Raw genomic sequence first — 57,671 nt, 5'->3', positions numbered from 1 at the left:
GCTCCACACCGTCCTTCTGAGCCTGCGCGGCGTTTAGGAGAATTGATTCGCGAACAGCTAGCGGCACCTAGTGAAGCGTTATAAGGTGTTGCTTTAACATGTTCATTGATAGGAAGCTAAGATGCCTATAGTCACTATCCAGCAATTCCCCCGTGATCTTGCGCAAAAGCGAGAATTGGCAAAGCGTATTACTGATGCGTTCTGCGATGTGTATGGTACCGACCCAGTGAGCGTGCAGGTGTTTTTTCAAGAAGTAACCCAGGAAAATTGGTCCAAAGGCGGCCAAATGGGGGCTGATTGTGATACGGCTCAGTGAGGGGCTCGATAATTTAGGATCCTCTGATTAATGTTATGAGCGTAGGCCAGACAAGGCAAAAATCAACGAAAAAGCGGAGTTTACGAGTTGTAAATGAGCATTTTGAGGCGATTTTTAACGCAGTATGGACAAGCGCAATAGTTAATCAGAGGTTTCTTAGTTTTTCTAACGCAACCTGACTGAGCTAAGCTAACTACCATGACGCGAATGAGCCAGGAGTTCTGAATGCACGAGCTAGATCACTATATTTATCCTCACCGAGTGTTGCATTGGCTAGTGGCAGTCGCCGTGCTGCTGTCATTGGCAAGTGGTCTGACGCTTGGCTTCCTGGGGTATGAGCGCGCCGTTGATTTGCTTGGGAATGCGCTTACCAACGTGCTCTATACCAGCCATAAAACCTTAGGCGTGACGATACTGTTGCTAATGACGCTGAGGATTATTACGCGGCTAGCTTTTGTTGTGCCCGACCACGAACCGCCGCTCAATGCCTTCGAGCGAATTATCAGTACTAGCGTGCATCACTTGCTTTATGCGGGGCTAGTGGTTATGCCACTGATTGGTTGGACAGCCACTGCTACCGGCGGCTTTCCTGTTGAGTTTTTTCAATGGCATTTGCCGGGGGTATTGGGCAAAAACGAAGCGCTTTCGCAAACGCTGTTTGTTTGGCATGAGCGTTTAGGGTGGGCGTTAGTTGTGCTTATTACGCTGCATATTGCGGGTGCTCTATTTCACTGGCGAATCAAGCGCGATAACGTTATGAAACGTATGAGTTTATTTGACTGATATCGTGTTCTATCCGTCAGGATCACGCTGAACCATAGCCATAGTAACGGGTGGTTTGGCGTGACTTGGCGGCGTACATTTGGCTATCCGCTTCGCGAAGCAGGCTGGCTAACGTGTCGTTATCTGCATAGCTAATACAAATACCGATACTGACGCCGACGCTAACTAACGTGCCATCAGGTAGCTTGATAGGTGAGCGAACGGTCTGTTCGATACGGTTACGCATCTCCTCTAACGCAGTCTGATCAGTTATCCCCTCCAGTAAGAGAATAAACTCGTCGCCGCCAAAGCGCGCGCAATGATCACTCCCACGTGCGACGTGCACGAGACGCTTGGCGATTTGCTGAAGCACGAAATCGCCTACCTCATGGCCATACTGGTCGTTAATTGGTTTGAAGCAGTCAAGGTCACACATGACCAGTGCTAAAGGCGTATGCGTTTTTCTACAGTGTTCAAGAGCCGCTTCTGCGCAGCGTGTCAGCCCGTTGCGGTTAAGCAAGCCGGTGAGCATATCGTGATTGGCTAGCTTCTCTAGTGCCTGAGTACGAGCGGCTACTTTTGCTTCTAGAACAGCTTCCTGTTTTTTGAGCATTGCGACGGTTTCTGCTTGAGCACGCTCTTTTTGCCATTTTAATTTATTAAAACGTGCGGCTAGTGCGAAAGATAGCAGCAACATCTCAATGGCTGAGCCGATTTGTATTCCGTGAAGGGTTAGGAAATTGGCGGGTAGAATACTAAGGTTTCGAAGTGCAAACACGCTAGCCCCAAGTAGAAATATTGACCAGGCGAGCACAAAAATACGGGCGCTAGGCACGCGGCGCCAACTGCAATAAATACCGCACACGAGCATTAATAGTGAGGCAGCAAACCCTGTTATATCCATTAAGCGTAGGGCGGGTTGAAGTGGCAAAAATATCATCGCTACCAGCGCTATATAGCAGTAGCCGCGAAACAGCGTAATGATGTGATGCCAACGTGGGCAGTAGATGGCCGTGTTAAGAAAACTTTGCGTGAATAGGGCGCCCATCGCAGAAGCAAAGGTAAAGCCAATCGCTACCAGGCGCGCGGTGTTATCGCCTAGGAAACTCCAAAACATCAGCGTGCCAAGGCCATTGAACGTCAAACTTGCCAGTGTAAACCCGAAGGCAAATAGCGCGTAGTAGAGAAATACGTGCTCTTTAAGCACAAAAAATAGCAGCAGGTTGTAAATGCTTAATGCTAGCAGCATGCCGAAGTAAGTCGCCAGCCAGAAATTATGCCGGTCATTTTGAGTATAAAACGCCTCTGGCGTCATTAAGCTGTAGCTCAGAAACTTACTGCCCGTGGCTTTTACCTGGGTATAAAGCGTCACGGTTTCTCCGCCGACCAGCATCACCGGAAAAACGGCCTGTCGGTGGGCGATTGATCGCTCGTCAATTGGCACGGCGCTTCCGCTGTACTGAACATCGCTAGCGTGTTCCCTCAGCGTATACAGAGTGACATGGTCTAAAAATGGGTATTCGAATTTAACCATCCAGGTAGTCGGGAGGGACGATGCATTACGAATTTGTGTTTTTAGCCAGACATCGCTTTGTGTATAGCCGAAATGTAGGTTAGAGGCGTGATGGACCGGTTTAAATGAAGGAGATAATGCTAAAACATCGCGTAGGTTTAGCGATTCTAAGGTATTCCAGTAACCGCTTGCTTCATTTAAGTCGTAACGCGCCTGCTCGGGAGAGACGACGATGGTAGCTGCAGCACTTGCTTGTGAATGCCAGCTAATAATAAGCACTAACAAGCCAGCCGGAAGGCGCTTTAACCAACAGTAAGCATCCATAAATATCGCTATTTTGGTTATTTTTGCGTTGGGCTTTATCGCTTCTAGGTCTTAGTGCCTAGGTTCCCTTGCCTGCCTTGGGCGGGTTTTGCTCCTAGGCAAAGTGTAGACCTCTTTCAAAGCGAGTGGCCGACAATGGGTCTAAAGCATGAGACAGTTCAGACTTTTAGTTAGGCGCTGGACTAGTTGTCCACTGTGGCGCCAAAAATGCCAATAAAGTGGCACGGTAAGCGAGTGGCCGGGGGCGATGCTGACAAGATGGCCTTTTTGCAGTTGGTCTAGTGCCTGCAGTTGTGGAACCATTCCGTAGCCAATGCCTGCGGTGGCGAGACGCACAAACCCTTCTGATGAAGGGCACAGGTGGTAGGGGAAATGGCCGTGATAGCCACACTGAGCAAGAAACTGATGCTGAAGCTGGTCATGAGGGCCGAACACAATCACTGGGGCTTGCTGAAAAGCTTCTGGAGAAAGGCCTTCAGGAAAGTAGCGTTGCACGTAGGCAGGTGATGCTAGCGGGAGATAACGCATCTCGCCTACTTTAATACAGCGAGCGCCCGCGATGGGTGTTGGCGTAGAGCAAAGGCAGGCTGCGACATCGCCATCTCGCAGACGGTTAAGCCCAACGTCCTGATCCTCAATAACTAAATCGAGCAATACGCCCTCGGTTTGACAGATATCTGCCACAGCGTTTGCCCACCACGTCACCACGCTGTCAGCGTTGATGGCGATTCTTAGTCGGGTCGTTGCGTTATCTAGCGTAGGTAGCGTCTGCTGTAGGTCGCGTTCTAACAGCTGTACTTGCTGGTAATGGGTGAGTAGCCGCTGACCAGCAGGTGTAGGTGAAAGCTTAGGATGGCGCATTAGCACTGGCTGGCCTAGACGTACTTCCAGTGCTTTTATACGTTGGGAGATGGCTGATTGAGAAAGTCCTAATGTATCGCCTGCTCGTTCAAAACCGCCGCACTCCACCACAGTGGCCAGAGCATGGAGAAGTTTGTAATCCAACATGGCCGTCTTCCCAGGATAAGAAAGTAATGACGTTATGCAAAAGGCGCGTATTTAACAAATAAAAGCGCCATATCTTTATGCAAGTGAGATTGAATGTCATAAGTAAATGAATTACATTAATCTACAGGGAAACGACACTAAACTCTTAATGCCATCGCTTAAAGGACACTGTAATGCCTGTCATCATGCTCCGTCGCCCTCTTGCAGGTATCGTTGCGCTTAGCGCGCTGATGCCTTTGGCCGTTTCCGCTGACGATGCTGTTAGCGCCGGCGCTGTGGTTCATCACTATGCCGACTTGGCGCATGCTAATTACGCCGATGCGCTCAATGCCGCCGAGGTGTTGAACGAGCGTATCGACGAATTGCTGGCCAACCCTACTGTTGAGGCTCTTAACGCAACTAAGCAAGCTTGGTTGCAAGCACGGGTATCGTATCAGCAAAGCGAAGTATTTCGTTTTGGCAATGTGGTGGTGGATGACTGGGAAGGGCAGCTGAACGCCTGGCCTCTGGATGAAGGCATGATTGATTATGTCGAAAGCGATGGCTATCAGCATGAGCTGGGTAATGAAGGGGCCACTGCTAATATCATTGCCAACGAACGTATCACGATAGGGGGGGAAGTCCTGGATGTCAGTGATATTACGTCAGAGCTCTTAGCCGACCTTAACGAAGTGGGGGGCTCAGAAGCCAACGTCGCCAGCGGCTACCACGCCATCGAATTTCTGCTCTGGGGGCAGGACCTTAATGGCTTCGAAGCAGGCAGTGGTGAGCGTCCGGTGAGTGACTTCCAAGCCGGCGATGACTGCACCCATGGTAACTGCGATCGCCGCCGGACGTACCTGGATGCAGTGTCGGACCTGCTAGTCAGTGATCTTGAGTGGATGGTTGCCCAGTGGTCGCCTGAAGTTGAAGGCAACTATCGTCAGGAACTGCTGGCTGAAAGTGATCAGGAAGGCCTGCGCCGTATGCTATTTGGTATGGGGTCGCTATCGTTGGGTGAACTAGCGGGAGAGCGCTTGAAAGTCGCGCTTGAAGCCAACTCTTTTGAGGATGAGCACGACTGCTTCAGCGATAATACCCACAACTCTCACTACTACAACGGCCAGGGGATTCAGAATATCTACACCGGCAGCTATCAGCGCCTTGATGGCAGTGTGGTAGAGGGGCCTTCGCTGCAAGACTTACTGTCTCAGACAGATAGCGAGCTAGCCGATACCCTTGGTGAGCAGCTTGAAGCCACCATGGCGCGGCTTGATGCTATCAAGCAAGCGGCTGAAGCGGAAAGCTCGCCGATGGCATTCGATATGATGATTGCGCCGGGTAATGAGCAGGGCAGTGAATTGATCAACGAGGCGATTCTCACTCTGGTGGCGCAAACGGCATCCCTTGAAGAAGCCGCCGGTGAGTTGGGGGTTACCTCTTTGCAGCCGGATGATGCAGGCCATCGTTTCTAAATCATTCGTTTGATTTTATGAGCCGTCTGGCAGCTTGGCTGTCGGACGGCTTTTGTCGTTTGTCTCAAGGTATATTTATGTGCCACCTCTCTCGCTTTTTTGCCTTCAGGCGACTCGCTCAATGCTGCCTTTTCTTAGCACTGTTGGCGGCCTCTTTGTTTGTGGTCTCTTTACAGGCGGCTGAATCTCCCGCCATTCAATCGTCGCCGATGAGCGGTGGCGATGGGGCAGTGGAGCAATTTGATCACAACGCTTATTCATTACCGCTACGTAACATGTCGATGACCAAGCGGCTTGATTTCAGCGTCGGCAATAGCTTTTTCCGCAACCCCTGGGTGGTAGCACCTGCCAGTACTGAGGCCCGTGATGGCCTGGGCCCGTTGTTTAATACCAATAGTTGTCAAGGTTGCCATCTCAAGGATGGGCGAGGCCACCCACCGATGGGAGATGAAACCCCCATCGCGTTGTTTCTGCGTCTTTCGCTGCCTTCCAATCAGTCGGAGCCGGAAATTTTGGAGCAACGGGGCGCGCTCCCGGTACCCAACTACGGTTTGCAGCTACAAACCTCTGCGATTCCTGGCGTGCAGCCGGAGGGCAAACTGATCATTGAGTACCGTCCGCGGGAAGTGGGCTTTGCCGACGGCCATAGCGTTACCTTGCAGGAGCCGCTTTACTCAATTGCCGAACCTGCCTACGGTGAGTTACCGAACACGTTGCTGACGTCGCCGCGGTTGGCGCCACCAATGATTGGCCTGGGCCTGCTGGAGGCGATTCCTGAAGCAGACCTGATGGCGGCTGCCGACCCCAACGATGCCGATGGCGATGGCATTTCCGGGCGCTATAACCAAGTCTGGGATGTGCGCAGTGGCACCACGGTGATGGGGCGTTTTGGTTGGAAAGCGGGTGAGCCCAGCATTGAGCAGCAGAGCATGCACGCCTTCGCCGGCGATATGGGGCTAACGTCTCGCTTAGTGCCGCAAACGGATTGTATGGAGAGTCAGGGGTGCGATGCCTTTCCTGATGGTGGAACGCCTGAAGTCAGCGATGAAATTGCAGACTTCATCACCTTCTATGCCTCTAGCCTGGCGGTGCCGATGCGCCGCAACATGGATGATCCTGAGGTGATACAGGGGGCCGAGACATTTAACGCACTGGGCTGCGCAAGCTGCCATACCCCCCGCCATCGTACCGCCTCGGATGCTCCCCGAGCGGCGTTGGCGAATCAAGAAATATGGCCTTATAGCGATCTACTGCTCCACGATATGGGCGAAGCCTTGGCCGATCATCGTAGTGAGTTTCAAGCGGATGGGCGCGAATGGCGCACCCCTCCGTTGTGGGGTATTGGCCTGACACAAACGGTGAATCCTCGGGCTGGCTTTCTCCACGATGGCCGTGCCCGTACGCTCGAAGAGGCGATTCTCTGGCATGGTGGCGAAGCAGAGGCGGCCACCCAAGCCTATCGACATCTACCCGCTGACCAGCGCGCGGAACTTATTCGCTTTCTTGAATCTTTATGAGCTTTACAACGCTTCTGTTACGGCTGTCGGCTATTGGTAAGGAGTTAATGTGATTTCTTCTCTTCGTCGTTTGGGGGTAGCCGTTGCGTTTTTAGCGGCTCCCTTTTCTGCACTGGGTTCCGCTGATACGGACACCAATACACCACGTGATATCTGGCATGGCGCGATAGCGCAGCAGTATGCCGAACTCAGTCATGCCTCTGAGCGCCTGGAGGCTAGTGCAACGCGCTTTTGCCAAGCGCCCGATGAATCGCTCAAGCAGCGGCTTGAAAGCGACTGGCTGGGGGCTTATCAAGCTTGGCAGGCGGTGCGCTTTGTCCAGTTTGGGCCCATTGAGCAGAATAGCCGTGGCTGGCAACTTCAGTTCTGGCCAGACCGCAAAAACCTTGTAGGTAGCAAGGTAGAAGGATGGTTGAGAGCGGACACCACGCCAACGGCCGAAGATATTGCTAGCGATAGCGTCGCGATTCAGGGATTTCCGGCTATTGAGTACTTGCTATATGACGATGCTATGAGTGACCGGCCACTTGGTGAACCGGCTATGTGCGGCTTGTTGCAGGCTATCTCTACTCATCTCGTAGACACGAGTAGCGCACTGGAGCGCGACTGGCAGGCCTTTGGTATGCACTATCGTGATACCCCGCGTTACACCGAAACCACACTGGCTAACGCCATTCAAGCAATCGAAACCCTAGAGCAGAAACGTCTTGGTGAGCCAATGGGGCTACAAGGGACGCCTGCTAATCGCTATTTAGCGGAAGCTTGGCGTAGCGGTAACTCCATTCGTTTGGTGGAAAGTACGCTTGAAGGGCTGCGCACAGGGTTTCTTCCAGGGCTCTCGACGTTGCTGCGCGAAGCCGATGCAGTGCCACTCGCCGAGACATTTCGTGATCAATTGGACAAGACGTTAGCCAAGGCGAGTGATCTGCCTTCGGGGCTGACAACGTCACTGGACGATCAAGCCTTTCGTGACCTGCAGTCGCTTTATCTCAATATTGGTCAGTTGAACTATCTGCTGGGAACCGAAATTGCGGCCGAGCTTGGCCTCGTGCGTGGCTTTAATTCTAGCGATGGAGATTGAGCGATGCAGCGACGGCAGGTGCTGAAAGCTGGGCTAGGAAGCGTCTTAATGGCATTAACACCACTGAGCTGGGCGGTGCCGGGGCGCGAAAATGCTGACTGGCTGTTTAGCGCGGTTGATGATCTTGATGGAAAGCACTACATCGCTGGAGTGGCACTGGATGGTAAAAGCCGCTTTATGATTGAAGTGCCCGAGCGCTGTCACGGGGGCTGTCTACGTCCTAGCTCCCACCAGGCAGTACTTTTTGCCCGCCGCCCCGGCACTCGAATGCATGTGATCGATGGGGCTAATCGGCGCTTAGCTCACACCATTTCAGCGGGAGAAGGTTACCATTTCTATGGACATGGGGTTTTCGACCTGAACGGGCGCTATCTGTATGTCACCGCCAATCGTTTGGCGGACAGCGCCGGGCTGGTGCGCGTTTACGATGCTGCCAACGACTACGCTCATGTGCGCGATATGTCGCTGGATGGTATCGGGCCCCATGAGCTTCGGCTGATGCCGGATGGTGATACTCTGGTGATTGGTTTGGGGGGAATCCAGACTCACCCTGACTACGGTCGGGTTAAGCTCAATCTGGACACTATGGCCCCGGCGCTGATGCTTATGAATCGCCACAGCGGCGAAGTAGTAGCCCGCCATGCTCCTTCGCACCACCAGCTTAGCTGCCGTCATCTAGACGTGGCAGCGGACGGCACGGTGATCGCCGGATACCAATTTGAAGGCCCTGAGTGGGAGTCCTATCCGCTGATTTGTCGTCTGGATGCTGCCGGAGGCTTCTCTGAGCTGGCGCTGCCCGATGAGGTCACCACCAGCCTTCGGCACTACACCGCTAGCGTCGCGTTTAGCCGTGTTTCAGCAACTGTTCTGGTGACCGCTCCTCGCGGCAATCGGGTGCTGCTGCTAGATGCTGAACAGGGCCGCTTGAACGCTAACCTGGAGCTACCCGACGCTGCCGGTGCCCGCTGTGATGGGAGCGGCGGCTTTCTGGTCTCCTCCGGCCAGGGCGGACTCTACCGTGTAACGCCTGACACGGCAGTGCCCGAGTTGCTCGCCAGCCAGGAATTCCGCTGGGATAATCATTTGACCTGACAGATATCTAACGTTGGCCTAAATAGCGAAAAGCATTTATCCCTAGAGTCGAAAATGCGAAAAAGCCAGCGGCCAAGGTAACAATCGTCGGCCCCGTGGGGGTATCAAAATAGTAAGCGGCCCTGAGTCCCAACGTGACCGCCAATGTCGCAATACACATAGCTACTAGTGCCATAATTTCAGGCGTTCTGGAGAAAGGCCTTGCCGTTGCAGCAGGAATAATCAGTAAGGCTGCAATTAGCAATGCACCGACCACCTTGAGTGCTACAGCCACGACCAGGGCAAGAGAAAGAGTTAAGACCAATTGCTCGCGGCGGGGCTGAATGCCATTGGCGTAGGCAAGTTCATCGCTCAGTGTGGCAGTCAGAAGTGCCGACCAACGCCAGAAGAGTAACGCCAATATCAGTAATGCGCCGCCACCGATGATCCACAGGTCATCCTGGCCAACGGCCAGGATATCGCCGAATAAATATGCCGTCAGGTCAATCCGGACGCCTGAAATAAATGAAACAGCGACCAGGCCGATCGCCAAGGCCGAGTGAGCCATAACGCCGAGTAGCGTATCCATGGCATAGCCGCGCCCGCTGAGTAGCGTTACGCAAGCGGCCATGGTGAGGGCAACGGTTAATACGCCTGCAAAAATAGAGAGGTTAAACATTAAAGCCAGTGCAACACCAAGGATGGCGGCGTGAGATGTCGCATCGCCGAAGTAAGCCATGCGTCGCCAAACCACAAAGCAGCCAAGCGGTGCCGCGGCAAGGGCAACGAATATGCCGGCCAGAGTCGCGCGCCACATGAAGTCATCCAACATAGGCTGCCTCCTCATGGTGATGACGATAAAAAGCCAGCATTTGTGCTGTCTGTTCACCGAATAACGCTTGATAGTCTGGGGAAGACGCAACACGCTCTGGTTTGCCCTCGCAACAGATGTGGCCGTTTAAGCACAGCACATGGTCGGCGGTGCGCATGACGACATGAAGGTCATGGCTGACCATCAATACGGCACAGCGGTAGTGCTGACGAACCTCTTCAATTTTTTTATAAAAATCTGCGATGCCACGATAGTCCAACCCTTGTGTTGCCTCGTCGAGAATTAAGATGTCTGGTTTTGTGATAAGCGCGCGGGCCAGCAGTACCCGTTGAAGTTGGCCGCCTGACAAGTGGCTCATGGCGGCATTTTCTAATGCCTCGACCCCCGCGTTTGCTAATGTTTGCTGCACATCGCGGCGGGCATGGCGGTGAGGAAGGTTAAGAAAGCGTGAGACCGTCATCGGTAGCGTTGGGTCTAAATGGAGTCGCTGGGGCACATAACCGATAGACAAATTCTCATCGATGGTGACGTTGCCTGATGTTGGCTTAATGGCCCCAACTAATGTTTTAACTAACGTTGATTTTCCTGAGCCATTTGGGCCAATCAGCGTGACAATCTCTTCACGGTGCAATGTCAGATTAATATCTCTCAAAATATGCTGGCCACTGATCAGAACGTTGATTTGCTTGGCGCGCAGGAGAGGGACATTACGAGGAATGAATTGAGACATCAGCTTGCAGCCTCTCGGTTAATTGCTATTCTGATTCAATTTGTTATGTTATATCATATTGCAAAAATAAGGGCTAATGCTTCTGCGGCTATAAGCGCTTTCTAGATAGGTCGTATGAGAGTGGGGGCATTATGGTTTTGATAATTTGGAGAACATCATGAAGTACAGACTTTCACGTTACACCCTGCCGCTATTAGCGAGCTTTCCCTTGTCAGCCCTAGCAGATGTTCCCCGAGTGGCGGTAGACATTCCGCCGATACACTCGCTGGTAGCCAAAGTTATGGGGGGTCTCGGATCGCCCGACCTTTTCATTCAGCCGGGTGCATCACCCCACGGCTACTCACTGAGGCCTTCGGAAGCCAAAGTGTTAAATGATGCTGATGTGGTCGTATGGGTAAGTAATGATCTAACGCCTTGGTTATCGGCTCCGATCGCCAATTTGGCAAACGACGCCGAGCATCTGGAACTAATCGACCACGACCACGACCACGACCACGACCACGACCACGACCACGACCACGACCACGACCACGACCACGACCACGACCACGACCACGACCACGACCACGACCACGACCACGACCACGACCACGACCACGACCACGACCACGACCACGACCACGACCACGACCACGACCACGACCATCATCACGATGGGCAAGATCCACATGGTTGGCTGGACCCTGGTAATGCACGGCGCTGGCTCGATTCCATTGCCCAGCAACTTAGCGAAATCGATCCTGATAATGCCGCCCACTATCGTGCTAATGCGGCACAAGGCCAGCAAGAACTTGAAGCGCTTGAGCAAGATTTAAAGGAACGCTTAGCCAATAGCGAGGAGACTCGCTTTATCGTATTTCACGATGCCTATCAGTACTTTGAAAAAGCGTTGGGTGTCACTGCGGCTGGTGCTATTTCTATCGGCGACGCATCTTCGCCCAGCCCGAGACGCATTGAAACTATCCAGCAGTTAGTTGATGCTGAAGGCGTTACGTGTGTATTCAGCGAACCGCAATTTAATCCGCAAATTGTTGATACTGTGTTTGGCGATACCGATGTCTATATTGGTGTGATGGATCCCCTGGGCGTTGGCTTAACACTAGGTGCAGGACTTTACGACGCACTACTTAACCAAATGGCTGATGAAATACAACACTGTACCGACACGATGTGAGTCAGTCTGGAAAGCCGGTATCAAGAAGGAGTGATTAAATAGGCGCGCTAATGTGGACAGTGATCTCGTCTGGCATTAGCGCGTCGGTATGTCTTCACTCATTGGGCTACAGCAATATTGTGCTCCCCATTGGGGTGTTTCATCACCTGCATGGGTAGGCCATAAATCGCTTCTAAGGTGCTGCAACTCATCAAATCATCCGGGCTGCCATGGGCCAGCAAGCGACCGCTATGCAGTGCCATCAGTTCATCACAGTAGCGTGATGCCATATTGATATCGTGCAATACAATAATGACGCCAAGGTTCAGCTCATCGCATAGCTTGCGAACCAGCGCTAGCACTTCAATTTGGTGAGCAATATCCAGTGCTGCTAGTGGCTCATCGAGCAGCAAGAAACGACTTCCCTGGGCGAGTAGCATAGCCAACCATACTCGCTGACGCTCGCCGCCGGAGAGTGTATCGACTAAGCGGTCGGCAAAGGCCTCTGTGTGGGTAAGGGCGATGGCGCGATCAATGGCGTCTTTGTCTTTCTGGTTATGGCGACCGAGCAGGCCGTGCCAAGGGTAGCGACCAAAAGCCACCAGCTCGCGCCCAGTCAGGCTTTCAGCGCTGGGTAAATGCTGGGGCAGATAAGCTACCTGACGAGCAAACTCGCGATTTCCCCAGTCACGCAGTGGGCGCTGGTCAAAGTGAATCTCGCCTTGGCTGGTGGGTTGCTGCTGGGCCATCAGCTTAATCAGCGTCGACTTTCCCGAGCCATTGTGGCCAATCAAGCCGTAAACCTTGCCCTCATGAAAGCTGTGGTCAATGGGATTTAGAATCTGCTTACCATTGATTTCAAAGGTAGCGCCTTTGACCTCGAACATGAATGACTCCTGGCGATAGGGTTAATAATAATGGCTCTATTCTAGTGCTAATGGTTCTCATTTTTAACAAAAAAATTAAAAGATTTCTGTTGTTGGGCTTAGATAAGCCCTGCGAGGGCTTGAGTATTGGCGGCTAACGCAGTGCTACGGGGCAAGCGTTGGGTTGTGAGTTAACGAGGGTAGGCTTGCAAGATAACCTTTACATGGTAATGAGAATCATGTGTAATTGATATGTTATCTTGTATCTTTTAGGTTGAAGGAGTTGAGTATGAAAAAGGGCATACATCCCGCTTATGGCTACGTAGTGTTCCGCGATACCAGCTGCGGTGCCACGTTTCGGATCCGTTCTACCTGTACCTCAACGCAGACAATTGTCTGGGATGATGGCAATACCTACCCATTGATTGACCTGGATGTCTCTAGCGCTTCTCACCCTTTCTATACCGGCGAGCAGCGCAGAGTTTCTGCTGAAGGTCGGGTGGCGCGTTTTCAGCAGCGCTTCGGTTTGGTTTCGCGCCGCTCTTCTGGCGCTAAGTAGAGGATATATAGAGTGCAAGTACTTAGCTCGCTCAAGTCCGCCAAAAACCGCCATCCTGATTGCCAAGTGGTCAAACGTCGCGGACGGCTGTATGTCATTTGTAAAACGAATCCGCGCTTCAAAGCGCGCCAGGGAGGAAAGCACAAAAAATAAGCAGGGAATCTCCTGGGGCCAGCGGCTTATTTTTTATCAACGCACAATACAGCGTTTGAACTCAGGGGGGCGTAATATCAGTCAGTTAAGGCTGACTAGCATTATCCCCTAGTTCCATATAGCAAAGTGGCCACAGCACCGTCATTCCTGAGCCACCGCACCGTCATTCCCGAGTGGGGTTATCGGGAATCCACCTTGACCTTGGCCTGCAGCAGCCCGAAGCCTCAGGTCAACATGGATTCCCGCTAAGGGCCTGCGGGAATGACAAAGTGGCAGGGCCTGCGGGAATGGCGAGGGCGGTTCGGAGGGCTGGGGTGGAGTCGCCGCACCGTCATTCCTGAGTCACCGAACCGTCATTCCCGAGTGGGGTAATCGGGAATCCACCTTGACCTTGGCCTGCAGCAGCCCGAAACCCCTGGTCAACATGGATTCCCGCTAAGGGCCTGCGGGAATGACGAAGTGGTAGGGCCTGCGGGAATGACGAAGTGGTAGGGCCTGTAGGAGTGACGAGGGCGGCACGGAGGGCTGGGGTGGAGTCATCGTCAGGCACTTATTAAACAAAAAAACCAGCCCATCAGATAATGCCGGTCGGCTTAACTGACTTGCATTAGGGGTGGAGCGGATATTCTGTTAGCAAGAGCTTAAACATGCTAGCAGTTGGCTATGCTGCTCGGGGTGCGCAGCAATTAGGCTGTTCCATTGAACAGGATTTGCCTCACCAGAGATATCCGTGACGGTGTATCCAGCTTCCCGAGCTATCACAATACCGGCAGCGATATCCCAGAAGTCGAGCGCGGCGCCTTGCGACCAAAAAGCATCAAACCGACCTAGGCTGAGATAGGCGATCTCGAGCGCCGCTGAGCCAGGGCTGCGGATACCCGCCACCTGGGGCATTAATGTCGCGAGTTGATTTAGCGCTGTCGTGCAGTCGCCTTTGGCATGGTAAGGCAGGCAAGTGCTCACCAGCATCTCGGTCAGCGGGCGAGGGGCTGGTGTTGTTAATGGGCGATCATTGAGAAAGGCGCCTGTGCCTTGGCCTGCCCAGAGCATCTCATCAAGGAGTGGTTGATAGACAACACCGATGATCAGCGCATCACCTTTGGTGACCGCAATAGACACCGAAAAGTGAGGCACGCCATGCAGAAAATTGCTGGTGCCATCAAGGGGGTCAATAATCACGGTATAGTCGCTATCGGTGGGCGTCAGGCCACTTTCTTCGCCAAGGAAAGCGATATCGGGAAAAGCGCTGCTGATGCAGTCGATAATGATACTCTCGGCTGCCGTATCGTAGTAGCTAACGAAGTCAGATGTTCCCTTTTTCTCAAATGCAATCCGTCCCTTTTGCGAATACCCCTCGCGCAACAGCGCACCTGCTTCATAGGCTGCTTGCTTAACTGTTTCCAGCAAGCTGTTTTCGCTCTCAAGCATGTCGTTTCTCCTGGGAGGGCTGTTATCAAATCGTTTGATAAAGGTAACTAACCATTCATGACATGGCGATGACAGTAGACTTTTTTGGTTTGGTAGATCAGTTGTTTAGTACAAGCATATCGTTATGAAAAGAGGATTAGGCCTCGCTGATTGACTTTACTGCTTGTTAACGCAAATAATAATTATTGTTATTTATTTTGTGGTGTTAGTTAAGGCAGGAGGCCAATCAGTGGATACCCAGACCTGGAGCGCTGAGTTAGAAGATATCTTCGTTAATCAGCGGCCCCGGCTCTGCTGTGTCGCCGCAAGAGTCTTGGGCAATGCTGATCAGGCCGATGATGTTGTGCAGGATGCTTATCTAAAAATTTCAGAAGCAACCACGCTTTTTGAGGTGAGGCAGCCCATATCCTACGTGTCACGTGTGGTGCGCAACCTCGCTATTGACCGTTGCCGCCGTTCGGCATTTGAGTCAACGCTGTTTGCCAAAGAAGAGGAGGGGGAGGCTGCCTCTTACGCGTCACACTCTCCAGAGGTGATCGCGATTGATCGTCAGGCCTTGGCTCAGGTGGTGGATGCGTTGGACGAGCTGCCCGAGCGTACGCGGCGCGCTTTTGAGCTCTACCGGTCGGGGAGCCATACGCAGCGGGAAGTGGCCCACTTGTTAGGTATTTCCACCACGTTAGTTAACTTTATGATTCGCGATGCATTGACTCATTGCCGCCAGTCGCTACAAAGTCAGACGTTGCCAGATTAGTAAGCCTACGTTCCGTCCCCTCTTTGTGGTCGCTTTGTTACACTGTCAACGAACAACAGTAGCGAGGTTTGACAGTAACGATGGATAACGACAGCGGCGATGATGCCGTTTGGCAAGTGGCGCTAGATTGGCTGATGCGCGAGCATGAAGAGTCGTTGAGTGATGCTGATCGCGAGGCGCTCCATGCGTGGCTAGCGGCTTCTTCTCAGCATCGCAGGGTATTTCATGAAGCCGAACAGCTATGGCTGCTAACGGGAATGATCCCCCGCAGTGATGAGCGCAACTGACAAATCACCGCTTTTTGCCCATTCTTTTTTTGTTCCCCCTGGTTTTCTTCCTTGATGGTTTAACGGCTTTCATGTTTTTAAGCACTAGAGCCGTTTGCCCTCACGCTTATTTTTCCTACTTTCTTTCTCCCCCGCATTAAATTTCTATATACCTCACTCGTCATTATGTAATGAGAAGCAATTGCGTTTTGTTTCTCATTTCTTCGTCAACGATGAGGTTAGTTCCATGACAAGCTGTTTTGATCGTGAAGATGCTGTTTTCCGCGTGTTAGTTAACCACGAAGAGCAGTACTCCCTCTGGCCTGAGTGGAAAGCAATTCCTGCTGGCTGGACGGATACCGGTGTGCTTGGCGATAAGCCAACCTGCCTAGAGTACGTCGAAAAAACCTGGACCGATATGCGGCCACTCTCTCTGCGTCAGTGGATGGACGAGCAGCAGGCTGCTGAAGCGGAGCCTGCGAATGCAGGCTAAGCGGCTAAAGCTGCTCTGCCTGCCCTGCGCTGGGGCCAGTGCCACCATGTATCTGCGCTGGAAGCGCCAGTTGCCAGCGTGGATTGAGGTGTGCCCCGTTGAGTTGCCGGGGCGGGGTGAGCGCTTGGGTGAGCCGCTCGTCGACAACTTCGAAACTCAGGTCGTAAAGCTGTGCGAAGAGCAGGCAACGCGGATGCGCGGTGACTTTGCCCTGTTTGGTCACAGCATGGGGGCGCTGCTGGCTTATGGCATCGCTGCTCGCTTGCGCGATGTGGGGCGCCCTCAGCCACGGATGCTATTCGCTTCAGGTAGTGCAGCGCCCTCAATGCGTGATTCAGAGCGCTTGGCGGGCCTTGATAACGATAAGGCCCTGATTGCGGATCTTCGCCAACAGGGCGGCACGCCAGAGGAAGTATTCGAAAGCCCAGAGCTGATGCGTCTCACGCTTGATGTTTTGGCGGCGGACTATCGCCTCTGTCGTAGTTTCCGTTATCGCAGTAGTGCGCCATTCGACTATCCCGTCAAAGTGTTAGCGGGCCTTGCTGATGATATTGAGAAAGTGCGCTTGGAAGCATGGCAGCGCGTAGCGGGCGGGGCGTTTTCTTTGAACTGGTTCGAGGGAGGGCACTTCTTTATTCGCCAGCAGGAAAGGCAAGTAGTGGCAGCCATCGAACAGGCACTGACCCTGCGCCTAGAGGAGGTGCTTTATGCAGCGCCTGCGGTTAGCTGAAACGCTACCCGTGGGGCTCACGGTCTGGCAGTTGCCTCTTGATCTGGAGGCCCCTATTGCAGATGAGGACTATCGGTTGCTGAGTCAAACAGAGCGGCAGCGTGCGTGTCGGTTTCGTCATCACGCCGATGTAGTGCGTGCCGTGACGACTCGTGCTGCTCTGCGGCGGCTGCTATCAGCGCAAACCGGTATCGCGCCAGAGAAACTGGTGTTCAGCGAAAATGCCTATGGTAAGCCTCTCCTGAAAAGCGCTCATGGGCTGGCGTTCAATGTCTCCCATGCAGGGGGGTATGCCCTTATTGCGCTGGCAGCTTGTGGGCAGGTGGGGGTCGATATTGAACGCTGCCGACCCGAGGCCGAGCTTGCATCACTGAGTGGCCTAGTTCTATCGCCGAGTGAGCGACGCTATCACGATAGCGGCCGGTCTGCCTTGCCCTTTATTGAGCGCTGGGTGGTTAAAGAGGCAGTGCTCAAGGCACTTGGGCTGGGAATAGCTGACCATCTACAGGCGCTCTCGGTCAGTCCAGCCTCTGCGCCGCCAACCATTTACCGTCTTGAATACTCGCTTCCTACTTCATCACCTTTGCAAGCATGGCCGCTGCCAGCGCCGTGTGGCTATGCGGCAGCCCTGGGTTATGTCCAGAGCTAATGCTACTCAACGACTTTTTAGGAGATCAATAATGGACAGCCAAAGCACAGCACCAACGCAACCAATCAACGCCATATCCAAACGCCAGGGGCCAGCTGATTCAGAGCTGCCTATTATGATTTCTCCCGCCTACCCAGGGCAGTCGCTGCTGGAAGCTTTTAGCGAGCTGCGTGCTGATATCGAGACGCTGGTGACTAGAGTAGGCGGGGTGTTACTGAGAGGCTTCGACGTGCCGACAGTTGATGATTTTCAGCAGTTTGCTGCCGCTTTCGGTCATCCACTGTTGAGTTATGAGTTCGCTTCTACGCCACGCTCAGCGGTGTCATCGGGCATTTATACCTCCACCGAATATCCCGCTCATCAACATATTCCCCTCCACAATGAGCAGGCCTACACCCGCGAGTGGCCGATGAAAATCTGGTTCCACTGTGTCACCGCTTCACCTGAAGGAGGGGAGACGCCTATTGCCGATAGTCGCGCCATTTACCGCCGTATGCCGGTAGAGATTCGTGAGCGCTTTGCCCCCGGCATTCTTTACGTACGCAACTACGGCGATTTCGATATGCCTTGGCAACAGGTGTTTAACACCGAAGACCGTGCCGAAGTGGAGGCATTCTGCCAGCGCGCGGGGATCCGCTGTGAATGGAAACCTGATGGCGACCTGCGTACTACCCAGCTATGCCAAAGCATAGAGACTCACCCTGTCACCGGTGAGCAGGTGTGGTTTAACCAGGGCCACCTTTTCCATGTCTCCAACCTGCAGCCAGAAGTGCGTGAATCGCTAGAAGAGCTGCTTGACCCCGAAGACATGCCGCGCAACGTCTTCTTTGCCGATGGCAGCCCCATTGACGATGCCATTTTTGATGAGGTCCGCGGCGTGCTGGCCGACGAAACGGTGATGTTCCCCTGGCAGGCGGGCGATGTGTTGATGCTCGACAACATGCTGGTCGCCCATGCGCGCACGCCGTTTAAAGGGCCGCGCAAAGTTGTTGTCGCCATGGCGGAAGGCCACGGCAACCTCTCCAAAGACTGAATACAGCGGCTCAACCCACGCCACGGCCAGGAGTTCCAGCAGGTACGCATATGAATATAAGGCACGCCCAGACAATGAACAGCCACCCGTCCCATAACGATGCTTTTAGAAGCGATGCTGTTAGAAACGATGTTTTTAGAAGCTATGTCGAGCATTTAAGTCGCTTAGCCCGTGAAAGGCCCAGCGACAGGGCGCTGATTGTGGTGAACGCTCAAGGTGATACCGCCCTTGATTACGCCACCTTGGAGCGGCGTTCGCGTGCTCTGGCCAGTGAGCTACAGCAGCGATTCGCGGCTGGTGACCGTGCTTTGATCCTGCTGGATAACGATGAGCACTATGTAGTGGCATTTTTCGCTTGCCTATATGCCGGGGTCATTGCTGTGCCGGTCTTTCCACCGGAGTCGGCCAAACAGCAGCACTTGGCACGCTTACTGGCCATTGCCGCCGACTCCCAGGCCGTTTGCGTGCTTACCTCTACGACAATTATTGATGTGGTCGCATCGGCGAACGAAGGCTTTGGTAGTGCGGAATTGATCCCCGTGGATGGCGTCGATGAGAGCCGCGCTGAACACTGGGTCGAGCATTTCCCTAAGCGCGATGATATCGCCTTTTTGCAATACACCTCAGGTTCCACGGCCACGCCCAAGGGGGTGATGGTGAGTCATGGCAATCTGATGGCTAACGAGCGCGCTATCGAGACAGGCTTCTCGATTGGTGCTGACGATGTCTTCGTTAGTTGGCTGCCGCTGTATCACGATATGGGCCTGATCGGCGGCCTACTCCAGCCCATCTATCGTGGCATTCCTGCGGTATTGATGAGCCCGACCTTCTTTTTGCAGCGGCCGGTACGCTGGCTGGAAGCGATCTCCCGCTACGGAGGTAGCATCAGTGGTGGCCCCGATTTCGCCTACCGGCTGTGCCTTGAGCGTATTCGCGACGAACAGATTGAGACACTCGATTTATCCAGCTGGCGGGTAGCGTTCTCAGGCGCTGAACCAGTGCGCTACGATACCCTTACAGCCTTTATTGAGCGCTTCCTGCCAGCGGGGTTCGCCGCTGACACCGCCGCTCCCTGCTATGGCTTAGCTGAAGCCACACTGCTGGTTAGCTGTAATCCTCGTGGTACGGGGGTACTTGGCACTGCTTTTTCGCAACAATTGCTGGCTCAGGGGCAGGCGTCCTCAACAGCCGAAGGCAATACCCTGGTGGGTTGTGGCACGCCGCAACCCGATCACACTATCGATATTGTCGATCCCGAAGGGCTTCACTCGCTGCCCGAAGGCGACGTTGGCGAGATCTGGGTCAATGGGCCCAGCGTGGCGCATGGGTATTGGCATAACCCTGAAGCAACCGCCAAAACCTTTGTTACCCGTGATGGCGTTAGCTGGCAACGTACCGGTGCCCACGATAGCGATGCTCACGATGCCAATGCACTGGGCCACGACGCCCAAGACGATCGCTGGCTACGCACCGGCGATTTAGGCTTTTTACACCAAGGGCAGCTGTATATCGCCGGGCGTATTAAAGACCTCATCATTCTGCGCGGCCATAACGTCTATCCCCAGGATATCGAGTGCGCTATCGAAGCCGAGGTAGAAGCGGTCCGTAAGGGGCGCATTGCAGCCTTTGCAGTGACCACCCCCGAAGGTGCTGAAGGGATCGGCGTTGCGGCAGAAGTCTCTCGCGGCATACAGAAGCTAGTGCCCGCCGAGAAGTTGGTCGAAGCACTAAGCGAGACGGTGGGGTCCGCTTGCCACGAGCCGCTTTCGGTAGTGCTACTGCTTAACCCAGGCGGTCTTCCCAAAACCTCCAGCGGCAAGCTACAGCGCAGCGCCTGCCGCCAAGGCTGGGAGGCGGGTAGCCTGGATGCCTACGCCGTTCACGCCTTTGGGCATTTTGTCAGCGGTGGCGACGGTGGGGACGCTAGTGGTGGAGAATCATCACAATCTACTGCGGAAGCTGGGAGCGAAACAGAGCAGACGTTAGCGACGCTCTGGCGCCAAGTGCTGGGGGATAATGACACCCAGGCGCAGAGTAAGCCGCTAGGAAGAGACGCTCACTTCTTTGCCAGCGGTGGTAATTCGCTTGCAGCCGTGAGGCTAGCCGCCGCCATCAGTGATCACTGGGGCGTCGAGTTATCTCTGCACGTGCTGTTTGAACAGCCGCGCTTATCTGCCATGGCTAAAGCTATCGAAGCACGCCTAGCGGCCTCATCGGATCAACGAGGGGTGGCCATCCCTCGTCTTGAAGATGATCAACGTCAAGGCGATATACCGTTGTCAGAAGGGCAGCGCAGCCTATGGTTGACGTGGCAACTCGATCCCCAGAGCGCTGGTTACAATATGGCAGGGGCGCTTCATCTCAAGGGGGCGTTGGATCCATCATCGCTCAATGCAGCGCTGGAGGCCCTCGTACAACGCCATGATATTTTACGTACTTACTACCCCTTGAGTGAGACAGGAGGTCCGGTTCAGCGGCTAGCGCGGGATTGGCATCCTGAGTTGATCTGTAACGATATACCCGGTGATGCTGCGGTTGAACAGGAGCAGGTACTGCATGACGCACTCACTCAGCTGGCGCGGCAGCCTTTTGATCTTGAACAGGCGCCTCCTTTAACCGTCGCCCTCTACCGCTTGTCCGCGGAGCACCATGTGTTAGCTATCGTTCAGCACCACATTGCTGGCGATGGATGGTCAGTACAGGTGCTCATCGATGATCTATGCGCACTTTATGAGTGCGCCTGCACTCAGCAAGAAGCCAAGCTTGCACCACTGCCAGTACAGTTCGCAGATTATGCGGTTTGGCAGCAGCGTCAGAAGCATAGTAGTGAGCGGCAAAGCCAACTTGCTCACTGGTGTGAACGCCTCTCCGGGGATCATCCCCCGCTAGCGTTGCCTTTGGATCGCCCACGCCAAGCGCTGTCCGCACCCAGAGAAGGCCAGCTGCGTTTTACACTTACCGGTGAGTTGAGCGAGCAGCTACGTAGCCTAGCTCGTGAACGAAGCGTTTCGCTCTATGCTGTGATTTTGGCACTACTAAAGCTGACTTTGCATCGCTTTAGCGGTGAGACAGATATCAAGCTAGGGGCTCCCATTGCCAATCGGCATAAAGCCGAGCTACAAGGCTTGATTGGTTACCTCATCAATGTCGTTGTGTTGCGCACTCAGATTGATCCCACTGAAAATTTCGAGCGTTTGTTAGACGAGGTGAGCGCTACCCTGCTCGATGCTCAGCTGCATCAGGATGTCCCCTTCGATCAAGTGGTGGAGGCGCTACAGCTAGAACGGCAACCGGGGGTACATCCGCTATTTCAGGTGAAGTGTACTCAGCAGGAAATGTGGCAGGCGGAGCGTCACGTGGCTGGCCTGGCCATTCAAGCCGAGCAGGTATTCACGGGTATTGCTCACTTCGATCTGAGTCTCGACTTTTGCGATGAGCCGGAGGGAATAGCAGGTCTATTCGCTTACTCCGCAGAGCTATTCGATGCCACCACGATCGAGCGTTTCTGCCAGGCATTCCGATTCCTGGCCGAGCAGGTCGTCGCTGATCCACGGTCTCACACGGCGATGCTGTCGCTACCCGAGCCTATCTCCGTGCTGGAAGGAAACCAAAGCGAGATTCTCACCCAGGATATCCCCACCCTGCTGTCGAAAGCGGTGGCAACTGATGCTGATGAGTTAGCCGTAGACGATGGGCAATACCGATATACCTATGCCAGCTTGGATGCCCAAGCCCAGCGTCTGGCACAGGCACTAATCGCAGAAGGCATTGGCCCCGAGGTGCGTGTAGCTATTCACGCCGAGCGTTCGTGTGAATACGTACTTGGCATTCTCGCTGTACTCAAAGCGGGCGGAGCCTTCGTGCCGCTGGATCCGCAACTGCCGAAGGAGCGCTTGGCCTATCAATTGGCTGATAGTGGCGCTCGCTTAATGCTGAGCAGCACAGCTTGCGATTGGAACGCTGACGTTCCAGTAATGGCGCTGGCGTTTGCCGATGAAATTCCGGCTGCAGTTAAGCACGAACCACCCATCATCCATCCCCAGCAGACAGCCTATGTGATCTATACCTCTGGCTCCACGGGTAAGCCCAAGGGAGTGGCGATAAGTCACGGTGCTTTGGCCAATTACGTACAGGGCGTTCTGGAGGTGCTGGCGCTACCAGAAGATGCTCGCAACCTGTCAATGGTGTCGACGGTGGCGGCGGATCTGGGGCATACGGTGCTGTTTGGCGCCTTGTGCACCGGCCGTACCTTGCATCTCATTTCACCGGAATGTGCCTTCGACCCAGATGCCTTTGCCGCTTATATGCGGGAACAACAGGTGGACGTGCTTAAGATCGTGCCCAGCCACCTGCGGGCACTTCTAAGTGCGGCAACTCCGGCAGATGTACTTCCGCACGAGCGTTTGGTTCTGGGCGGCGAAGCGACTGACTGGGCGCTACTGGCGCGTATCGCCGAACTCAAGCCAACCTGCCGGGTGCTTAATCACTACGGCCCTACGGAAACCACGGTAGGTATTCTCACCCAGCAAGCCGAAATGGCCGATCGAGCTGCCAGCACGCTGCCGATCGGCACACCGCTGGCCAATGCTCGGGCCTATGTGCTCGATCCCTGGCTTAATCCGGTGCCGAAGGGTGTTGCCGGTGAGCTCTACTTGGGTGGCCCAGGACTGGCTCAAGGCTATCTACAGCGGCTGGGGCAAACGGCGGAACGTTTCGTTGCCAGTCCCTTCCATGCGGGGGAGCGGCTCTATCGCAGCGGTGATCGTGTGCGCCAACTGGCCGACGGTAGCCTGGAATTCCTGGGGCGTGTGGATGATCAGGTCAAGATTCGCGGTTATCGGGTGGAGCCGAGCGAGATCGCTGCCCTGTTGCGCGACCAGCCAGGAGTCTCTGAGGCCGAAGTGGTCACACGGGATGACGAGGAAGGTCGCGCGCAACTGTACGCCTACGTGGTTATGGACGCCGGGAGCGACGTCGATGACGCCGCGTTACTCGCACAGCTTGGCGAACACGTGCCGGACTATATGGTGCCCAGCGCTCTGGTACGGCTGGATGCCTTGCCGCTAACCGCCAATGGCAAGCTGGATCGCAAGGCGTTACCCGAGCCAGTGCAAGCCGGCAGTGGTAAAGCCTTTGAAGCTCCCCAAGGAGAAGCCGAGGAGGCGTTGGCAGCGGTCTGGGCTGACGTGATCGGCTGCGAGCCGGTGGGGCGTAACGACAACTTCTTCGAGTTGGGTGGTGACTCCATCCTCAGCTTGCAGATCGTCGCGCGCTCGCGCAAGCGTGGCTACAAGGTAACACCCAAGCAATTGATGGAAGGGCAGACTATTGCCGCCGTAGCGGCGATGGCCGCGCCCATAGCGGTCGCCGCACCTAAACAAGTGGCTATACAAGATAAGGTCGCCCCCTTCGCACTGCTGCCGGTACAGCGCTGGTTCTTTGAGCAGAACTTTGCCGAGTCACACCACTGGAATCAGTCGTTGATGCTGGAAGCGGTCGGTGGTATCGATGCCGCACTGCTACGGCGTGCCATTGAGGCAGCGGTAGATCACCATGGTGCCTTGCGGCTGCGCTTTGAGCGCGTTGGCGATAGCTGGCAACAAGCCTATGGCAAGCTAGCTGGTGATCTCTTCGAGCACCTCGACCTGAGCGACCATGCAGATCCGGCGCAGGCCATCACCCAGGCCGCCGACGCAGCGCAGCGCAGCCTAAGCCTGGAGCGGCCGTTCCGTGCCATCTGGATGGAACTGGGAGGCGAGTATGGTGGGCGATTACTGCTAGTAGCTCACCACCTAGTAGTAGACGGCGTCTCGTGGCGCGTGATACTCGACGACCTGCAAGCGGCCTACACGCAGTTAAGTGCAGCAAAGGCGATCGACCTGCCACCAGCCACCACCTCGCTAGATGAGTGGGAGCGCACCCTGGCTGACTATGCCACATCGGAGGCGTTGGCTGAGCAATGCTCCTATTGGGAGAGCCTTGTCAAAGAGCCAGAGCCTAGCCTTCCGGCACATAATCCCCATGGCAGCAACACCGTTGCCGATACCGTGTCGCTTGCCGGCAGCTTATCGATTGATGCGACCACGCAACTGCTGGGGCCGGTGCATAAAGCTTATCGTACCCAGGTGGATGACCTGCTGCTCACGGCACTTTCGAGCGCCCTGTGCCAATGGGCGGAGCGGGACAGCGTACTGATCGAACTGGAAGGCCATGGTCGTGAAGACCTATTCGAAGGTGTCGATCTCAGCCGTAGCGTGGGGTGGTTCACCTCGCTCTACCCGGTGCGCCTGACCCCAGGTAATGCGGAGCCCGGTACAAGCCTAAAAGCAATCAAGGAGCAGCTTCGCCAAGTGCCCGACAAGGGACTTGGCTACGGCGTACTGCGCTATTTGAAAGAGGATCCCGCGCTGGTCGGTGGTGCCTACCCCCAGGTCACCTTCAATTATCTAGGCCAGTTTGATCGCTTCCTGCAGAGCGATGGGGCCTGGCGGCTAGGCAAAGAGAGCGCCGGGCAACCACGCGCGCCGCAAAGTGAACGCCGTACCTGGATTGAGGTGGTGGCCTGGGTTCAAGATGGCCAACTGCGCTTTGACTGGAACTACAGTCGCGAGATTCACAGCGAGGCAGCGATACATGCCTTGCAAGTAAGCTTCCAAGCGCAACTAAAGGCATTGATTGAGCACTGTGCTAGTGGCGTTCGTGGCGCAACACCTTCGGACTTCCCGCTGGCGGGGCTGAGTCAAGGGCAGCTTGACGGCTTGCCTGTTGCCACCGATCAACTGGCGGATCTCTACCCACTATCTTCGTTGCAGCAGGGCATGCTGTTCCACAGCCTTTACGATGGCCAAGATTCAGCCTATCTGAACCAGTTGCAGGTAGAAATTGACGACCTGGATGTCGAACACTTCCAGCGCGCCTGGCAAAACGTACTCATGCGCCATGAGATATTGCGCAGCGGCTTCCTGGAGCGAGCTGGAACGCCGCTGCAGTGGGTAGCACGCACCGTCGAGTTGCCGTGGTTCGAAGCGGATTGGCGAGAACGAGAGGATCTGTCAGGCGCGCTTGAGAGGCTGGCCGAGGAGCAACGGGCACCATTTGATCTGACGGCACCGCCGCTGATGCGCTTGGCGTTGGTGAAAATCGCAGGCTCCCGGCACTGCTTTATCTGGACGCGCCACCATCTACTGTTGGATGGCTGGAGTACTTCACAACTGATGGGCGAGGTATTGCGCTGTTACGCCGGGGCGGCGCTGCCACCTACAGAGGGGCGTTATCGGGATTACATCGCTTGGCTACAGTGCCGTGACGCTGATGCCAGTGAAGCCTACTGGCGTGACCAATTACAGCATCTCGATACGCCTACGCATCTCGTCAGTGCCATGCCTAGACCCCATGAAGCGCAAGCTGGGCATCAAGAGATAACCCTGTCACTGGATAGCACGACCACTCAACGATTGGAGGATTTCGCCAAAGCGACTCGCATAACGCTCAATACTTTAATGCAAGGCGCCTGGTCGCTGCTGCTGGCACGTTACACGGGGCAAGATAGCATCTGCTTTGGCGCGACCGTGGCCGGGCGACCTGCGGAGCTAGCGGCGGCAGAGCAACTGATTGGCCCTTTCATCAATACTTTGCCGGTCATTGTTTCACTGGATCCCTCGCTGCGCGTCGATGAGTGGTTGCGCCAGTTGCAGGAACAAAACTTGGTGAGTCGCGAACATGAGCATACGCCACTCTACGAAATCCAACGCTGGGCGGGGCAGGGTGGCCAGGCACTGTTCGATAGCTTGGTGGTATTCGAGAACTATCCCGTTGATGCCGCGTTACACCAGAATTTGCCAGGTGGGCTGACGTTCGGCGAAGTGGATAACCGCGAGCAAACCAATTATCCCGTCACGCTGGTCGTCTTTCATAAGGAAGCGTTGGAGCTTTGCTGTGGCTATTCACGATCACATTTAAACGATGCTGCTGCCGAGATGTTGATCCAGCATCTGGTTAGAGCGCTTGAACAACTGAGCGATTCGGCTACTCAACGAGTTGGGGAAATCGAGTGGTTAAGTGATGAGGAGCGTCAGCAAATTGAGGCGTGGAGCGTCAATGGTGAGCACTATACCAAGACCGACCCGATTCACCGTCTGATCGAACACCGTGTCGAGATGACCCCAGAGGCCACGGCAGTAGTATTCGAAAATCAGTCGCTCAGCTACGCCGAATTCAATACTCGCGCCAACCAATTGGCCCACTATCTGATTGGTCTAGGAGTAAAACCTGAGACGCGGGTGGGCATCGCTGTTGAGCGCTCCGTCGAGATGGTTGTGGGGCTGCTAGCTATCCTCAAGGCGGGTGGCGCCTATGTGCCGTTGGATCCGGATTATCCGAGCGAGCGGCTGGCCTATATGGTCGAGGACAGCGGCATCGAGTTGCTGCTTACCCAGCAACACCTTCGCGAGTCGTTACCAGTAGATGAAAGCCTGAATATCATTGAACTGGATCAGTTGGATGTTGCTCATCATGCGTCGACCAATCCAAACGTGGCGCTACACGGCGAAAATCTTGCTTATGTGATCTACACCTCGGGCTCCACGGGGCAACCTAAAGGGGCGCAACTATATCATGCGAACGTGACACGATTGCTTGACACCACCGCACCTTGGTTCAATTTCGACGAGCAGGATGCCTGGACAATGTTCCACTCCTACGCTTTCGATTTCTCAGTGTGGGAGGTGTTTGGGGCACTGTGCACGGGCGGAAAACTTGTCGTGGTGCCCTACTGGGTTAGCCGTTCGCCGGAGGATTTCCTTGAGCTGCTATGCCGGGAACAAGTGACAGTACTAAACCAGACGCCTTCTGCCTTCCGGCAGTTGATGGCCACCCCCGATCTCTATAGCACGAAAGACTTAGCACTGCGTGTAGTGATCTTCGGTGGCGAAGCCTTGGAGCCGGAAAGCCTACGCCCTTGGATTGAGCATTTCGGTGATGATCATCCCCGCCTGATCAACATGTACGGCATCACTGAGACCACGGTGCACGTCACCTATCGGCGTGTGACAGCTGAAGATCTGGCAGGTCAGCGTAGTCCTATAGGAATTACCCTCCCGGATCTTGGGGCACATGTATTAGATAGCCAGCTTAATCGTGTCCCCATCGGGATTCCTGGAGAGCTTTACGTATCAGGAGCAGGCTTGGCACGAGGCTATTTGAGTCGCTGTAGCCTGACAGCGATGCGTTTTGTTGCTGACCCGTTTGGCTCGGGAGAGCGGCTCTATCGCACTGGTGATCTAGTGCGCTGGCATGAAGACGGTCAGCTTGAGTACCTGGGGCGTATCGACCATCAGGTGAAAATACGCGGCTTCCGTATCGAGCTGGGGGAGATTGAAGCCCAACTGCTATCTCAGCCGGAGGTGTGTGAGGCGGTGGTGGTCGCCCAGGAAGATCTCAATGGTTCCTGGCTGGTGGCCTATGTGGTTCCCCAGACCGACATAGAACTCGACACCAGCTCACTACGTGAAGCGCTGAGCCAAAAACTACCGGATTATATGGTGCCAGGAGCTGTGGTCACCCTTGATGCGTTGCCGTTGAATGTCAATGGCAAAGTAGACCGCAAAGCGTTGCCCGAGCCGAATTTATCCAGTAGCTCACAGTACGAGGCTCCCCAGGGTAAATCGGAAGAAACGCTAGCGGCGATTTGGAGCGAGGTGCTGGGTGTTGAGCAAGTGGGGCGTCACGACAATTTCTTCGAGTTGGGGGGGCACTCCCTATTGGCTCTAAGGGTGCAAGCCAGCGTGGAAGAACATTTCTCTATACGACTCCCCCTGCGCATCTATTTCGAGCAAGCCACTTTGGTCTTGATGTGTGAGTCCATTCAGGAATGGAGTGAAGGCGTGAAAGAGGAAGAGGGCTCACAGCTCGAGAAGATGGCGGCCCTATTAGACGGTATGGAGAGCTGATATGGAACTCAATAAACACACGATTGCTGAGCGCTTCGCACAATTGCCACGAGACAAACAGAGCGTATTTCTTGAGGCCTTAAGGCAACAGGATATCGACTTTTCGAAGTTGCCAATTGTTAGGTATAAGAATCAAGATAACATAGGGCTCTCTTATGCCCAACTTCGCCAGTGGTTTCTGTGGCGCTTGGATCCCCAAAGCAGCGCCTACCATATTACGGGTGCCCAGACCCTTAAGGGAACTCTTGACTCTGAAGCATTGCGGGGGAGCTTTGCCGCTTTAGTAGCGCGCCATGAGGCATTGCGCACGGTATTCCGTGACGATGGTGAAGGCGAGGCAATTCAAGTGGTGCAGGCTGAAAATAACTTCGCATTGTCTGATATTGACCTGAGCCATGTGCCGAAGGGGGAGCGAGAAGCGGTAATAGAGAGTCAGGTTACGCGGCTTTGCAATGACCCTTTCGATCTGGAGCATGGGCCACTATTGCGGGTGGGACTATTGCGTTTAGCTGAAGAAGAGCAGCTGCTGGTGGTGGTAATGCACCATATCGTCTCCGATGGTTGGTCGATGCAATTGATCATTGATGAATTTGCTGCGGGCTACTCCGCTCGGGTAATGGGTGAGGCGTGGCAGCCGCCAACCTTGCCAATTCGGTATGCCGATTATGCACTCTGGCAGCGTCAATGGATGGAGGCGGGTGAGAAAGAGCGCCAACTCGCCTATTGGCAGGCGGAGCTGGGAGACGAGCACCCGGTATTGCAGCTGCCGACCGATCACTCGCGACGTAGCGATGGAAATTATCACGCTGCGCGCTACAAAATGATACTTCCTCAATCACTGGTTAGAGGGCTCCGTCAGCAGACCCAGGCTCAAGGTGTCACCCTGTTTATGACACTTCTAACGGGCTTCCAGGCATTGTTGTATCGCTATACTGGGCAGGAAGATATTCGGGTCGGTGTACCGATTGCCAATCGTCACCGTACGGAAACTCAAAGGGTGGTGGGCTTCTTCGTTAATACTCAGGTATTGCGCAACCAGTTAAATAGCCGCTTAAGTCTGGACGAGGCACTGGAACAGAGTAAGCTTGCGGCGCTGGGTGCTCAAGAACATCAGGATCTCCCTTTCGAACAGTTAGTGGAAGCGCTGCAGCCGGAGCGTAGTCTAAGTCACACGCCGCTGTTCCAAGTGATGTTTAACTACCAGCAGCAAGATTATGACGCGCTTCAGGCGTTACCAGGACTGGAGCTGAGCGCTTGGCCATTAGAGGAGGGGGTAGCGCAGTTTGAGCTGATGCTAAATGTGGTAGAGCGCGCGAATGGCTGCTTGGAGGCAAGTTTCGTTTATGCAGAACAGCTGTTCAACTCAACGACCATTGAGCGCCTAGCGCAGCACTATGCCGCCATTCTAGAGGCACTGGCAGATATGCCGGAACGAGCGCTTGGCGATGTGGAACTGCTAGATAAGGATGAACAGCTAAAATTACAGGAATGGGGAGTAAACTCCCAATGCTACCCTGATGCCCTACCGACTCACCATCTGATCGAACGCCAAGCAGCGGTGAACCCCACTTCCAAGGCGTTAGCATTCGAAGATCAGTCACTCAACTACGCCGAGCTTAACACTCGTGCCAATCGTTTAGCACACTATCTAATCGACTTGGGAGTCCAGCCCGAAACTCGAGTGGGTATCGCCATGGAGCGTTCCATCGAGATGGTGGTGGGGCTGCTGGCGATTCTCAAGGCAGGTGGTGCTTACGTACCGTTGGATCCGAATTACCCTGCCGAGCGGTTGGCCTATATGGTCGAAGATAGCGGCATTGAACTGCTGCTTACCCAGCAACATCTGCGTGATACCTTGCCGATGCCCGATGGGCTAAACGTTATTGAACTGGATCGCTTGGATGTGACTCATCATGCGTCAACCAACCCGGAGGTGGCACTGCACGGTGAACATCTCGCCTATGTCATCTACACCTCGGGCTCTACTGGTCGGCCCAAGGGAGTGATGGTGCGCCATCATGCGCTTAGCCATTTCTTATTAAGCATGCAGGAAACCCCAGGCCTAAGCCCAGACGATATCCTGGTGGCGGTGACCTCACTATCGTTCGATATTGCCGCCCTGGAGCTGTATCTGCCATTGATCAGCGGAGCAAGGGTAGTGTTGGCGAGCCGCGAGACGACTCGAGATGGCAAGGCCTTGGGTGAATTACTCAATCAGGAAAAAGCGACGGTTTTGCAGGCGACACCCTCCGGCTGGCGGTTGCTACGCTCATCAGGTTGGCCATGGGCGACGGCTCCGCTGGCGGAAGGCTTTAAGGGGCTATGTGGCGGTGAGGCTTTGCCGCCTGATTTGGCTGAGGAACTGCAAACTCAAGGAGTCGAATTGTGGAACATGTACGGCCCCACTGAGACCACGATTTGGTCAGCGACAGACCGAGTGAATGGCAGCCAAGCTTTCCTGGGAAGGGCGATTGCGGCGACGCAGTTGTACGTTTTGGATAGTGCGCTCAACTTGGCACCCCTAGGCGTGGCGGGGGAGTTGTATCTAGGTGGCGTGGGCTTAGCGCGCGGCTACCTGGGCCGTGCAGAGCTGACGGCGGAGCGCTTCGTGGCCGACCCCTTTATTGCGGGCGAACGCCTCTACCGTACGGGTGATCTAGTACGTTGGCGGGAGGATGGTCAGCTTGAATACTTGGGACGGATTGACCATCAGATCAAAGTGCGCGGCTTCCGTATTGAGCTAGGCGAGATTGAAGCCCAACTGCTAGCCCTGTCGGAGCTACGCGAGGTAGTGGTGGTTGCCCAAGAGGGGCCTAGCGGATCTAGGTTGGTGGCTTATGTAGTGCCACAGGCCGACATCGAACACGACACTAGCACACTCCGCGAACGACTCGGTCAAAAGCTACCGGACTATATGGTGCCTGGGGTGATAGTCACTCTGGAAGCGCTGCCGCTAACCCCGAACGGTAAGGTAGACCGTAAGGCACTGCCCGCACCGGATTTGGCCAGTGGCTTGCAGTACGAGCCGCCCCAGGGCGAGGTGGAAGAAGCGCTGGCGGAAATCTGGTCGGAGATACTGGGCGTCGAACAGGTGGGTCGCCATGACAACTTCTTTGAATTAGGCGGCCATTCCCTGCTAGCCCTGAAAGTGTTGGAAAAAATGCAGCACCAGGGATTGAAGGCCCAGGTTCGAACCCTGTTCCAATGTCCGGAACTGGCGGCATTTGCTCAGTGCATTGCGCAAAAGCCAGAGCGAGAGGAAGTCGTTATTCCCCCGAACCTGATTCCTCACGCTTGCCAGGCTCTCCAGCCCGAGATGCTGACGCTAATCGAACTCAATGCTGAGGAGATCAGTACAATCGAAGAGTCAGTACCCGGTGGAGCCACCAACATCCAAGATATCTATCCGTTGGCACCGCTTCAGGAGGGAATTCTTTTCCACCATCGGCTGCAGGAAAAAGGCGATGCCTATGTGACGCCTCGGCTGCTGGGCTTTGATAGCAGGGAGAGATTGGAAGCCTTTATTGCCGGTTTTAATAAGCTCATTGCCCGTCACGATATTTTACGTACTGCGGTGCTCTGGGAAGAACTCCGTGAGCCGGTGCAGGTGGTGTATCGACATGCCATGCTGGATATCGAGTGGCCGACCATGCCAGATGTGGCCTCCGGCGGTGTGGCCGAATGGCTATACACCCAGGTGGATCCTGACTACCATCGCCTCGATGTGCGCCAAGCACCTATGATTCGAGCGCTGGCTGCCCACGATGCTGAGCAGAACCGCTGGCTGCTGCAGCTACCTAGTCACCACTTGGTCATGGATCACACCACCCTCGAGCTACTGGTGGAAGAAATTGCCCTGATCCAGCAAGGCCGCGAGGGCGAATTGCCCAAGCCGATCCCATTCCGCAACTTTGTGGCGCAGGCGTGGTTGGGGGTAAGTCAGGCTGAGCATGAAGCCTTCTTCCAGAAGCGATTGGGCGATATAGAGGAACCCACAGCGCCCTTTGGGTTGCTTGACGTGCGCAGCGATGGTGGGGATATCGAAGAAGTGCGCGTTCCTCTTGAAACAGAATTAGCCCAGCAGGTGCGACAACAGGCGCAGTGCCATGGCGTCAGCACGGCTAGCCTGTTCCACTTGGCCTGGGCCTTGGTGCTAAGCAAAATCACTGGGCAGGACTACGTGGTATTTGGCACCGTTTTGTTCGGTCGTATGCAAGGCACTGAAGGGGCCGAGCGGGCACTTGGGGTGTTTATTAATACGCTTCCTGTGCGCATCAAAACCGGTGCCCAGGGAGTAGATAAGTGTCTAATCCAAACCCACGATGCCCTGTCTGAGCTAATGCACCATGAACATGCCAGCCTCGGGTTAGCACAGCGCAGTAGTGGCTTGACGGGGGAAATACCGCTATTCACGAGCTTGCTGAATTATCGGTATAGCGCGGCTCAACAAGAGGAAACCCCTGTTCATACTTGGGAAGGTATGGAATTGTTGGAGGTTCAGGAGCGTACCAACTACCCGATCACTATGTCGGTGGACGATCTGGGTAATGGCTTCCAACTGGTAGGACAGGTTAGTCGAATGATTGGTGCACAGCGGCTGTGTGATTACTTGAACTCAGCCATTGCAGGTATTGTAGACAATCTACGAGCAGCGCCTCAGCAACCATTAAGTGAGATCAACCTGCTCAGAGCCGGCGAACAGCAGCTGTTGAGCGAGTGGGGAGAGAATACTCAACAGTATTCAGGCACTTCTCTAATTCATCACTTAATTGAGGGGCAAGCAGCGGCAACCCCAGAGGCCACGGCACTAGTATTTGAAGATCAGTCGCTTAACTACGCCGAACTCAACACCCGTGCCAATCGCTTGGCTCACTACTTAATTGGCCGAGGCGTGCAACCCGAAACTCGAGTGGGTATCGCTGTTGAGCGCTCCATTGAGATGGTGGTGGGGTTGCTGGGGATTCTTAAGGCGGGTGGCGCTTATGTACCGCTAGATCCAGATTATCCGAGCGATCGGCTGGCCTATATGGTCGAAGACAGTGGCATCGAGCTGCTGCTCACCCAGCAACAACTTCGCGAGTCGTTACCAGTAGCTGCAAGCCTGAGCGTCATTGCGCTGGATCAGTTGGATGTGACACATCATGCGTCAACCAATCCAGAAGTAGAACTGCACGGTGAACATCTTGCTTATGTGATTTACACCTCGGGTTCTACCGGGAGACCCAAGGGCGCGGCCAACCGTCACTATGCACTGACCAATCGCCTACAGTGGATGCAGGATGCCTATGGCCTAACAGCTGACGATGCGGTGCTACAGAAAACGCCCTTCAGCTTTGATGTTTCTGTATGGGAATTCTTCTGGCCGCTAATGCAGGGCGCCCGACTGGTGATGGCACCACCAGGTGCTCACCGCGAGCCAGTCCAACTGGTCGAATTGATCCGTACCCACGGGATCACCACGCTACATTTCGTACCTTCAATGTTGCAGGCCTTCCTGGCCCATGGCGAGGTAGAAGCCTGCACCAGCCTGACACGTCTGGTATGCAGCGGCGAAGCGTTGCCAGCGGAGTCGCAGAATCAGTTATTTGCCCGCTTGCCTCATGCGGCGCTCTACAACCTCTACGGCCCCACCGAAGCGGCTATCGACGTTACCCACTGGACTTGCCAAGACGATGGGCTCAGCCAAGTCGCTATTGGCCAGCCAATTGCCGGTATCCGCACCTACGTACTGGATGGAGACCTTAACTTGGCGCCGCCCGGGGTTGCGGGTGAGCTTTATCTTGGTGGCGTGGGCTTAGCTCGGGGCTACCTGCACCGCCAAGACCTTACTGCAGAACGTTTTATCGCTGATCCATTTGCGCAGGGCGAGCGCCTCTACCGTACAGGCGATTTGGTGCGCTGGCGCGACGACGGTCAGCTTGAGTACCTAGGCCGCCTCGACCACCAAGTGAAGATCCGCGGCCTGCGTATCGAGCTTGGCGAGATTGAAGCCGAGCTACTCTCTCAGCCGGAGGTTCGCGAGTCAGTAGTGGTCGCTCAAGAAGGCCCCGGTGGTTCTAGGTTAGTGGCTTATGTGGTTCCCCAAGACGATAGTGAGCTCGACACCAGTTCACTACGTGAAGTGCTGGGGCAACGATTGCCGGACTACATGGTGCCAGGCGTCATGGTTACGCTTGAGGCACTGCCGCTAAGTGCCAACGGCAAGGTAGACCGCAAGGCCTTGCCCGCTCCGGATTTGGCCAGTGACTCGCAGTATGAGTCGCCCCAGGGAGAAGTAGAAGAAGCGCTGGCGACAATCTGGTCTGACGTGCTGGGTGTGGAACAGGTGGGGCGCAACGACAATTTCTTTGAATTGGGTGGCCATTCGTTATTGGCTCTGAAGGTGTTGGAGCAAATGCGGCATCAAGGCCTGACGGCGCAGGTGCGCATGCTGTTCCAATGCCCGGAACTAGCGGCCTTTGCTCAGGCATTGACCCAGACATCAGAGCGGCAGGAAATCATCATCCCGCCCAACAGTATTCCAGATGGTTGCTCGGCGATCCAGCCAGAGATGCTATCTTTGATTGAACTCAATGTTGAAGAGATCCGTGCGATCGAAGCGGCAGTGCCTGACGGTGCCGGTAATATCCAGGATATCTACCCGCTGGCACCGCTGCAGGAGGGGATCCTTTTCCATCATCGACTGCAGCAGGAAGGAGATGCCTATGTAACTCAACACTTACTTGGTTTTGATCACCGGGATCGGTTGGCAGCCTTTATTGCCGGTTTTAACCAACTGATTGCCCGCCATGACATCCTTCGCACTGCTGTGCTGTGGGAAAATCTGCGTGAGCCGGTGCAGGTGGTATACCGGCATGCCGAATTAGCCCTCGAGTGGCTAAACGTGAATGGCGCCTCATCACAAAGCGTTGCCGAACAACTGAAAGCCGAGGTGGATCCTGAACACCATCGCCTTAATGTGCGCCGAGCGCCTATGCTGCGTGCGGTAGCTGCTCACGATGCCGAGGTTGGACACTGGTTGCTGCAACTGCCCAGCCATCACTTGGTCATGGATCACACGACTCTCGAGCTACTGGTGGAAGAAATTGCCCTAGTCCAGCAAGGACGCGAGGACGAACTGCCCAAGCCGACCCCATTCCGCAACTTCGTGGCGCAGGCCCGGCTAGGGGTAAGCCTGGAAGAGCATGAGGCCTTCTTCCGTGAACAGTTGGGCGATATTGAAGAATCGACCGCGCCCTTCGGACTACTAGACGTTCGCGGTGATGGCAACGATATCGAAGAAGTGCGCGTTCCTCTGGACACGGAACTGGCCCAGCAGGTGCGGCAACAGGCCCAGCGTTGTGGCGTGAGTACGGCCAGCCTGTTCCATCTGGCCTGGGCGCAGGTGCTGAGTAAAACCTCCGGGCGAGATGATGTGGTATTCGGCACCGTGCTGTTTGGCCGTATGCAGGGCATCGAGGGTGCCGGGCGGGCTCTGGGTATGTTTATCAATACGCTCCCTTTGCGTATCAAGATGGGCTCTCAAAGTATCGATAAGAGCTTGCGGCGTACTCACGATGCATTATCTGAGTTAATGCATCACGAGCATGCTAGCCTTGGTCTTGCGCAGCGCTGTAGTGGGCTGCCTAGTGGCATGCCGCTATTTACCAGTCTTCTGAACTATCGCTATAGCGCACCTAAGCACGACGGTAGTTCCAATCATGTCTGGGAGGGAATGGAAGTACTGGGTGGCCAGGAGCGTACCAATTACCCAATTGGTATGGCGGTAAATGATCTCGGAGAGGGCTTCCAGCTAGTAGGGCAGGTGAGCCGTTTGATAGGCGCTCAGCGATTATGTGATTACATGCAATCGGCTGTGTCCGGCATCGTAGCAAGCCTACAAAATGCGCCGCAGCAGTCGCTAAGCGAGATTAGCCTGTTAGGGGAGAACGAGCAACAGCTGTTGAGCGAGTGGGGGGTGAACTCCCACAAGCATCCCGATGCTAAGCCAGTTCATCAACTGATCGAGCGCCAGGCCGCGGCAATCCCAGCGGCTACGGCGCTAGTATTTGAAGATCAGTCGCTCAGCTACGCCGAACTCAATACCCGAGCCAACCAATTGGCCCACTATCTGATCGGACTAGGCGTAAAGCCCGAGACCCGGGTGGGTATTGCCATAGAACGCTCCATCGAAATGGTGGTGGGGCTGCTGGCTACTCTCAAGGCGGGGGGCGCCTATGTGCCGCTGGATCCCGAGTATCCTTCAGAGCGGCTGGCCTTCATCGCCGAAGATAGTGGCATCGAGCTGCTGCTGACTCAGCACCACTTACGCGAGTCATTGCCGGTAGCTGATGGCCTAAGCATTGTTGAATTGGATCAGCTGGACGTGGCACATCACGCTGCTACCAATCCAGCGGTGGCGCTGCACGGCGAGCATCTTGCCTATGTGATTTATACCTCAGGCTCTACCGGGCGTCCTAAGGGCGCAGCCATCCGCCATGATGCCTTGACCAACTGTATGGTCTGGATGCAGGAGACCTATCAACTCACCGATACCGATGCCGTACTGCATAAGGCGCCGTTCGGGTTCGACGTCTCGGTATGGGAAATTTTCTGGCCGCTGAGTGTTGGGGCACGTTTGGTGATCGCTCAGCCGGGCGACCATCGCGATCCCGAGCGCATTATCGAGCTGATTCAGCGGCACGACGTCACCACGCTTAACTTTGTGCCCTCCATGCTCAAGGCCTTCCTGGCTTATCCTGATGTTAGAGCCAAGACGCGGCTCAAGCATATTATGTGCGGCGGCGAGGCCGTTCCAGCCACACTGCAGCAGGATGTGGCGGAGTGTCTTGATGGTGCACACCTGCACGATCTCTATGGCCCCACTGAAACCACCATTCATGTCACTCACTGGTGGTGCCGTGACGACGTTCACCGCCAGATCCCCATTGGGCGACCCATTAGCGGTACCCGCACCTACGTCCTGGATGGTGATCTCAATTTGGTACCCCAGGGTGTCGCGGGAGAGCTCTATATCGGTGGTGTAAGCCTGGCCCGTGGCTACCTCAGTCGCAGTGATCTCACAGCGGAGCGTTTTGTCGCTGATCCGTTCACGGAGGGCGAGCGCCTTTACCGTACGGGGGACCTGGTGCGCTGGCGTGAGGATGGCCAGCTTGAGTATCTGGGCCGCCTCGATCACCAGGTGAAGATCCGCGGCCTGCGTATTGAACTAGGCGAGATCGAAGCCGAACTACTCTCTCAGCCGACAGTTCACGAGGTGGTAGTGGTAGCGCAAGAAGGCTCCACTGGTTCGAGACTGGTGGCCTATGTGGTTCCCCAGGCTGGCAGTGAACTCGATAGCACCTCACTACGTGAGGTGCTGGGGCAACGACTGGCAGACTATATGGTGCCGGGCGTCGTGGTTATGCTCGAAGCACTGCCGCTGAATGCCAACGGCAAGGTAGACCGCAAGGCGTTGCCCGAGCCGGATTTGGCCAGTGACACGCACTATGAGCCGCCTCAGGGAGAGGTGGAAAAAGCGCTGGCGGAAATCTGGTCAGAGGTAATTGGCGTCGAACGTGTGGGCCGTCATGACAACTTCTTTGAGCTGGGAGGGCATTCGCTACTTGCTGTGCAGATGGTGGCTCGCGTTCAAGCTGACATGCAAGTTGAGCTCAAAATCTCTGAAGTGTTTAAACACCCACTACTTCGCGACTTAGCAAAATGTATTGCTGCACTAAACAGTGAATCCTCCTTTGAGCAGTCGCTCTCCGACATTGATTCCTTCATCGACAGCATGGATACCGTTCAATGAGTCACATCGATACCCGTCGTATTGCGGAGCGTTTTACCGGATTGTCAGTCGAACAACGCCGCGTGGTTTACGACAAAATTCGTACTCAAGGGTTGGGCATCGGTCAGTTTCCTATTCTTGGCCGCCCTGAATCGCAACAGAACATTTGCTCAGCCTCCTATGCCCAACTTCGCCAGTGGTTTCTTTGGCGTCTTGATCCTCAAAGTAGCGCCTATCATATTACTGGTGCTCTGACTCTCAATGGCTCGCTGGATCCTGAGGCACTGCGGAGTAGCTTCGCAGCTTTGATATCTCGTCATGAGGTATTACGCACGGTGTTCCGTGACGATGGCGAGGGTGGTGCAATGCAAGTGCTGCAGGCCGAGATCAACTTCGTATTGCACGAAGTTGATCTAGTTCATATGCCCAAGGGAGAGCGAAAAGCAGCGATAGACAATCAGATTGATCGGCTTTGCAATGACCCTTTCGATCTAGAACAGGGGCCGCTGTTACGGGTGGGGCTACTACGCTTAGCAGAAGAGAAGCACCTTCTGGTCGTGGTCATGCATCACATCGTCTCTGATGGCTGGTCGATGCAGTTGATCATCAACGAGTTTTCCGCAGATTACGCTTCTAGAGTGACAGGAGAGGCCTGGCAGCCACCAGCCTTGCCGATTCAGTACGCTGATTATGCGCTATGGCAGCGCCAATGGATGGAGGCGGGCGAGAAGGAGCGCCAACTCGCCTACTGGCAGGCGGAACTGGGTGACGAACATCCGGTACTGCAACTGCCAACTGATCGACCGCGTCGCAACGATGGACATTATCACGCTGCGCGCCACCAAATAGTGCTCCCGGAATCACTGATTAACGGGCTCCGCCAGCTAACCCAGGCGCAGGGTGCCACCCTGTTCATTACGCTACTGACAGGTTTCCAAGCGCTGCTGTATCGCTATACCGGGCAGGAAGATATTCGGGTCGGTGTACCGATCGCCAACCGTCACCGAACGGAAACCCAGGGAGTGGTGGGCTTTTTCGTTAATACCCAGGTATTGCGCAACCAGTTGAATGGTCGCCAGAGCTTGGCCGAGGCACTGGAACAAGGCAAGCGTACAGCACTGGGGGCGCAGGAATATCAGGATCTACCCTTCGAACAGTTAGTGGAGGCACTGCAGCCTGAGCGCAGCCTGAGTCACACACCACTGTTCCAGGTGATGTTCAATCACCAACGCCAGGATCATGGCGCACTGCAGACGCTACCAGGGTTGGAACTGGGCAGTTGGCCACTAGAGAAGAAGGAGGCGCAGTTTGAGCTGACTCTTGATGTGGTAGAGCGCAAGAATGGTTGCCTGGAGGCAAGCTTTGTTTACGCTGAGGAACTGTTCGAACCAGCCACTATAGAGCGTTTAGCACAGCACTATGCCGCCATCCTAAAGGCATTGGCTGAGATGCCAGAGAGTGCATTGAGCGATATTGAGCTGCTTGATAAAGACGAGCACCTTCAATTGCAGAAATGGGGGGAAAGCTCTCAACAGTATCCCGATGCTTCGCCTATCCACCATTTGATTGAGCGCCAAGCTGCGGCGGCCCCTGAGAAGACCGCGTTAGTATTCGAAGATCAGTCACTTAGCTACTCCGAACTCAATGCCCGCGCCAATTGCTTGGCCCACTATCTGATTGATCTAGGCGTAAAACCCGAAACCCGGGTGGGCATCGCCATGGAGCGTTCCATCGAGATGGTGGTGGGGCTACTGGCTACTCTCAAGGCGGGTGGCGCCTATGTGCCGCTGGATCCGGATTACCCCACCGAGCGGCTCGCTTATATGATCGAAGACAGCGGCATTGAGCTGCTGCTGACCCAATCGGGACTAACGACGAAGCTCCCACAGCGCGAAGAGTTAACTGCTATCGCATTAGATAGCCTGGACGTTACAGAGCGACCAGCGCACAACCCTAGGTTAGTACTGAGTGGTGACAACCTCGCCTATGTCATTTATACCTCAGGCTCTACCGGCCAGCCTAAAGGTGTGCAGCTGTGTCACGCCAATGTGACGCGATTACTTGATGCTACGGCGAGGTGGTTCGATTTTTCCGGGCAAGACACCTGGACACTGTTTCATTCCTATGCCTTCGACTTCTCGGTATGGGAGATATTCGGTGCCCTTTGCACGGGCGGCAAGTTGGTCGTGGTGCCGTTCTGGGTCAGCCGCTCCCCCGAAGAATTCCTCGAGCTGCTATGCCGGGAACAAGTGACGGTACTCAACCAAACGCCATCAGCCTTCCGTCAATTAATCAACGTACCCGGTATCCAAACACGCAAGGATCTCGCTCTGAGGTTTGTCATCTTCGGCGGCGAAGCCCTGGAGCCAGCAATGTTGCGGCCATGGATCGAGTGCTTCGGCGATAAGCATCCGCGCCTTATCAATATGTATGGTATCACCGAAACGACGGTTCACGTTACCTATCGCCCGATCACTGCGGCGGATCTGCAAGGGCAGCGCAGCCCGGTCGGAGTCGCCATCCCCGACCTCGGTATCGAAGTGCTGGATCACGACCTTAATCGGGTGCCGATTGGCGTTGTCGGCGAGCTCTACGTATCGGGCGCAGGACTTGCCCGTGGCTATCTCAAGCGCGCCGGGTTGAGTGCCGAACGCTTTGTTGCCAACCCTTTCGATAGCGAAGGTGGTCGATTATACCGCACTGGCGACCTAGGGCGCTGTCGTGATGACGGCCAGCTCGAGTATCTGGGGCGTGGTGACCAGCAAGTCAAGATCCGCGGCTTCCGCATCGAGCTCGGCGAAATCGAGGCCTGCCTGTTGGCTCAGCCGGAAATTCGCGATGCTGTGGTCGTGGCGTGTTCAGGGCCAGGAGGTGACCGGCTGGTTGGGTATATGGTCGCGGCCGTGACTGAATTTGACACTCAGGTACTGCGCAAACGGCTGAGCCACCATCTCCCCGCCCACATGATACCCAGCGCGTTGGTAGCCATGGACGCCCTGCCGTTAACCGCCAATGGAAAGCTTGATCGTGCTGCGCTGCCCGATCCCGACATTGGCACCGGGAATGGCGAGTTCGAGGCACCATGCGGCGAGTGGGAAGTCAGTCTGGCAGCGCTCTGGTGTGAGGTGCTAGAAATCGAGCGGGTCGGCCGCCACGATAATTTCTTCGAGTTAGGTGGGCATTCGTTGCTCGCGCTGCGGCTGATTGCGCGATTGCGTGAACGTGGCCGGGACATCGCCATCCGTGAGTTATTCGAACATCCGCGTCTAAGCGATTTCGCGCAAGTGCTAGAAGAGGCGAACAACCTCCGTAAGGTGGAGGTTCCGCCCAACCTAATTCCTGAGCACTGCGATACCATCGAGCCCTGGATGCTCCCCCTAGTATCGCTCGACCGGGAATCGATCGCGCGCATTGAATCGACGGTGCCGGGTGGTGGCGCCAACATTCAGGATATTTATCCTCTGGCGCCGCTACAGGAGGGCATCCTCTTTCATCATCTGCTGCACGCCGGGCGTGACGCTTACATCACTTCATACACCATGCGTTTCGACGACCGCGCCCGCATGGCGAGTTTCATCAATGGTTTTAACCAAGTCATGGCGCGTCACGACATCCTGCGCACTGCTTTTTTCTGGGAAGGGCTCGACGAACGGGTACAGGTTGTTCTCCGCCAAGCACCGCTGGTGGTGGAGTGGCTCGAGAAGAGCAGCGACGACACTGAAGACTTAATGCTGTCTACCTTGGAACGGTTGCGTCACGCCGCCGATCCTGGTCGTTGCCGGATCGATGTGCGCCAGGCGCCCTTGATGCGAGCCGTGGCTATCGAGGACACGACTGATGGCGGGTGCCTACTGCAGTTACTTATCCACCACTTAATCGATGACAACATGACAGTCAAGCAGGCCGTCAAAGAGATCGCGCTGATTGAGCAAGGGCGTTTTGCGGAGCTGCCCGAGCCCTTGCCATTCCGCAATTTCATCGCTCAGGCTCGCTTGGGTGTGTCTGATAGCGAACACCAGGCTTACTTCCACCGTCGCTTTGGCGATCTTGACGAGGGTACGCTGCCCTTCGGTCTCAACGACGTTATGGGGAACGGTGACGATATCGACGAGCATCGCCTTGTGATTGACGGAGAGCTAGCGGCGGCGATCCGTCATCAAGCTCGGCTCCACGGCGTCAGCGCAGCGGCTTTCTTCCATCTCGCCTGGTCGCTGGTAATTGGCAAAGCTACCGGCAAGGACGATGTGGTGTTTGGCACGGTGCTTTCCGGACGTATGCAAGGCATCGAAGGCGCTGAGCGAGCGCTAGGGGTATTTATTAATACGCTGCCGTTGCGCATTACACTGGGTGCCCAAGTTGTCGATGAATGCTTACGGCAAACTCATGATGCTCTCTCTGAACTACTGCACCATGAACATGCCAGTCTTGGCCTAGCGCAGCGTTGCAGTGGCTTACCTGGCGGCGCTCCGTTGTTCTCGAGCTTGCTGAACTACCGCCAGGCTGCGCCTCAACGGGGCGAGAGTGTCGCTCCTACTTGGGAGGGGATGGAGACTCTAGGCGGCCAGGAGCGCACCAACTACCCAATCACTATGGCGGTAGATGATCTGGGAGATGGCTTCCAACTGGTAGGGCAGGTAAACCGCACGATTGGTGGGCAGCGGCTCTGTGCTTATATGAGAGCTGCTGTGGATGGCATCGTGGATAGCTTGCAAAATGCATCTAAGCAAGCGATCAGTGAGATTAGCCTGCTAGGAAAGAACGAGCAACAGCTGTTGAGAGAGTGGGGGGTGAACTCATACCAGCATCTCAATGCCCAACCAATCCATCAGTTGATTGAGCAGCAGGCTGCTGCAACCCCAGAGACCATGGCACTAGTATTTGAAGAGCAGTCACTCAGCTACGCTGAACTCAACGCTTGCGCCAATCGCTGGGCCCACTATCTGATCGGGCTAGGCGTCAAACCCGAAACCCGAGTGGGTATCGCCATGGAGCGCTCCATCGAGATGGCGGTGGGGTTGCTGGCGATACTTAAAGCGGGGGGCGCCTACGTGCCGCTGGATCCGGATTACCCCACCGAGCGTCTGGCCTATATGGTCGAAGACAGCGGCCTCGAGCTGCTGCTTACTCAGCAACACCTGCGCAAGTCGTTGCCGGTAGTTGATGGGCTGAACGTTATTGAATTGGATCGACTGGACGTCACGCATCATGGCTCGACTAATCCGGCGGTGGCGCTGCACGGTGAATATCTTGCCTATGTCATTTACACCTCGGGTTCTACTGGGCGACCCAAGGGCGCGGCTAACCGTCACCATGCACTGACTAATCGTCTACAGTGGATGCAAGAGGCCTATGGCTTAACGGCCGACGATGCGGTGCTACAGAAAACGCCCTTCAGCTTTGATGTTTCTGTATGGGAATTCTTCTGGCCGCTAATGCAGGGCGCCCGACTGGTGATGGCGCCACCAGGCGCTCACCGCGAACCAGCCCAACTGGTCAAATTGATCCGTACTCATGGGATCACCACGCTACATTTCGTACCTTCAATGCTGCAGGCCTTCCTGGCCCATGGCGAGGTAGAGACCTGCACCAGCCTGACGCGTCTGGTATGCAGCGGAGAAGCGCTCCCAGCGGAGCTGCAAAATCAGGTATTTGCCCGCCTGCCTCACACGGCACTCTACAACCTCTACGGCCCCACTGAAGCGGCCATTGATGTTACCCACTGGACTTGCCAAAACGATGGGCGCAACCACGTAGCTATCGGCCAACCGATCGCTGGTATCCGTACCTACGTACTGGATGGCGATCTTAACTTGGCGCCGCCCGGGATCTCGGGTGAACTCTACCTCGGCGGCGTGGGCTTGGCGCGGGGTTATTTTAATCGCCAAGGCTTAACGGCGGAACGATTCGTTGCGGATCCATTTGCGCAGGGAGAACGCCTCTATCGCACCGGCGATCTGGTGCGTTGGCGGGAAGATGGCCAGCTCGAGTATCTGGGCCGCCTTGATCACCAGGTGAAGATCCGCGGCCTGCGTATCGAATTGGGTGAGATCGAAGCCGAACTATTAACTCAGCCGGAAGTTCGCGAGGCAGTAGTGGTCGCTCAAGAAGGCCCCAATGGTTCCAGGTTGGTGGCCTATGTGGTTTCCCAAGCCGACAGTGAACTCGACACCAGCTCACTACGTGAAGCGCTGGGCCAAAAGCTACCGGATTATATGGTGCCGAGCGTTGTGGTCACCCTCGATGAGCTGCCGCTGAATGCTAATGGGAAGGTGGAGCGCAAGGCCTTGCCTGCACCGGATTTGGTCAGTGGCTCGGAGTACGAGCCGCCTCAGGGTGAGGTGGAAGAAGCGTTAGCGGTAATTTGGTCAGAAGTATTGGGCGTTGAACGAGTCGGCCGTCACGACAACTTCTTTGAGCTGGGCGGGGATTCGATTCTCAGCCTGCAGATCGTCTCTAGGTTACACCGGGCCGGTTGGATGATTACTCCTCGTCAAGTCTTTGAGTATCAGAGCGTGACGAAGCTGGCGATGGTCGCTGATCCCGTCGAGGCTACGCCGCCCGAGCATGCCGAGGCGTTGCTCGAGAGCTTGGCAGATTACCTGGATCGCGCGCAGTTGGATAATATCGACGCCCCCGCACCGGAAGAGATTGAGGACGTCTATCCGCTGTCACCCACTCAGGAGGGCATGCTGTTCCATTCGCTCGAGGCGGAAGGAGAAGGGCTGTACATCAATCAACTCAATGTCGATGTTGTTGGCCTGAATGTTGACCGTCTTATCGAAGCTTGGCAACAGATGGTCACCAGGCAGCCGATACTGCGCACAGGTTTTCTGTGGCAGCCGGGCATGGAACGCCCGTTGCAAATCGTCTTCAAACAAGCCACCCCCGATGTAGAGGTGATGGACTGGCGTGATGCGGGAGACACTGTAGAGGAGGATCTGAACCACTATGCACGACAGGAGCTTGTCAGGGAAATAAACTGGTTGAAGCCACCTCTGTCAAAAATCCGCTTGATCCATTTGGAGGATAATCGCTACCGGCTGATATGGACGCAACATCATATTCTCTCGGATGGTTGGTCGGATTCGCGGCTGCTGGGGGAATGGTTGACGCTGTACGCCGGTGAGTCATTATCTCCGCTGGGGTCAGTGTATGGTCGCTTCATCCGCTGGATGTATGATCAAGACGAGGAGGCCGCGCGGAGCTTCTGGGCAGAGGAACTGCAGAGTTTGTCTGGGCCGATGCTACTGGCGGATGCACAGAAAACATCCAGTGATCGGCGCGGGTTCGCCAAGATCTACACGCATTTCGATCGTGGCACGACACGAACGCTGATGGATGCCGCGCGGGATCAGCACGTGACGCTGAATACGCTCGTGCAGGCGGCGTGGGGACTGGTTCTGAAGTTATACGGCGAGCGTGAGGATATCGTCTTCGGTGCCACAGTCTCTGGGCGACCACCTGACCTGGAGGGAGTGGAGGAGATGCTGGGGCTGTTCATCAACACGGTACCCATCATCCTGAAAATTGAAGCGAAGGATAGCGTAGCGAGCCTGTTACAGCGTGTGCAGCGTACCAATCTCCGTGTGCGCGAATACGAGCACGTGTCACTGGCGACTATTCAGCGTTGGGGGGGGCAGTCGGGGCGTGCGTTGTTCGACAGCATTATCGTATTCGAGAACCATCCTATTGACCAGGCGCTGCGCAATACCCAGCGCTATGGGCTGGAGTTTGGTAATGCACAGGGTGAAGGGATTACTGGCTACGCCATGGATCTGCAGGTGACGGTTGGTGAGTCGGTCGAGGTTGAGTACTGCTACAGTCGCGAAAAGTTCGCTGATGATGTCGCCGAGAATATGCGTTGCAGCCTGGAGGCAGTTCTCCAGCAAATGGTCGCTGATCCCATGCGACGGATCGGAACGCTCAACTGGCAGGCCGACGCGGATCGTCATCGGCTCGTTGAACTGGGCAGGGGATCGACTGGTTCGACGTCTGATGACGACGCTCGGGTGCACAGCTGGATAGCCCGCCATGCAGTCAAACGCCCTAATGCTCTCGCTGTGTCGATGGGGGAGTGGAGGCTGGATTATGCTCAGCTTGATGCTAGGGCCAATCGCCTAGCGCACTGCCTACTCGAGCGCGGCATAAGATGTGGTGACATCGTTGGTGTGGCCATGCGGCGTTCTCCGGATATCCTGGTTAGCTTTCTGGCGGTACTTAAGGCAGGAGCCGCCTATTTACCGTTAGATCCCGCCTATCCCGGCGAGCGGCTGGCATTCATGATGCGTGACAGTGGTATGGTGCTTTTGATCAGTGAGGGAGAGGTGCTGGCCGCCTTACCTAAACCTGCGGTAGCGTGCCTGACCTGGGATAGTCTGCACTTGACCGATTACGCTGACAGTGATCCGTGCCTAGCAGTTCCTGAACAGGCCCTGGCCTACGTGATCTACACTTCTGGATCCACAGGGACTCCCAAGGGCGTTGGTGTCGCCCACGGGCCGCTGGCCATGCATTGTCAAGCTATCGCTGAACGCTATGCGCTACCGTCCAGCGCGTGCGAGCTGCACTTTATGTCGTTCGCCTTTGATGGAGCTCACGAGCGCTGGCTGACCGCATTATGTAGTGGCGCAAGCTTGGTGCTGCGCGACGACGAGCTGTGGGCCCCTGAACTGACCTGTACTGCGCTGCGTGAACATTGCGTCGACAGCGTGGCCTTGCCTCCAGCCTATCTTAATCAACTCGTTGATTGGGTCGACAGCGGAGCGGCAGCGCCTATGGTTGAACTCTACGTGTTTGGTGGCGAGGCGATGCCCAAGGCGGCTTTCGACAAGGCGCGTAAGGTCCTTTCCGCCAAGCGTTTCATCAACGGCTATGGCCCTACCGAGACGGTGGTTACACCACTGTTATGGCAGTCCCCTGCTGAGGCAAGCTTTGATGGAGACTACGCTCCGATCGGTCGCCCAGTCGGTGAGCGTGCGCTGTATGTACTGGATACTGATCTGAACCTCGTGCCGCGAGGTATGGCGGGAGAATTGTATATCGGCGGCTACGGTCTGGCGCGTGGCTACTTGGGGCGTAGTGCATTGACGACAGAACGCTTCGTGGCTGACCCCTTCGCTGCTGATGGCGGACGACTGTATCGCACTGGTGACCGGGTGCGCTGGCTGGCAGACGGCAACCTCGAATACTTAGGGCGTCTCGATGATCAGGTCAAGGTACGTGGCTTCCGTATCGAGCTGGGCGAGATCGAATCAGCGATACGCAGTATTGATGGCGTTGCCGATGTTGCCGTCGCGTTACACGATGCACAAGGGGCGCCACGTCTGGTCGCCTATCTGGTGGCACGAATGGAAAGCGCTGCTGGTGGGCTAAGCGAACGGGTCAAGCGTCATCTACTCAACACCCTACCCGAGTACATGGTGCCAGCGCACCTGATGACGCTCGGCGGCCTGCCGCGGATGGTTAATGGTAAGCTTGACCGCGCTGCGCTGCCCGCACCGCAGGCGGATACGCAGCGAGAATTCGTTGCTCCGGCATCGCCTCAAGCCGAGCGGCTGGCCGCGATCTGGCAAGAGTTACTTGGGATTGAGTGCGTCGGTGAGACGGATAATTTCTACGAACTGGGTGGAGATTCGATCCTCAGTCTGCAGTTGATCTCACGAATCCGTCAGGCGGATTTAGGGATTGCCCTTAGGCTGCGAGATCTGATGCGTTATCAGACCATTCGGGCGCTGCTCGAACACTGCGGCGAGCAGACGGCCGACTCAGTTTCGGCTGGGGAAGCAGTGGTCGACAATGACCGTCCTTTCGCATTGACGCCAATCCAGCAGTGGTTCTTCCAAACCATTAACACTTCTCGCGATCACTTCAACCAGTCCATCATGTTGCGCCCTAAGGCAGCGATCAACCGCAAGGCGCTGGCTGGTATGGCGCATCACATCATTGCTCATCACGAAGCGCTGCGTATGTATTTCCGTACGGATAATAATGGAGGATGGTCGCAGGCGTACGGCGATGCTCAGGCTCTCGAATTGGTGAACTATCACGAAGTGGCGGATGTTGGGGAGATCTCGGCCATCGCTGATGCGGCGCAGCGTAGCTTGGATATTGCGAGTGGGTGTGTCGTGCGCTTTGTGCACATCGTCATCAAAGGGGACGAGGAACGCCTGCTGATCGTTGCTCATCACTTGGTTATCGATGGTGTATCTTGGCGTGTTTTGCTTGAGGACATGGCTCGAATCTATGCCGCCTTGAGCCGTGACGAGATGGTAGAACTGCCGCCTCGGACTTCTCCATTATCACAGTGGTCGCGCCACCTGCATGAACTGGCAGCGTCGCCTGTTCTGGCTGCCGAGGCCGATTACTGGCGGGCGCAATTGGCCGATGTCGCCGATCTACCCGTGGATGGCGACACTCCACCGGGTATCTTCGGCGATGTGGCGCATCACGAAAGACGCCTGAGCGCTGAGCGCACGCAGCGTCTGCTCAGGGACGCGCCCAATGCTTACTCGGCAACGATTGACGACTTGCTACTGGCGGCGCTGGCGAGGACTCTGTGGCGCTGGACTGGCGAGCGCGACTTCCTGGTCAATATGGAGGGACATGGTCGTGAGGCTGGCGAGGCCGATATTGATTTATCGCGCACGGTGGGTTGGTTCACCTCTATCTACCCTCTACGGCTGACGGCCGCCGATGAAAGCCCGGCCGAAACCATCGCTCGGATTCGGGAACGCCGCCAGGCAGTGCCCCTTAAGGGGCTGGGCTATGGGGTGCTGCGATACCTGCAGAGGCAGGACAGTGTCCCCGAGTTACCCGACAACCGGGCTCGGATCAATGTCAACTATCTCGGCCAGTTTGGCGGTGAGGCCACCGAGAATCGACTTTGGGAGGTGTACGACGACGGTAACCGCAAAGGGCGCGAGCGCAGCGATGAAATGCCTTTGGCGAACTGGCTAGAACTGGTTTCTCACGTACACAAGGGGGTATTCACCAGTAAGTGGATCTACAGCACTCGTGTTTTTGATTCGGAAACTATAGCGAGGTTGCAGGCGATCTATCACGAGGAGTTAGCCTGGATCGTCGATCACTGTGCGGAGGTGTTGAGGGTCGTCGAGCCTTCCTCTTAGAGATCTGTCTTAAAGATGGCTATTGAGTGTTGGTGGTTCTTTGGACTGCCAGCTCTTTAGTGATTGCACTTTAGGACTGGTACAGTTGGTCATGTACGCACCGGTGGCTTTTGCTGGCTCTGGTGCGGGAGAACAATCTTAGGCGGCACGCGAGAAGCAGCCATGGCCGAGTGCTATTAGGCCAGGTTGGCAACCACGCTATTGCTACTGTCTGTATGGCGTGTGAACTAATACATCTCGCACCTAACGGCAGGTATTTACAGTATCTTGCTGGGCGGGGAGATGTTTGTGCTTCGAAGCACAGTGATGTCAACTGCGGTAATTTGTTAGCCGGGCAGGGTAGCCGGAGGCCTGATTTACAGGCGATCTTGAGTCTCCAGGCGATCCATTGCCGGTGTTTTTATTCTATTACTCGCTAACGGTTAGCTTTGTCTGAGATTAAACAGTGTCGAAGAAATTGGTGATGTTAGGTATGATCCGCATGTAATGTCAGATGCCGTGACGTCGCAAGAATGTTAATGTATTAAGAACTCGGAATGCCAGTATAATCACAGCCTCTGTTATTTCTAGTAGCTAAATGTCAACTGATGAGTATAGTTTCTAGGGTCTCCATAGTAGTTTTGCTAAGTATTAGCTCAGACCGTTGAGTAATGTTTTTCATAAATTGGCCTGTTGTCTTTATAATTAAAGTCCAGACTTTTATTGGATTGTTAAAAAAGCTCGTTGATATCAGCGAGCGAGATAGGAGAGAAGTGGCTATCGAGTTTTATAATAGGCTACTGATGGCTGTAAATAAGTTGGATGCTGCATTTTCTTTTTTCAACGATAAGGTTCGAAGTCTGATAAACGTCTAATTGCTTTTCGTTTTTCCTCCTGTTGCCACTCTTTATATATTGTTAGCATATTCATGGGTTTGCTTCGACAGTACTGTTGGCTTTGCCACCTTCAATAACATGGCTAACAAGGTTGTTGGCGAAGCGTAGAGCTGAGGGAAACCCTCCCCATTGCCAATAGTTGAGCGGTAGAATTACATAGTTATTTTGTTTTACGCTTGGGAGGTGTCTCCACTGACCATCAGAGAGTAGTTGCTCCTGAAATCCAGCGGGGTCGAAGGGGCTTTCAAGAAATATAATTTTAGCATCGATGTTAAAGAGAGAGCTTACACTAGCATTCGTAATTCCCCATTGACCCATATCATCCTGCCAAGCGTTCTGGAGACCAAGGCGAATTAGCACCATGCCTTCAACGCCTCCTTTACCAAAAACACGGGCATGACGCTCATCCACTAGACGAACTATTAATAAAGGTTCGTCGATGCTATTAAGCTGTCTTTTTAAATCGTCAAATTGGTGATTGATTTGATTAATATAGCGCTCCGATGCGTCAGGATCATTGACTAGGATACCAAGCTGACGAGTCAATTCCTCTACTATTTCCCAGTGGTTCTGATCATCATTACTATCGGAAAAGTTATAAATTGGGTACTCCTTAATACTAGAAATTTCTCTGAGCTTGGGTAGTAAGTTGATATGGAGAGGAGGTGAAATCAAAATATGTTTTGGTGGAAGGCTTGCAAGAAGCTCAAAGTTAGGAAAGTGCCTACGGCCGAGGTTAGTCGCACTGGGGAGAATGCCATCATGACGTAAATATGTCTCGTACTCTGTGAGACCTGATAGAAAGCCAGGCGGGTGACCAATCGCGGTGAGTGTTTCGGCGATTGCGAAATCAAAGGTTGCTAAAGGGGCTACGCTGTTATCATCGCTTGCCATCGAAAAATTGCTAATTAACAAACCGATTAGCAAGGCGACTGATAAGGGAGTTTTTTTATAGCGAATAGAACGATAGATAATATCACTTTTATGTTTCACTATTATTCCTGTGTTTTGCGTATAAAGAGGCGTCATGATGGTTGTTAATTGTCCATGTTTAAGAGCAAGGCCAGTTATTAGACAAAGTTACAGCGGCCAGGGGTGGTCTGACCGCTGTTTTTTTATGCATGAAGCGTAGGATGGTTTTTCTACGTTCGTCGTCTAATGATCACATCCCAACATGATGTGTTGCGATTACCTCCGGTCACCACTGATAGGACGCCGTGCCGACGATACTGCGAGGTTCTCCGTAGTAACAAGCGAAGGTGCAGGACTCGATATAGGTTTTGTCAGTAAGGTTGGTCGCATTTAACGAGAGCAACCATGATCCTGTCTCATAGCTAACCATGGCGTCAAAAAGGGTAAAACCAGAGACTTTTCCATCAAGATAGGCGTTAGGAAGCGTTGAGCCAACATAACGTACGCCAGCGCCCAGCTTCAGGCTAGGTAAACCAAAATTGCCAAAGCGGTAATCACCCCATAATGAGAATTGGTTATAGGGTGCTTGACCGGTTCGCTCGCCGACTTTGTCGGGAGTAGCTGGACTGCTTTTCGTTGTACGCGCATCGGTATATGCATAGGCTGCGACCAGATTAGCGTTAAGGCCTATCTCTGTTTTGGCTTCCAGCTCGACGCCGCGAGAGCGCACCTCGCCTATTTGTGCTTGGAAGCTGGTATCCACCGGATCAGCAACTAGCACGTTTTCCTGAGTTAATTCATAAACGCTAGCGGTGAGCATGGTATCGCCCCCTTCGGGCTGATAGCGAATGCCTGCTTCAAACTGTTCCCCTCGGGTGGGCTCGAACTGATTGCCGCTGCGGTCGCTGCCAGTCGCTACTTCAAAGGATTGACTGAAGCTGGCAAAGGGAGCCAAGCCGTTATCGGCCAAATAAACGAATCCAACGCGGCCGGTGAAGGCATTGTCATCCTGCTGCGATCCTTGGGATGGATCGAAGTACCGCGAGGATTCTGTGTCGATCCAGTCCTGACGCCCTCCAAGCATGAACACCCATTGATCGGCAATCTTCATCTGGTTCTGAAGATACAGACCCACCTGTTCTTTGTGGTTGACTAGGGAGTAATCAAGAGGAATACGCTCACCGAGTTTGCCGCTTCCATAAATAGGATTATAGAGATCTAGAGAAGGGGCGGTTTGCTGGTAACGTTCGGTTTCGTGACGTTGGCGGACATAGTCGAGGCCGACCAGAGTAGTGTTGTCAGTCGCTCCGTACCCCCAGTCATACTGCAAGGACGTGTCGGAAGAGAGTGCCCTGGAGGCATCACGCCGATCAAATGCAGTTCTGGAATAGTGACGTCCAGCTGAGCTCTCAGGGCTCTGAACAATACTAGTGAGGTCATAGTCTCGATCAGAGTGGAAACTGCGCAAATTGTGGCGCAATTTCAATCTATTGGAGAAATCGTGCTCGAACAAATAGCCAAGGGAATAGCTTTCGTTATCGTAGTCATCGAAGCCGGGCTCGCCAACGAATCGCTCCCGAGGGATATCGCCGTTGGGGTTGGGTAGAATGGTGCCGCTGGCGGGTAACCCATAGACATAAGTCGTCTCGTCCCGCTGATACTCGCTGAGTAGGGTTAGCGAGGTACCCTCGTTTGGTTGCCACTTAAAAGCAGGTGCGATGTAGGTGCGATCATCCGGCACATGGTCGATAAAGGTATTGCTATCGCGGCGGAGCATGGTTAAGCGGTAAGAAAACTGCCCTTCTTCATCCAGGGAGTCGGAGAAGTCTGCAGAGACCTGACGCCGATCAAAACTGCCTACCTGTAGATTAACTTCGCGCAAAGGTTCGCTGATAGGGCGCTTACTGACCGCATTGATCAACCCCCCAGGAGACGCCACGCCATAGAGAATTGACGATGGCCCCTTTAGTACCTCCAGCCGTTCCAGACCATACAATTCCTGCTGGCCATCAAAGGTATTGGCTTGATATTTGCTGCCATCCCGGTAACCAGTATGCACGCTGAAGCCGCGAATCATCATGCTGTCATGGGTTGTATCAGCACCTCCCCCGCCATAAGAATTTGCCACGCCCGCAGTATAGCCTAGCGCTTGGTTGACGTTCCGCGCACCATAATTGCGGAATTCTTGACTGCTGACCACTGAGATAGACTGTGGCGTTTCAATAATAGGTGTGTCGGTTTTGGTGCCTGTTGCGCTGCGAGTGGCTGCAATACCTTGTACAGGCCCCGTTGCTTCTTCATAGAGACGACTTTCGGTTACTTGTAAGGTAGGCAGTGTGGCTCTTGTGTCGCTATTTTCAGCAGTGCCTTGAGCGAGCACAGCCGGTGCTGCGAATAGTGTCGCAGCACAAGTGTTGGCAATGGCCGCAGAGAGAAGATGCCTGCGTAGACCACTACGATGAAGATAGTGCATGGTAATCCCCTTGAATGATATTTGTATGCTAATAGTAATTGTTATTATTAGTATTATATTCTTAGTTTGTATTGGCATGCAACACTCTGTTGCCCAAAGTGGTACGTGGCAGTGAATGGCGTCATATGAAGGCCTTATTGGACTGCCACCACATCTACTGTGTGGGATGGTTGGTAAAATGCTGCTGTAGCGCCTTTGCGATATCCGCGCGCACCTGACCGGTAGCGTCGGGCGTAATGCTGCCCAGGCGTGCGAAGTCGTGCACCATGCCGGGGTATATGATCAGCTGGGTATCCACGTTCGCTTCCTGTAAACGGTTCACGTAGGCGATGCCTTCATCGATCAGGGGGTCATGTTCAGCTAGGGCAATAAACGCAGGTGGTAGGTTTTTGAGTTCTGCAGCCTCCAATGGCGCAAAACGCCAATCGTGGCGTTCCTCATCGCTATTTAGATAGTGGCCAAACATCCATTGCAGGGTGTCTGCTTCCAGCAGGTAGCCTTGTGCGTATCGACGATGAGACTCGCTGTCCTGCCAGGCACTGGTGCAGGGGTAGAGTAGGATCTGGCAGCGTGGAAGGTGCCAACCATTATCGCGTGCTGACATGCAAAGGGCCGTGGCGAGAGTGCCTCCTACACTGTCACCACCGACGGCGATACGTGAGGTATCGATGCCCATCGCTTCTCCATGCTTCAGCAGCCAGCAATAGGCATCTTCAGCATCGTGAAACGCCGTCGGAAACTTGTGCTCGGGGGCCAAGCGATAGTCGACGGCAAGCACTGTGTAGCCAGTCGCCTGGGCGATGCTTTGGCAGAGCGAATCATGAGAATCCAGGCTGCCTAATAGGTAGCCGCCGCCATGGAAGTAGAGCAAGGTGGGTGATAAAGCCTCTTTGCCTTGGTAGTGGCGTAGTTCAAGATGGTATCCATCTCGGCAGGTGATACTCAATGATGTTGCGTCGTTAGAAATTGGCTCATCAAGCATCTGTGATGATGCTTCGTAAGCAGCGCGTGCTTGTTGTGGTGAGAGCGAGTGGAAAGGTGGGTTGCCGCTATCGGCGACCAGGTCTAAGAAAGCGGCGATATCAGGATGTAGGGACATCATGGGTGTAAGTCTCAGTATTTGGGGTCGCCCTGAGAGAGCGACCATGCTTTGATGGGCTATTAGTCTGTGGCTACCAGTGATGGAGCTGGGGTATCTGAATGGGCTGTTGATAGTGCCTCATCAAGCACTTCACAAATCTCACTTGTCCGTGCCGCCAAAATAGACAGCAGGGTATCGCTCAAGCCATGGGTGGGTTCGCAACAGCCCTGCAAGAAAATAGCCGGTTTGAACGAAGGTTTGGTATAGAGCTGATAGCTGCGGTTAACGGCAAATTCCGGCAAGAACTCAGCTATTGGGGCCAGCAGCCGTTTATGAGTGTCGCGTACATAGCCGGTGGCTAACACTACTGCGTCGTAGCGGGTGGGCTCTGTGTGACCGCTCTCCAAATCTCGCACAAGTAGCTCAACGCCTTCGGTAGTTGCTTCGCTGCCAATCACCTCATGGCGACGGCGGAAGCGGTGGCGGGCCTGGCCGGTTACTTTTTGCTGGTAGAACACATCGTAAATCTCCTGAATCAACGCCAAATCAGGGGCTGAGTAGTTGGTGCTTTTATACTCCTGCAGCAGTGCTTCCCGCTGGCCGGTGGGGTTGTTGAACACGTAGTCGGTGTATTCGGGGTTGAATATCTCGTTGACGAAGGGGCTATCGTCGGAGGGTTTAAAGGCCCATGCCCGGCTAATAAGATCCACCTGAATGCCTTCACGGCCGTGTAAGTCAAGGAATATCTCAGCGGCGCTCTGGCCTGCACCAATCACAGCGATGCGTTTGGGAACGTCTTGCTTCGCCAGCTCACGAAGGTAGTGGCTGGAGTGGAAGACCCGCGGGTCGTCTTTTAGCCCGGCGAAGCATTCAGGCACATTGGGCGCGCCACCCACACTGATCACTAGCGAGCGAGTGAGCCTTTCATGCACCGCACCACTCGCATCCCGTGAACGCACGCGGAGGTAGGCGACCTCGTCATTATCAGTTTCGGGCAATACTTCAAACACATCCTCTCCATAGGCGCACTGATGTTCAAAGTGGCTGGCAGTCCAGCTTAGGTAGTCATTGAACTCATGGCGGCTGGGGAAGAAGGTTTGTAGGTTGATAAAGTCCTGCAGGCGGCCTTTGCTGTGGAGGTAATTGAGAAAGCTGAAACGGCTGCCTGGGTTACGCGGAGTGACTAGGTCTTTGAGAAAAGAGATTTGCATATGGGCATTTTCCAGCAGCATATGCGGGTGCCAGGCAAAGCAAGGCTGGCGCTCAATAAACAAGGCATCCCGCGCTTGCCCTGCCTGGTGTTGCTCGTCAAGCGCAATGGCTAGGGCAATATTGGAGGGGCCGAAGCCGATGCCGATCAAGTCGTGAATATGCATAAGAGTCCTCGTGGCTGACGTGTTTATGGGGTGAAGCGTGCATCGGGTCGTGGCGCTGACCCAGGGTGAGGCGGCAGTGGAACCCAGCAGCGCTCGTTGAAAAAGTGTTCGCGTAGCTGCATGCCGAGCATGGCCCGCTTGTGGGGAAAGTCGAACGCCTTAACATGGGCATAACCGCACTGGGCAAGGTTGCGCAGCATCTTGGCGTTATCCACGCGGGGTTCAATCACCAAGCGCTGAGTGCGGCAGTCGTCGAGGAACAGGTAGTGCGAGATAGAGGGCATCCAGGCGGCGACATAAGGCCGCCCGCGAAAAGCGGCTTCGCCGATCAGTACGTGCCAGCCGCGATCAAAGTCACCGGCAGCGTAATAAGCGCCGATACGATCCTCCTTGGCCCAATAGGTCTCGAAGTAGCCGAAGGGTTTGCCGTCAATACAGCCGATCAGCGGTACCACACTGGGATTTTGCAACGTGCTTTCCAGCCGCTCGCGGTGCTGTTGCAGAGCACCCTGTTCTTCCCAGAAGTGGGCGACAACTGGGTCATTCATCCAGCGGTTGAAGCGCTCTAGGTCAAGCTCCAGGTCAAGTGCGCGAAAACTCAGAGTGGCATTCAGCCAGGGAATATGGCGTTGATAGACTGTTCCACTGGGGCGCGGCGGGCGGCGTAGATGGCGCTTTCCACTCTCCAAAATGGGCTGTTGCGGGTAGGGACGCATGGAGGGGGAGGTGAGCCAAAGGGTTGGCAACTGCCAGAATAGCTCCGCGTAGGCCCAGAGTTTGCCATGGGGATCTTTTACCGCGATTCCATTGGCACATAGAGTAGTATGTAAAGCCGAGGGGAGCTGCAAGTGAAGCGCTACAGTACCTGAGTGAAAGGCAAAAGCCCCTTCGATAGCAGCAAGTAATGCCGGGAGAGGCGGTGCTGAACGCTGTGACCATTGCAGCATCAAGGTGCTGTTATCGTCTACTAATGACCACTCAAGACGCTCTTGATGTCCTTCCACATAAAGTGTCTGCGTGGTTACCTCATAGGTAACTTGATAGGTGCACCCCTCAGGGCGTGAGAGCAGCGAGGCCACCGCGGGGCTTTCATAGGGTACGTCTACCTGTGTTTGTGCCTGGACAGAACTGGACACCGCAAAGCTCCTATCAATAAGAACGAATCACAAAAACGAATCGAAAAATCAAAGAAAAAGCAGCCGTAAAAATTACCTGCCACGGGCGGCATTACTGACTTCCTTATCTAAGGACGAATGAGAATGAGGCTTGTTTACATGAAAATTGATTAACTTTTTGCGGGAGTGATTCGTCTTTAGAGGTAGCTGCCGGTTTTCAATCGCTTTCCAACGAGGTGAATGTGCTTTCCTATCTGTTTCGTCGAACCCGCGGGCTGATGACCGCCGCTGCCCTGGCCAGT

Annotated in this window: 30 protein-coding genes (1 of these 30 running past the window's edge); 19 read left to right on the top strand and 11 right to left on the bottom strand. The window is 54.8% G+C overall.

The window, feature by feature from the left end; all coding sequences use genetic code 11:
• The 3 genes from INT21_RS15355 to INT21_RS15345 form a co-directional block, all read left to right on the top strand.
• Window positions 1–84 carry the end of a LysR substrate-binding domain-containing protein gene (locus tag INT21_RS15355; RefSeq protein ID WP_193060923.1) on the top strand. It extends 789 nt beyond the left edge of the window, so 84 of the gene's 873 nt are visible here — the last part of the coding sequence; its start codon lies beyond the left edge, outside the window; it ends in the stop codon at window positions 82–84.
• Between the two features lie 37 nt (window positions 85–121).
• Window positions 122–316 (top strand): tautomerase family protein, encoded by a 195-nt coding sequence (locus INT21_RS15350; RefSeq protein WP_089038970.1) that lies wholly within the window; start codon window positions 122–124, stop codon window positions 314–316.
• Window positions 317–541: 225 nt separating this feature from the next.
• Window positions 542–1,099, top strand: coding sequence for a cytochrome b (locus INT21_RS15345; RefSeq protein ID WP_089038969.1), 558 nt, complete (start codon window positions 542–544; stop codon window positions 1,097–1,099).
• A 22-nt stretch (window positions 1,100–1,121) separates the two neighbouring features.
• Here the strand turns inward: INT21_RS15345 and INT21_RS15340 are convergent, their stop codons facing one another.
• A complete protein-coding gene (locus INT21_RS15340) occupies window positions 1,122–2,915 on the bottom strand; it encodes a diguanylate cyclase (RefSeq protein ID WP_193060924.1) in 1,794 nt (597 codons plus the stop codon).
• Window positions 2,916–3,056: 141 nt separating this feature from the next.
• Window positions 3,057–3,923 (bottom strand): LysR family transcriptional regulator ArgP, encoded by an 867-nt coding sequence (locus INT21_RS15335; protein WP_089038967.1) that lies wholly within the window; start codon window positions 3,921–3,923, stop codon window positions 3,057–3,059.
• A gap of 173 nt (window positions 3,924–4,096) precedes the next feature.
• On the opposite strand from INT21_RS15335, the gene INT21_RS15330 reads away from it, so the two are divergent.
• The 4 genes from INT21_RS15330 to INT21_RS15315 all read left to right on the top strand — a co-directional run bounded on the left by INT21_RS15330 (window position 4,097) and on the right by INT21_RS15315 (window position 9,067).
• The gene (locus INT21_RS15330; protein ID WP_193060925.1) at window positions 4,097–5,377 is read left to right on the top strand and encodes an imelysin family protein; all 1,281 of its coding nucleotides are present in this window, start codon (window positions 4,097–4,099) and stop codon (window positions 5,375–5,377) included.
• A 77-nt stretch (window positions 5,378–5,454) separates the two neighbouring features.
• The gene (locus tag INT21_RS15325; RefSeq protein WP_226916911.1) at window positions 5,455–6,894 is read left to right on the top strand and encodes a di-heme oxidoreductase family protein; all 1,440 of its coding nucleotides are present in this window, start codon (window positions 5,455–5,457) and stop codon (window positions 6,892–6,894) included.
• A gap of 49 nt (window positions 6,895–6,943) precedes the next feature.
• On the top strand, window positions 6,944–7,975 hold the full coding sequence (locus INT21_RS15320) for an imelysin family protein (RefSeq protein WP_193060926.1): 1,032 nt from the start codon (window positions 6,944–6,946) through the stop codon (window positions 7,973–7,975).
• Window positions 7,976–7,978: 3 nt separating this feature from the next.
• Window positions 7,979–9,067, top strand: a complete 1,089-nt coding sequence (locus tag INT21_RS15315) for a DUF1513 domain-containing protein (protein ID WP_193060927.1) — start codon at window positions 7,979–7,981, stop codon at window positions 9,065–9,067.
• 7 nt (window positions 9,068–9,074) lie between these two features.
• On the opposite strand, the gene INT21_RS15310 is transcribed toward INT21_RS15315, so the two are convergent.
• Together INT21_RS15310 and INT21_RS15305 are read right to left on the bottom strand one after the other, a co-directional pair.
• A complete protein-coding gene (locus INT21_RS15310; protein WP_193085421.1) occupies window positions 9,075–9,878 on the bottom strand; it encodes a metal ABC transporter permease in 804 nt (267 codons plus the stop codon).
• Window positions 9,868–10,608 (bottom strand): metal ABC transporter ATP-binding protein, encoded by a 741-nt coding sequence (locus tag INT21_RS15305; protein ID WP_193085420.1) that lies wholly within the window; start codon window positions 10,606–10,608, stop codon window positions 9,868–9,870. The genes INT21_RS15310 and INT21_RS15305 overlap by 11 nt, the downstream gene beginning before the upstream one ends.
• Window positions 10,609–10,765: 157 nt before the next feature.
• On the opposite strand from INT21_RS15305, the gene INT21_RS15300 reads away from it, so the two are divergent.
• On the top strand, window positions 10,766–11,782 hold the full coding sequence (locus tag INT21_RS15300) for a zinc ABC transporter substrate-binding protein (protein ID WP_193085419.1): 1,017 nt from the start codon (window positions 10,766–10,768) through the stop codon (window positions 11,780–11,782).
• Window positions 11,783–11,880: 98 nt separating this feature from the next.
• On the opposite strand, the gene INT21_RS15295 is transcribed toward INT21_RS15300, so the two are convergent.
• Entirely contained in the window at window positions 11,881–12,648 is a 768-nt protein-coding gene (locus INT21_RS15295; protein WP_125745997.1) for an ABC transporter ATP-binding protein, read from the bottom strand.
• Between the two features lie 268 nt (window positions 12,649–12,916).
• Here INT21_RS15295 and INT21_RS15290 point away from each other — a divergent pair, with 268 nt between their 5' ends.
• Together INT21_RS15290 and ykgO are read left to right on the top strand one after the other, a co-directional pair.
• Window positions 12,917–13,186: a type B 50S ribosomal protein L31 gene (locus INT21_RS15290; protein ID WP_095602579.1), complete on the top strand. Its 270-nt coding sequence runs from the start codon at window positions 12,917–12,919 to the stop codon at window positions 13,184–13,186.
• A gap of 12 nt (window positions 13,187–13,198) precedes the next feature.
• Window positions 13,199–13,339 carry a type B 50S ribosomal protein L36 gene (gene ykgO, locus INT21_RS15285; protein ID WP_082072625.1) on the top strand — a complete coding sequence of 47 codons (141 nt, stop codon included), beginning with the start codon at window positions 13,199–13,201 and terminating at the stop codon, window positions 13,337–13,339.
• Between the two features lie 630 nt (window positions 13,340–13,969).
• Here ykgO and INT21_RS15280 read toward each other — a convergent pair.
• Window positions 13,970–14,767: an inositol monophosphatase family protein gene (locus tag INT21_RS15280; protein WP_193068391.1), complete on the bottom strand. Its 798-nt coding sequence runs from the start codon at window positions 14,765–14,767 to the stop codon at window positions 13,970–13,972.
• Window positions 14,768–14,996: 229 nt separating this feature from the next.
• Between INT21_RS15280 and INT21_RS15275 the strand changes: the two genes are divergently transcribed.
• The 9 genes from INT21_RS15275 to INT21_RS15235 all read left to right on the top strand — a co-directional run bounded on the left by INT21_RS15275 (window position 14,997) and on the right by INT21_RS15235 (window position 49,537).
• The gene (locus INT21_RS15275; RefSeq protein WP_193068390.1) at window positions 14,997–15,521 is read left to right on the top strand and encodes an RNA polymerase factor sigma-70; all 525 of its coding nucleotides are present in this window, start codon (window positions 14,997–14,999) and stop codon (window positions 15,519–15,521) included.
• Window positions 15,522–15,601: 80 nt separating this feature from the next.
• The gene (locus tag INT21_RS15270; protein WP_193068389.1) at window positions 15,602–15,808 is read left to right on the top strand and encodes a DUF4880 domain-containing protein; all 207 of its coding nucleotides are present in this window, start codon (window positions 15,602–15,604) and stop codon (window positions 15,806–15,808) included.
• A 226-nt stretch (window positions 15,809–16,034) separates the two neighbouring features.
• Window positions 16,035–16,280 carry an MbtH family protein gene (locus INT21_RS15265; protein WP_193068388.1) on the top strand — a complete coding sequence of 82 codons (246 nt, stop codon included), beginning with the start codon at window positions 16,035–16,037 and terminating at the stop codon, window positions 16,278–16,280.
• Window positions 16,270–17,010, top strand: coding sequence for a thioesterase II family protein (locus INT21_RS15260; RefSeq protein WP_193068387.1), 741 nt, complete (start codon window positions 16,270–16,272; stop codon window positions 17,008–17,010). The genes INT21_RS15265 and INT21_RS15260 overlap by 11 nt, the downstream gene beginning before the upstream one ends.
• Window positions 16,988–17,659: a 4'-phosphopantetheinyl transferase family protein gene (locus tag INT21_RS15255; protein WP_193068386.1), complete on the top strand. Its 672-nt coding sequence runs from the start codon at window positions 16,988–16,990 to the stop codon at window positions 17,657–17,659. The genes INT21_RS15260 and INT21_RS15255 overlap by 23 nt, the downstream gene beginning before the upstream one ends.
• 31 nt (window positions 17,660–17,690) lie before the next feature.
• On the top strand, window positions 17,691–18,692 hold the full coding sequence (locus tag INT21_RS15250) for a TauD/TfdA family dioxygenase (RefSeq protein WP_193068385.1): 1,002 nt from the start codon (window positions 17,691–17,693) through the stop codon (window positions 18,690–18,692).
• A gap of 74 nt (window positions 18,693–18,766) precedes the next feature.
• The gene (locus tag INT21_RS15245; protein WP_193085418.1) at window positions 18,767–28,639 is read left to right on the top strand and encodes a non-ribosomal peptide synthetase; all 9,873 of its coding nucleotides are present in this window, start codon (window positions 18,767–18,769) and stop codon (window positions 28,637–28,639) included.
• A 1-nt stretch (window position 28,640) separates the two neighbouring features.
• Window positions 28,641–38,432, top strand: a complete 9,792-nt coding sequence (locus tag INT21_RS15240; protein WP_193068383.1) for a non-ribosomal peptide synthetase — start codon at window positions 28,641–28,643, stop codon at window positions 38,430–38,432.
• Entirely contained in the window at window positions 38,429–49,537 is an 11,109-nt protein-coding gene (locus INT21_RS15235) for a non-ribosomal peptide synthetase (RefSeq protein WP_193085417.1), read from the top strand. Before INT21_RS15240 ends, INT21_RS15235 begins: the two co-directional genes overlap by 4 nt.
• Before the next feature lie 905 nt (window positions 49,538–50,442).
• Here INT21_RS15235 and INT21_RS15230 read toward each other — a convergent pair.
• The 5 genes from INT21_RS15230 to INT21_RS15210 all read right to left on the bottom strand — a co-directional run bounded on the left by INT21_RS15230 (window position 50,443) and on the right by INT21_RS15210 (window position 57,390).
• Window positions 50,443–51,405 carry an ABC transporter substrate-binding protein gene (locus tag INT21_RS15230; RefSeq protein ID WP_193057215.1) on the bottom strand — a complete coding sequence of 321 codons (963 nt, stop codon included), beginning with the start codon at window positions 51,403–51,405 and terminating at the stop codon, window positions 50,443–50,445.
• A gap of 205 nt (window positions 51,406–51,610) precedes the next feature.
• A complete protein-coding gene (locus INT21_RS15225) occupies window positions 51,611–53,797 on the bottom strand; it encodes a TonB-dependent siderophore receptor (RefSeq protein ID WP_193057214.1) in 2,187 nt (728 codons plus the stop codon).
• A 154-nt stretch (window positions 53,798–53,951) separates the two neighbouring features.
• Window positions 53,952–54,899: an alpha/beta hydrolase gene (locus INT21_RS15220; RefSeq protein WP_226912197.1), complete on the bottom strand. Its 948-nt coding sequence runs from the start codon at window positions 54,897–54,899 to the stop codon at window positions 53,952–53,954.
• Between the two features lie 59 nt (window positions 54,900–54,958).
• Window positions 54,959–56,254, bottom strand: coding sequence for a lysine N(6)-hydroxylase/L-ornithine N(5)-oxygenase family protein (locus tag INT21_RS15215; protein WP_193057213.1), 1,296 nt, complete (start codon window positions 56,252–56,254; stop codon window positions 54,959–54,961).
• Window positions 56,255–56,277: 23 nt separating this feature from the next.
• Window positions 56,278–57,390 carry a GNAT family N-acetyltransferase gene (locus INT21_RS15210; protein WP_319022076.1) on the bottom strand — a complete coding sequence of 371 codons (1,113 nt, stop codon included), beginning with the start codon at window positions 57,388–57,390 and terminating at the stop codon, window positions 56,278–56,280.
• Window positions 57,391–57,671 lie beyond the last annotated feature (281 nt).

The sequence above is a fragment of the Halomonas sp. 3F2F genome (genome assembly GCF_014897805.1).
GTDB lineage: Bacteria > Pseudomonadota > Gammaproteobacteria > Pseudomonadales > Halomonadaceae > Vreelandella.
Note: the sequence above shows the minus strand (reverse complement) of the source record. Positions and strands in the feature narration are given on the sequence as shown.

What these genes read in the sequence shown, in the direction of transcription:
- INT21_RS15350 (WP_089038970.1), top strand. Translation starts at nt 122, where the DNA reads ATGCCTATAGTCACTATCCAGCAATTCCCCCGTGATCTTGCGCAAAAG.
- INT21_RS15345 (WP_089038969.1), top strand. Translation starts at nt 542, where the DNA reads ATGCACGAGCTAGATCACTATATTTATCCTCACCGAGTGTTGCATTGG.
- INT21_RS15340 (WP_193060924.1), bottom strand. Translation starts at nt 2,915, where the DNA reads ATGGATGCTTACTGTTGGTTAAAGCGCCTTCCGGCTGGCTTGTTAGTG.
- INT21_RS15335 (WP_089038967.1), bottom strand. Translation starts at nt 3,923, where the DNA reads ATGTTGGATTACAAACTTCTCCATGCTCTGGCCACTGTGGTGGAGTGC.
- INT21_RS15330 (WP_193060925.1), top strand. Translation starts at nt 4,097, where the DNA reads ATGCCTGTCATCATGCTCCGTCGCCCTCTTGCAGGTATCGTTGCGCTT.
- INT21_RS15325 (WP_226916911.1), top strand. Translation starts at nt 5,455, where the DNA reads ATGTGCCACCTCTCTCGCTTTTTTGCCTTCAGGCGACTCGCTCAATGC.
- INT21_RS15315 (WP_193060927.1), top strand. Translation starts at nt 7,979, where the DNA reads ATGCAGCGACGGCAGGTGCTGAAAGCTGGGCTAGGAAGCGTCTTAATG.
- INT21_RS15310 (WP_193085421.1), bottom strand. Translation starts at nt 9,878, where the DNA reads ATGTTGGATGACTTCATGTGGCGCGCGACTCTGGCCGGCATATTCGTT.
- INT21_RS15305 (WP_193085420.1), bottom strand. Translation starts at nt 10,608, where the DNA reads ATGTCTCAATTCATTCCTCGTAATGTCCCTCTCCTGCGCGCCAAGCAA.
- INT21_RS15300 (WP_193085419.1), top strand. Translation starts at nt 10,766, where the DNA reads ATGAAGTACAGACTTTCACGTTACACCCTGCCGCTATTAGCGAGCTTT.
- INT21_RS15295 (WP_125745997.1), bottom strand. Translation starts at nt 12,648, where the DNA reads ATGTTCGAGGTCAAAGGCGCTACCTTTGAAATCAATGGTAAGCAGATT.
- INT21_RS15290 (WP_095602579.1), top strand. Translation starts at nt 12,917, where the DNA reads ATGAAAAAGGGCATACATCCCGCTTATGGCTACGTAGTGTTCCGCGAT.
- INT21_RS15280 (WP_193068391.1), bottom strand. Translation starts at nt 14,767, where the DNA reads ATGCTTGAGAGCGAAAACAGCTTGCTGGAAACAGTTAAGCAAGCAGCC.
- INT21_RS15270 (WP_193068389.1), top strand. Translation starts at nt 15,602, where the DNA reads ATGGATAACGACAGCGGCGATGATGCCGTTTGGCAAGTGGCGCTAGAT.
- INT21_RS15265 (WP_193068388.1), top strand. Translation starts at nt 16,035, where the DNA reads ATGACAAGCTGTTTTGATCGTGAAGATGCTGTTTTCCGCGTGTTAGTT.
- INT21_RS15260 (WP_193068387.1), top strand. Translation starts at nt 16,270, where the DNA reads ATGCAGGCTAAGCGGCTAAAGCTGCTCTGCCTGCCCTGCGCTGGGGCC.
- INT21_RS15255 (WP_193068386.1), top strand. Translation starts at nt 16,988, where the DNA reads ATGCAGCGCCTGCGGTTAGCTGAAACGCTACCCGTGGGGCTCACGGTC.
- INT21_RS15250 (WP_193068385.1), top strand. Translation starts at nt 17,691, where the DNA reads ATGGACAGCCAAAGCACAGCACCAACGCAACCAATCAACGCCATATCC.
- INT21_RS15245 (WP_193085418.1), top strand. Translation starts at nt 18,767, where the DNA reads ATGAACAGCCACCCGTCCCATAACGATGCTTTTAGAAGCGATGCTGTT.
- INT21_RS15240 (WP_193068383.1), top strand. Translation starts at nt 28,641, where the DNA reads ATGGAACTCAATAAACACACGATTGCTGAGCGCTTCGCACAATTGCCA.
- INT21_RS15235 (WP_193085417.1), top strand. Translation starts at nt 38,429, where the DNA reads ATGAGTCACATCGATACCCGTCGTATTGCGGAGCGTTTTACCGGATTG.
- INT21_RS15225 (WP_193057214.1), bottom strand. Translation starts at nt 53,797, where the DNA reads ATGCACTATCTTCATCGTAGTGGTCTACGCAGGCATCTTCTCTCTGCG.
- INT21_RS15220 (WP_226912197.1), bottom strand. Translation starts at nt 54,899, where the DNA reads ATGATGTCCCTACATCCTGATATCGCCGCTTTCTTAGACCTGGTCGCC.
- INT21_RS15215 (WP_193057213.1), bottom strand. Translation starts at nt 56,254, where the DNA reads ATGCATATTCACGACTTGATCGGCATCGGCTTCGGCCCCTCCAATATT.